This window comes from Methylobacterium sp. J-030, assembly GCF_022829545.1.
GTDB lineage: Bacteria > Pseudomonadota > Alphaproteobacteria > Rhizobiales > Beijerinckiaceae > Methylobacterium.
Map to the genome: position 1 here is coordinate 1 of NZ_JAKSYM010000212.1, position 55,528 is coordinate 55,528.

Below are 55,528 nucleotides of genomic sequence, written 5' to 3' on the forward strand. Positions count from 1 at the left end.
CAGCACCGCCGGGAGGAGGGCCAGGATCAGGCCGAGCAGGGCCAGAGCCGTCAGGATCGTGTCGGTCATGGCCGGTGCCGGGGGTGAATCTCGTCCGGTCCCTGCATCGCACGGGGGCGGGGTGGAGTCGAAGGCCTCACGCGGCGCGGTCCTGCCCGTCCGCGGTGCGGTGGGCCGGATTGAAGCGGCGGCCGGAAAGCCGGGCCGCGAGACCGCGCCAGAGGTCGTAGACGCCCCCGACACCCTTGCGGCCGGAGATCAGGGCGCGGAAGCGCGCCGGCTCGCGGCTGATCACGTCGGCGCCGAGCCTGTCCAGGGTCGCGGTCAGATCGGCCTCGAGTCGGGCGAGGCGCTGCGGCCGGGGCAGGGCGGCGAGGTCGGCCGCCGGGATCCCGGCCCCGAACGCCGCGAAGGCTCCGGCGCCCCGCTCGTCCCAGAAGGTGTATTCGAGGGCCATCGGCACGAACAGGGCATCGGGGGCGATCTCGGCGAGCCGCGCCACGCCGGGCCGCAGCGCGAGGGGCCGCGCGCGGGCATCGGCGAACCGGCCCTGCGCGGTGATCCAGAGCATCCCGTCGGGCGCGGAGAGGATCGTCCGGGCGGCTGCCAGGAACTGCGCGGCGCCCCGGGGACTGTCGAGGTCGACCCCGAAGGCCCCGATCCGCTCGAAGATGCGGTAGCGCGCCAGCATCGCGGCATCGAACGGGGCTCGGCTCGGCCGCTCCGGGTAGAGGCGTCCGGCCAGCACGATGATCAGGGCCGCATCCCACCATGCGGGGTGATTGCAGTAGACGACGATTGGGCCCGGATGGGAGCGGTCGGGGGGCGTGCTCCAGAGCGGCAGCCGCAGCGCGTCGAGGTGGCGGTGCAGGTAGCGCTCGAACCACGCCACCATGAAGCGGCGGATCCTGGGCGAGACCTTGGGGAGATGCGCGGCTCTCCCTCCCCCCCCTGCGGGGGAGGGTACCCTGCACAGCAGGGGGGGAGAGGGGAGCGCCGCTTCAGGCAGGGCCTCGCCCGACGTGACGGCCGAGCCATATTCTGCACCGTCGCTCCCCTCACCCGACCCCCTTTGGGGGCCACCCTCCCCCGCAGAGGGGGGAGGGGAAGGCGGCGCGGATGTCACGCCGTCGCGCGCAGGGTGCCGCGCGCGTCCTGATCGTGCGCGTCGGCGGCGATCCAGCCGGACATCATCACCATCGGCATCCCGGGCCCCGGATGGGCCGCGCCGCCCGCGAGGTAGAGGCCGCGCACCTGCCGCGAGCGATTGCCCGGCTTGAACGCCCCCATCACCCGTCCGTGCGAGGCCAGCCCGTAGATCGCGCCGTTCAGCACGCGATAGCGCTCGTGGATGTCCTGCGGCGTCAGGTGGCGCTCGACGACGATCCGCTCCTCCAAGTCCGGCATGTTGGCCGTGCGCTTGAGCTTGTCGAGGATCGTCCGGCGATAGTTCTGGAACAGCGGACCGTCCGGCCGCCAGTCGTGGTGCGGGCGCAGATACGGCGTGTGCACCAGGACGTAGAGCGCTTCGCCACCCTCCGGCGCCACGCTCGGATCGGTGGAGGAGGGGGCGGCCAGATAGGCGGTCGGGTCCGGGGCCGGCTCGCCCTTGTTGTAGATGTAGTCGAACTCCTCCTCAGGGTCGCGGGAGAAGACGAAATCGTGGTGGTTCAGGTGCTCGTAGCGCCTGTTCAGGCCGAGATAGAGCACGACGCCCGAGCAGGCCGGCTCCGGGTTCTTCTTCGTGTAGGCCTTGGCGGCTTCGCCGCCGACGAGCTCACGGTAGGTCCGCACCGAATCCATGTTGGAGATCACCGCGTCGAAGGGCGTGACGCCCTCGGCGGTGCGCACGCCCCGGACCGCGCCATTGGCGGTCTCGATGCCGGTCACCTCGGTGTCGGTCTTGCAGGTGGCGCCGAGTTCCTGGGCGAGCTTCGCCAGCCCCTCCGCCACCGCCCGGGTGCCGCCCATCGGGTACCAGACCCCGTCGGCCGTCTGCATGTGGGCGATGGCGCAGAGCACCGCCGGCGCCCCGTAGGGCGAGGAGCCGACATACTGCACGAAGTGGTCGAGCATCTGCGCGAGCCGCGCATCCTTCACCTTGCCGCGGATCGTCGAGGCCACGGAGGCGTGCATGCGCAACGACAGCACGTCGCGCAGGGTGCCGGGGTTCATATTGGCGCGGATGTTGATCGTGTCGAACAGGTCTTCGACCGGCTTCCAGAAGAAGAATTTTTCCGAGACGCTGTGCAGGTGCTCTGAGATGGAGAGGAATTTCTTGTAGCCTTCGCCGGTGCCGGGGGCGAAGCGCTCCATGTCGCCCGCCATCCGCTCGACATCCTGCATCAGGTCGATGTGGCTGCCGTCGTCGAAGAAGCAGCGCCATTGCGGGTCGAGGCGGCGCAGGTCCATGTAGTCGTGGACCGAGCGGCCGGCCTCCGCGAAGATCCGCTCCAGCACCCGGGGCACGGTCAGGATGGTCGGGCCCATGTCGAAGCGGAAGCCGCCCTCGTGCAGCACCGCCGCCTTGCCGCCGAGCCAGCCGTTCTTGTCGTAGACCGTCACGCGGTGGCCCCGCGCGGCGGCGACGCACGCGGCCGCGAGTCCGCCGAGCCCGCTGCCGATGACGGCGACCGTGGAATCCTGGGTCATCCTGTTGGGTCGCTCCCCGGGGCCGTCGAACCGGCCCGCTGAAGCGAAGCTAGACGCGCGACCGGGCGGGTCAACGCGCCACCCCGTCGCGGCGCGCCCCGTTCAGCCCGCTTCTGTGGACAAACGGCTCAGGAAATTACTGATTTCCCGGCGGCGCAGCCCGGCTTCGAGCACCTCCGGGCCGATTCCGTGCCGCCAGGCGAGGCGATGGGCCGCCTCCGGGTCCGATCCCTGGAGGTCGGCGATCTCCGCGGCGTAGGCGGCGACCGCCCCCGAATCCTCCGCGAACCCCGCCTCCACGAGGGCGCTGCCGCAGAGGCGCAGCATCGCGGCGAGTTCGTCGAGGTCGAGTTCGGGATGGTACTGCGTCCCCCAGAACCACCCGGCACCGTGGCGGATCTCGATCGCCTGGATGCCCAGCACCTGGTTACCGGCGAGCACGCGGGCGCCCGGCGGCGGCTCCAGGACGGCGTCGGAGTGGATCGCCGGGGCGTCCCAGACGGCCGGGCGGCCGGCGAGCAGCGGATGGGTCCGGCCCTCCTGGGTCGGCGTGATCGACCGGGCAAAGCCGTATTCGGGGCCGCGCGGGTTCTCGGCGGCCTTGCCGCCCGCCACCGTGGCGGCCACCTGCACGCCCCAGCACGAGCCGAACACCGGCCGGCCCGCCTCCAGGGCCGCGTGCATCAGATCGAGCTGCCGGGTCACTTCGGGTGTCCCATCGGAGACCTTCAGGGTCGATCCGGTGAAGATCAGGCCGTCGAAATCGGCGAGCCCCTCCGGCGGGGCGGCGTCCGCATCGGCCGGGCTGACGAGCCGGCAGACGGTCCCCGGGGCGAGCGCCCGCACCACCGCGGCGTAGGACTCCGCCGAGGTTCGTCCCGTGGCGGCGACGTGACGGTCGCGGGCCGCACGGTCGTTGCCGTCGGCGATGAGCAGGCGGAGCATGGGATTCTCTCAACAGGCGGGGCCGGACCGTGCCCGATCGCGGCAGCCCTGTCCGCGCGCCGCTGGTCGCAGGGCCGGCGCGGATCGTCGCGCCCCCGATCCGGGGTCCGATGACGGACCGGCCTGCGAAGCATCGGCCCCCCAGGCTCCGGCAATCGTACCGGGGGCGCCGGTCCCGGGGCGCGCACGAGAAGGTGATCGGCGCCCGATCGCGATGCTCCCCCAAATGGATGATGATCTCCGGTCAACCGCAGCAGTATTTAGATCGGGTCGGATACTGCGATGCGATCGGCAGGGAGGGCCAAATGCCAGATCTCGCTGAGATGGAACTGTATTGTCTGGAAGCTCGGGGCCTGATTGCGCGGGCCGAGGATGCCGTTCACGCCATGGTCGAGAACGGTGCCTGCGAGGGCCATCGTTTGATGGCCGCGCAGGGTCTCACGGCGATCAGGCACCTCAACCGGATCATCGAGCTGCACCGTCATCGCCTCGCCTTCGAGGCGCTCCCGAACGCGGTGGGCCTGCCGGTTGCGCCCCGGCGGAGCTGGTTCTTCGCCCTGCGGCAGCGCCTTACGCCCGGCGGTCCCGCCCTGGAGACGCGGGCCTGACCGGCTTGGCGATGGGCTGATACCGAACCGTGTTGAGCCTGCCTCATCGCGGTTCGTCCGCGCGAAGGCGCGGCGGCGGTCGTCTGCCGGGTGCGGTGATCCCGACCATGGATCGGGATCACCACACCTTGGTATGCGAGATCGAATTCGGCTTCGGTGAGGTGAGGCCATGGCGAGAGCCCTGCTGATCTGGCCGGTGCTGCTCCTGATCGCCGCGACGCTGCCCGCGTCCGGCAAGCGCTCGCCGCCGGTCTCCCATCAGGCCGTGGAGATCGAGACCCTGGTCAACCGGGCGGCCGAGTTCCTGGAGGAGCGCGGCCCCGACGCCTTCGCCGAGTTCCGGCGGAAGGGCACCGGGTGGCGCTACGGCGACGTCTACCTGTTCGTCGTCGACATGCGGGGCATCGTGCTGTTCAACGCAGCCTACCCGAACCGCGAGGGACGCGACCTCCTCCACGAGCGCGACGCCGACGGGAAGCCGTTCCACCAAGCCTTCATCGACACGGTCAGCCGGTTCGGGTCGGGCTGGGTCGACTACATGTTTCCGCGGCCGGGGCAGTCGGTTGTCACGGTGAAGTGGAGCTACGTTTGCGAGACGCATGTGGCGGGCGCGGAGGCGCTGATCGGCGCGGGCGCCTACGTCGAGTAGCAGCACCGGCTCAGGCCGTCCGCCGGGCCGCCAGGGCAAGGGCGAGGCCGAGCCCGGCGAGAGCCAGGGCCGCCAGCACGGCCAGCGCCGGTGCGGCGACGGTGAAACCCTCACTCAGCGCGTCCTGATAGGCGTCGATCGCCCAGGCGTTCGGCGTCAGCCAGCCGGCCTGCTGCAGCCAGGGCGGCATCAGGAAGCGCGGCACCATCGAGCCCCCCACCGCCGACAGCAGCAGCACCCCGAAGGTCGAGGCGAGGTGCGCCTGCTGGCGCGTGACCGCGAGCGCGCAGGCGGCGAGCGCCAGACCCGCCGCCATGGCGGAGACCAGCAGGCAGGTGGCCAGGAAGGCCGGCCAGTGCGGCCCGATCTCCACGCCGTAGAGAAGTCCGGCGGCCAGGAAGATCAGCCCGGCCTGCACGACACCCTGGAGGGTCAGGAAGCCGAACTTGCCGAGCACCACCACCGGAAGCCCGCCCGGCCCGGCCATCAGCCGCTCGGCGATACCGGTCTCACGCTCCTCGACCAGCGACATCGCCCCCTGCATGGCGGCAAACAACAGGAATACCGCTGTGATCGCCCCCGCATAGTAGCTGATCCGGGCATTCGCGGTGCCGGATGCGGTGCTGCGCCGCTCGACCATGTCGGCGAAGCTGAACGGCTCCTTCCTGGCCCGCTGCTCGGCGAAGGCCTCGTCGAGGAAGCGGCGTTCGTCGGGGCCGATCTTGCCGCTGCGCTCCACGTCGGCGACGATCCGCGACAGCACCACGTCGGGCAGGGCTGCGTTCAGCACGCGCTGGAGCTGGCCGAGCGCGATCGGCGTCGCCAGGGCCTTGGCGGGGTTCTCGACCAGCACCACCGGTTGGTCGGCGGGCCCCGGTACGCCCTCCGCGGGGGCCGCGATCAGGTCGCCGCGCAGGGCCAGCGCCACGTCGACCTCGCCCGAGCGGACCGCCTCGGCGACGCCGGCGAGATCGGTCGCGGGCAGGCGCGTCACCCGCAGGGACGGGTCGGCCGCCAGGGCATCGGTGAGGCGCCGCGTCGCGGCCGTCTGCGCGAGGTCGGAGAGCCCGAGATGGATGCGGATCCGGTCGCCGGTCGCCCCGGAGAAGATTGCGGCGAAGATCGAGAAGATCACGGTCGGCAGCACGAAGGCCATGACCAGGGCGGCGCGGTCGCGCAGCAAAGTGAGGGCCATCACGCGGAACGCGGCGCCGATCATCCGGCGATCCCGGCCCGCCAGGGGGCGGTGCCGGCATCGTTCACCTCGCGGGGCCGGAGCGCGTCGAGGTAGAGCGCTTCCAGTCGCGGGGCGCGCACCCGGACCTCGGCCACCGGCACGCCCTGGGCGCGCAGGGCTCCGAGCAGCGCCGCACCGTCGAGGCCCGACCGCTCCACCGAGCGCCAGACGAGGCCGCCCGGCTCGACGGCCGCGAAGCCGGCCCGGCGCAGGGCCGCGGTCGCAGCGCCATCGGCCGGGACCATCAGGCTGAGTTCCCGTTCGGGGGCGCCCGCGCGCAACTGCGCCAGCAGGTCGGCGAGGCGGCCGGCGCGCACGACCCGCCCCTGCGCCAGGAACGCGACCCGCGATGCCAGGCGCTCGGCTTCCGCGAAATCGTGGGTGGCGATCAGGATCGCGGTGCCGGCCGCCTTGAGCCGGTCGAGGACGGCGTGAATCGCCGCCCGGGCGGCGAGGTCGACCCCGCTGGTCGGCTCGTCGAGAAGGACGAGGCGCGGCCGGTTCATCAGGCTCGCCGCGATGTTGACCCGGCGCCGGTAACCCCCCGACAGGGATCCGACCGGACGCCGCGCGACCTCGGCGATGTCGGCCATCGCCAGGGCGGCCTCCACGGCCGCCGTCCGGTCGCGCCGGGCCACGCCCGCGAGCTGGCCGAACACGCCGAGATTCTCCGCCACCGTCAGCTTCGGATAGAGGGCGATCTCCTGCGGAACCCAGCCGATCGCGCGGCGGGCGCTGCCCTCCCGGTAGGGATCCTTGCCGCCGATCCGAACGGACCCCGCGTTCGGGGTGAGTCGCCCCGCGACGAGGCGCATTAGCGAGGATTTGCCGGCCCCGTTCGGCCCGAGGAGGGCCAGGGTCTCGCCGGCTTCGAGATCGAGATCGACGCGCTCCAGGACCCGCCGCCCGCCGAGGTCTAGGCCGACATCCGCGATCTGGACCAAGGTCTGTCCCATCCGGGTCAGCGCCGCGGCAGGGCGCGAGCGAGGCGCACCCGCAGGGTGCCGCCCGGCTCCCGGAGGCTGAAGGCGGCCTCGGCGAAGTCCGGCCGTGCGCGGCGGCGGACGGCGCCCGAGAAGCCGTAGGGCTCGAGAGGAAGGCCGAGCCCCGTGCGGTCGAGGCGCCCGTTGCCGTTCGCATCCTGATAGGCCGCCACCGCGTAGGTCCCGGCCGGCACGCCCTGGAAGGTGAACAGGATCCGGTCCGCGGAGGCCGGGGCCTCATCGCCCCGGGCGCAGGACGCTTCCGAGAGCCCCCCCTGGCACAGGGCGACGCGTACCGGTCCGCCGCCGGGCTCGATCCCGTCGACCTCGACCTGCACGGTCGCGGCCGCCGCCGGCCGCGCAGCGCCGAGCCCGCCCGCGAGGATCAGTCCCGCGAGGAAGCGCCGCCGACCCGCCGGCCGCCTCACGAGGCTTCGCCGGAGGTGGCCAGGGGTGCGGTGTCGGGGATGCCGGCCGCCGCCGCGGCGCGGGCGCCGGCCAGCTCCTCGATCAGCAGCCGGGCCGAGATCCGGGCGCCCTCGTAGATCACCGGCAGGCCTGAGCCCGGATGGGTGCCGCCGCCCACGATGTAGAGCCCCGGTCCGAAGCGGTTGTGCGGCCGGAAGTACAGCATCTGCATCAGGTCGTGGGCGAGGTTGAAGGTGGCGCCCTCGTGGACGGCGAAATCCTCCTCCCACTGGGTCGGGTCGATGATCCGCTCGTAGCGGATCCGGGATTCGAGGTCGTCGATCCCGAGGAGCTTCAGCCGCTCCATCACCAGGGCGCGGTAGCTCGCCCGCTCGGCGGCCCAGTCGATCCCGGATTTCAGGTTCGGCACCGGTACCAGCACGTAGAGGGCGGTGTGCCCGAGCGGCGCCATGCCGCCGTCGGTGAAGCCGGCATGCTGCACGTAGAGCGAGGGCTGCATCGGCAGCGTACCCTCGGTGATCTCGCGGATGTTCTTCTCGTAGCCATCGGCCAGGAGGATGGTGTGATGCCCCAGGCTCTCGGGCATTTTGCCCTCGATGCCGAGGTAGAGCATGAAGGTCGAGCAGGAGAGCCGGGCCTTCCGGATCTTGGCGTCGCGCCAGCGCGGGCGGTGCCGCTCCGGCACCAGGGCGCGGACCACCTTGGCGAAGTCGCCGTTGATCAGCACCGCGTCGGCGTTGAAGGTCTCGCCATCCGCCACCAGCCCGCTGGCGCGCTTGCCGTCGAACAGCACCCGCTCGACGTTGGTGTTGAGCCGCAGGTCGACGCCCATGCGTCCGGCCAAGCCCGCCATCGCATCCGAGACCGCGCCGCAGCCACCCACCGGGTGGTAGACCCCGTGCTCGTATTCGAGGAACGACAGGATCGTGAACAGGCTCGGGCACCGGAACGGCGACATGCCGAGGTACTTGGTCTGGAACGAGAAGGCGAGGCGCACCCGCGGGTCGGCGAAGTGGCGCTTCAGGTCGCGGTCGACGCTTCTTCCGGGGTGCAGGTAGGGCAGGGCCGCGAGCATCGCCGGGCTCGCCATGCTGCGCAGGGTGTGGAAGGCCTGCTGCAGGATCGGCTTGAAGTATTCGAGCTTGGTCCGGTTCTCGGTGAAAAACGCCTGCACGTTCCGGGCGTCGTCGGGCGCGAGGCGGGCAATCTCCTGCTCCATGCGGGCGATGTCGCCGGTCGCCCGGATCGTCCCCGAGATTCCGTCCGTCCCCTCGAACACGAGGTGGTATTGCGGATCGAGCCGTTCGAGCTTGACGTGGTCCTCCAGCCGCTCGCCGCAGCTCGCGAAGATGTCGGCGAGGATCTGCGGATAGAGGAAGAACGTCGGTCCGATATCGAACTTGTAGCCGCCCGGCGCCGCCACCGTCTTGGTGCGGCCGCCGACCTGCGCGTCCTTCTCGAACAGTGTCACGTGGATTCCGGCCCGCGCCAGCAGCAAGGCGGAGGCCAGGCCCCCCGGACCGGCACCGACCACGGCCACCCGACGTCCGGTCAGCGCCCGCAACCCATTTCCTGACTGAAGCAACGCCGCCGACTCCCTGCCGAATCCCCTATTCCCCTATGGTCAAGCTAGGCTGGTAATCGCGTGCGGCAATTGCTGCCGTTTGTCGCGCGCAGAACGAACCGGGCTCATCGCACCGCCGAAGACGGTCCGCCGGCCGGATTCCGTCAGGCCGGGCGCGGGCTCTCGGGCGCTGGGTGCTCGGTGCGCCACAGCCACGCGGCCGACAGGATCAGCAGGAGCGTCGCGACGGCCCCGGTCCAGCCCAGCGCATCCCAGCCGGCCCAGCGGCCGGATCCGATGGCGCGCACCAGCAGCGGGCCGGCGATCTGCCCGGCCGCGAAGGCGGCGGTCATCCGGGCCAGCAACGGGGTCGGATTGTCGGGGCGTGCCTCGCGGGCCAGTTGCAGGCCCGCCATGGTGGCGACCATGAAGGTGCCGCCCACCAACACCGCCGACACCGCGATGGCCGGCAGGGTCTGGACGAACAGGGGCAGGGCGGTGCCGAGCGCCATCACGCCCTGCGCCAGGGCCCAGATCCGCTGGCGGGATCCGTAGGTCAGGAAGCGCGCCACCGCGGCGACCGACAGGGCGGCCGCGAGGCCGAACAGCGGCCATGTCAGCCCGAAGACGAGCGGATCGGGGGCGAGCGCCCGCGCCATGGACGGGAGGAAGGTCGCCGGGACGATGTAGCCGAAGCCGAAGGTTCCGTAGCAGATCACCAGGGACAGTTGCCGGCTCCGCGTGAGCGGCGCCGTGGCCGAGGCCTCGCGCTCGGTGAGCCGCGCCGCTCGCGTGCCGGCGCTTCCGAATCGCGTGGCGGATTGCGCCCGGACGAACAGCGCGCCGGCGCCGGCGAGCGTCCCCAGCTCCAACCAGAGCCATTGCGCCGGCTGGCGCCCCCCGACCCACGTCAGCAGGCCGGCCAGGGCGATGCCGAGCCCGACGCCGGTGTAGATCCAGGCTCCGGCCTCCCCGGAGCGCCGCCGGGCGAGCTCGGCGAGGCACCAGCCGCTGGCGCAGACCAGCGCCCAGGCGCTGAACACGCCGGCGGCGGCGCGGAGCCCGAGGCCGAGCAGCGGAACCGTCCCGGCCTCGATCGCCGCCATGGCGAAGGTCGTCAGCGCGACGCCGAGCAGGCTCACCAGCAGGCCGCGCCGCGGGTCGTCCGCGAACCACGACGCGGTCAGGGCCCCGACGAGATAGCCGCCGTAATTCGCCGCCGCCCATTCCGCGCCGGCCGCCGGGCTCAGGGTGCCGTCGCGGATCATCAGCGGCATGAGGGGCGTGAAGGCGAACCGGCCGATCCCCATGGCGACCGCCAGGGCGACAAGGCCCGAGCCGACGATCGGCCGGATCGTGGCCGGCTGCTCTGCGGAGGCGGGATGCATCGTTTCCATGGCGTGCGGTTCAGCACGGAACGGCATGTCTTGGAAAATGAATTCTTGTGACGTATCGTTCTTGGTATGAGAACGATGGATCTCGATGACCTGCACATCTTCCGCTGCGTCGTCCGGGAAGGCGGGGTGACGCGGGCGGCGGCGCAGCTCCACCGGGTGCCCTCCAACGTCACGACGCGGATCAAGCAGTTCGAGGAGCGGCTGGGGGTCGCGCTGTTCCGCCGACAAGGGCGCAGCCTCACCCTGACGGAGGCGGGGCGTACGCTGCTCGGCCATGCGGAGAAGCTGCTGCACATGGCCGATCAGGCCGAGCGGGACCTGCGCGGCGGGACCGTGCGCGGCGTGCTGCGCCTCGGCGCCCTGGAGAGCACGGCCGGCGCACGGCTGCCGCCGATCCTGTCGGCGTTCTACGAGCGGTATCCGGACGTCGCCATCGAGCTGCAGACCGGCACGACGCAGGCGCTGCTGCGTCAGCTCGACCGGTTCGAGGTGGAGGCGGCCTTCGTGTCGGAGCCGTTCGAGCGCCGAAGCCTCTCGTCGGTCCACGCCTTCGACGAAGATCTGGTCCTGATCACCGGAATGGGCGCGACGACGATCCGCGAGGCGGTCGCGCTGGGCGGGCGGACCGTGGTGGCCTTTCCGCAGGGCTGCTCCTACCGCGCGCGCCTCGTCGCGTGGCTGGCCGGGGAGGGCGCGTCGCCGGAGCGGGTGCTGGAGATGAATTCGTACCACGCCATCGTGGCCTGCGTGGCGGCCGGAACGGGGGCCGCGATCGTGCCGGGCGAGATGCTCGATCATGCCGTCCTGAGCGATGCGGTGCAGCGCCATCCGCTGCCCGAGCGCCTGCGCCGCAACCGCACGCATCTCGTCTGGTCCGGAGAGGCGAGCACGCCGCTGCAGGCGCTCATGGCGCTGCTCCCCAAGCCGGACGCCGACGTCCGGGCTGCGTGAGACGGCGCGGCCTGCAGCATCGCGGTTCGTCCGCGCGAAGGTGCGGCGGCGGTTGTCCCCCCGGGCGCGGCGATCCCGACCCATGGTCGGGATCGCCGCAACTGGGTGTCAGTTGCTCAATCTGACGGAGGCGACGGCGGTCGAGAACAGCTGGAGCATCGCGGCCGTGATATCACCGCCGGAGGCGACGGGAAAATACAGCCCGTCGGACGCGCAGGCCTTGAGCATCGGTCCGATCTGGCTCTCGTATGGCTTGACGTAGCTGACGTAGAAACCGTTGTCGTAGATCGGCAAGTACTGCGTGTAGACGATGCCGATGCGGACGTTGTTGCTCTTCAGCGCGTTGCACGTCGACGGGCTGAACGGGCCGATGAAGCGATTGCTGCCGATCTGGAACCCGGCGCTCTGATTGGTGACGGTGCCGCCGGTATCCTCCACGCCGTCGGTCACGAAGAACAGGAACCGGATCGGCGACAGGGACGTCGTGCCGGTACCGCTGGCCGGGATCGTCGCGGTCATCTTGGTGATGGCGCGCTCGAAATCGGTCTGGTTGTCGGACTGGTTATAATACGCATAGGCGATGTCGATGTTGCTCGCCGCGGTTTTGATCTGACTCAAAACCGGTGTCATCGCCTGCAACCGGGTCTGCGTCGTGGAATCGTTGAAGGTCCACATCTCCATCTGGAACTGCTGGCTGAGCGACATGCTGGCATTGGCCTGATCGACCAGCGCCGAGACCGCATCCCTCAGGACCTGGATGCGCAGCTTGATGTTGTTCTTCTGGGCGACGTGATAATTGTCGTTCAGGTTGTCGCCGGTCACGTTGCCCTGACTGTCGTAGGTGTGCTCGTGACAGGCGAAGGCGCAGCCGCCGGTCACGTTCTTCATGTTGCTGACGTCGGTATCGGTGGCGGCGAGGCCCATCGACGGGGAATTGTCGAGCAGAAGATAGAAGTTGATGTACTGGAACAGATTGCGGGTGCTCGATGCGCTCCCGCCGATATTCATGGTCATGACCTTCATCATCGAGGCCAAGCTGGTCTTCACGGTGGCGGTGTAGCTCGCCGTCAGGCTCACGGTCGAGGCGCCGTTGACCGGTGTCCCCGGCGTGAAGGAGGCGACGGTCACACCGGGAACCTTGGCGGCCTCGGTCCGGAACTGCGTCTCCATGTTCTGAAGGTTGGTCGTGGTGATGGTATTGCTCTTCTGGGACATGACCGCGAGGACGGCCCCGTCGAGCGCAGCGTCGAGGCGGGCCTTGGCGGCGTTGCGCCGGCCGTAATCGATGGCCGCGGCCGAGGCGAACAGGATCGGCATCGCCACGAGGGCGAGGGTCACCGCGACCTGGCCGGAGCGCGCGCGCCGGTAACGCCTCAGGCGCGAGCGGAGGGAGCGGCCAGGAAACAGAGACATGATATCCACCCGCGGTCGGCCACAGCTCTAGTAGGTCGGGCAGACCACGCCGCCCGGCATCACGATCTCGTTGATGGTCCGCTCCGACCACGGAATCTGCCGGGTGAAGGTCAGGCCCTGCGCACCGAAGATCCACCGGTAGAGGGCGCTGCCGATGATCGGCGTGTAGGCCATCGAGACCTCCGCCAGGATGTAGCGGGCCCCGTTGAACTGATAGGCGGCGGGCGTGGCCGGTAGGCCGTTCGTCCCGTTGATCTGCTGAGCCGGGCGCTTGGTCGCGTTCTGGGACCAACTGGAACAGACGCCGCCGTAGAACGTGCCGTTGTAGGATAGAACGCCCATCGCGTTGACGACGATCTGGAGGCCCGAGGCGTCGAGCGGCCTGAGGATCGCGGTCGCGGCGCTGGCGATCGTCGTCATGTCGCTGGCAGAGGGGCTCGGGTTGTCCGCGCGCCCCGAGAGATCGCCGAGCGTCCGGGCGAACAGCGTCAGCTTGCGGTTGGCATCAAGGATGCGGGTCAACTCGACGGTGCCGAAATAGATGACGACCAGCACCGGCAGGACGAGGGCGAACTCGACGGCGGCGATCCCCCGTCCATCGGCCCGAAAGCGCTTCAGGATCTGCGAGAGGGCGCCCATCACGAACATACGGATGTGGTGGTGTAGGGCTCGATCTTGAACACGGTCGCGGCCTGGATCGCCCGCCGCTTGTTCGGCAGGTTTGCCGGTGCCGCGCCGAGGAACGGGAAGAAGACCGGGATGTCCACGGCCGCCTGAATCACCATGATCGCGGAGGCGCCCCCGCAGGTGTAGCTCTGGAAGTTGGGGTTCCAGTCGCTGACGCCGTTGTTGTTGATGGCGACGGGGGAGACCGTCGTGGCCCCCGCATAACTGGAGGCCGACGTGATGCTGACTCGGACATTGGCGCAGTTGAAGATCGTGACCCGCGCAGCGCCGCTCGGCTGCGTGCAGATCGCGGTGCGAAACCGGCCGATCAGCGTCGCCGCGTCGGTCGTGCCGGCGTTCGCGGTCTGAAAGGAGCCCGTGTAGACTTGGCGCCCGGCCTCGACGACGGCCTGCTGAAGAATCTCCTGTTCCCAGGCGACCAGCCCGTTCTCCAGGCAGGCCCCGATCAGGGCGATGAAGGGAAGCGCCACGAGACCGAACTCGACCGCCGTGGCACCGCTTCGTTCACGACCCAGCCGCGCGACAGGTCTCGGCGGCCTCAGCCAACGGAAAGCGACATGGCTCAATGGTCTCACGGTCCGACCCGGCGGGTTGGGGTAATCGGACGGGATAGACCACAAGAATCTTACGTTTCTCCATATGCGATCGCGGAAATCTGGCCGCCAGAGTGTTATTGATGTCGTTTAAGGTTGTGGCGTGGAAGCTCTTTCAACCGAGGATATATGCGGGATCTCGATCAGCCTGAGTCATCGAGATCCGCGCGCGCGACGGTGCGGCGGCGCTCGTCCGCCAGGCCTCGCTGACCGGACCCTGGGTCGGGATCGGCGAGAACGCGTATGCGGTGCAGCCTGAACGGACCGACACTCGGGTCTCCGGCGCGGACTCATCGCCCGCCGTCGAGCCGCCCCTGGCCGCGCGCGATGGCGTGCAGGGCGATTCCCGCCGCGGTGGCGACGTTGAGGGAATCGAATCCCGCCGCCATTGGAATGCGGACCGGCCGCGCCCGGGCGAGGATCGCCGCGTCGAGCCCTGGCCCCTCCGTGCCGAGAATCAGGAGGGCCCGTGATGGAGCGGCGCACGCTTCAAGGGGCTCCGTCGCTCCCGGACTGAGCGCCAGGACCTGCAGCCCGAGCGAGTCGGCGAGCCGCATCCAGTCCTGGTCGGCGGCGAGCCGCGCGAAGGGCTGGATCAGCGCCGCGCCGGCCGAGACCCGGATGCTCTTCCGATAGAGCGGATCGCAGCTCGCCGCGTCGAGCAGCACCGCATCCGCCCCGAAGGCGGCGGCGTTGCGGAAGGCGGCGCCGACATTGTCGTGGTTGGTCAGGCCCGCGAGCCCGAGCACCAGGGCCGGCGCGGGTGGGGGCGGCACGAGCGTTGCCGCGTCGGGCTCAGGCCCGCGCAGGCCGACCGCCAGCACCCCGCGATGGATCGGGAAGCCCGCCGCGGCGCTCATCACCGCCTTGGCGGCGAGGAAGACCGGCGGGGGCTCGGGGCAGGCGGCCACGGCCCCGGCGAGGCCTGGCCACCGCTCGGGCAGGAGCAGGATCGATTCGGCGCGGAAGCGGCTGCGCCGGCCGAGCAGCAGCCGCAGGGTCACCTCGCCCTCGGCGATGAAGCGCCCGGCGCGGCCCACGAGGTCGCGCTCGCGGATGTGGGCGTAGGGTTGGAGGCGCGGGTCGTCCGGGTCGGCGATCGTCTCCGGGCCGGGATCCACCTCAGCCCTGCGCGCGCTCGGTGCGGCTGGCGAGCGGGTCGGCCTCGGCCTTGGTCGGCACCTTCACCAGCGCCTCGCCGTCGAGGACGGTCTCCCCCGCCACCGAGCATTGGCAGGCGAGCCGCGCGCGGCGCCGCTCCGGCATCAGCTCGGCGACCGTCACGGTGACCTCCACGACGTCGCCGATCCGCACCGGCGCGCGGAAGTTCAGGGTCTGCGAGATGTAGACCGCCCCCGGCCCCGGCAGGCGGGTCCCGAGCACCGCCGAGATCAGCCCGGCGGTGTAGAGACCGTGGGCGATGCGGGTGCCGAACGGCGTGCGGGCGGCGAAGTGCTCGGACAGGTGGATCGGGTTGCGGTCGCCGGTGATCTCGGCGAAGCCGACCACATCCGAGGACGCGATCGTCTTCGACAGGGTCTCCGACAATCCGACCTCGAGATCCTCGAAATAGAGCACGCGCAATTCGGGCAGCATGACTCGGCAGACCTCCGCTTCCGGCCTGTGACGCCGTCCGCGCCCGGCCCTGGCTCTGGCCTCGCACGATCGCAGGATCGAATCCACCCGGACGAAGGCCTAACCAGCCTCGAACTTTCTTGAGGCGCGGACAGGGTTTTCTCAACGGCCCTCGACAGGCGCCCCCGGGTCGGCGAAGACGCCCCCCGTGACCGCCGATGATGCCGCCGGGCCCGCGCCGCCCGCCCTCCGCCCCGTCGTCGCCCGCGTGGCGGCGCTGAACCTCGGCTATTTCGGCATCGAGATCGCGGTGGCGCTCGCCATCGGCTCGGTGGCGCTCATCGCCGACAGCCTCGATTTCCTGGAGGACGCGACGATCAACCTGCTGATTTTCGCGGGCCTCGGCTGGAGCGCGCGCAACCGCGCCCGGCTCGGCACCGCCATGGCGTTCATCCTGCTGCTGCCGGCGCTGGCGGGCGCCTGGGCGGCCTACGGGAAGATCGCGGATTTCGTCGCGCCGGCCGCCCTGCCGCTGACGCTCGCCGGCCTCGGGGCGCTCGCCGTGAACCTGACCTGCGCGTCGATGCTCGCCCGGCACCGGGCCGGCTCCGGCAGCCTCACCCGGGCGGCCTACCTCTCGGCCCGCAACGACGCCGTCGCCAACCTCGCGATCATCGCGGCCGGGCTGGTGACGGCCCTCTATCCCTCGCCCTGGCCGGATCTCGCCGTGGCGGCGGGGATCGCGATCCTCAACGCCGATTCCGCGGCCGACATCCTCAAGGCCGCCGCCGCCGAGCGCCGGGCCGCCCGGTGAAGCCCGCCATGCGCATCTTCCCCGTCTCGGACCTCCATCTCGAGCGCCGCCGCCTCGATCTCATCGCGATGCCGAGCGAGCCGTTCGACCTCCTCGCCTGCCCGGGCGATCTCTACGAGGGGCATCCCGAGCGCGGGTTGGCGGCGCTCCTGCACCTCGCGCAGGGGCGGCCCGTCGTGCTGGTTCCGGGCAACCACGAGCGCTACGGGCCGACCGGCGACGGTCGCACCGCGCCGGAGCTGCTGGCAGCCCTGGAGGCGGAGGTCGAACGCCTGAACGGCCTCGGCGCCCGGATCCACCTGCTCCAGCATTCCGAAAGCTGCGTCATCGACGGGGTGCGCTTCGTCGGCACGACCCTGTGGAGCGATTGGAGCCTCGCCGGACGCTGGCTCCGCCCCGACACACCCGGGCGCCCGGACGATCCGGTCGCCTACGCGGCCGCGCGCATGACCGATCCGGTCACCGGCTCGCGGGAATATCTGGGTTCGATCCGGAAGGCCGACGGCAGCCCCTGGCAGCCCGGGGACGCGATGGCCGCGCACCGGATTGAGCGGGCGGCCCTGCACGCGGCGCTCCGCATTGCCCATGACGGCCCGACCGTCGTGGTGACCCATCATCCGGCGAGCCCGCTGGCGGCCGACCGGTTTCGGGACGCGCCCGGCGTGCCCTGGTGGGTGCCGGCTTTCTACGCCAGCACGGCCCTCGACGACCTCGCCGATGCCGACCGGCCGGACCTGTGGATCTCCGGGCATTTCCACGCGGGCCACGACCTGGCGATCGGGCGCTGCCGCTGGGTCTCGAACCCCGTGGAGGGGGCGAGCTACCGGGCTGACCTTACCCTGACCGTCGAGCGCGAGCGCGCCTGAAGGCGCGCCCGACCCGGCACCGGAAGCCCCCCTTCCGTCAGCCGCAAGGGTGATCCGGGGCGGGTCCGCTCAGCCGTGCACCAGCACGTTCCGGAACTGCCACGGATCGCTGGTGTCGATATCCTCCGGGAACAGGCCCGGGCGGTCGGTGAGCGGCGTCCAGTCCGTGTAGACGCCCACAACCGGGCCGAGATACGGGGTCTGGACCTCCAGGCAGCGGCGGAAATCCATCTCGTCCGCCTCGACGATGCCGGCCTCCGGGTTCTCCAGCGCCCAGACCATGCCGGCCAGCACCGCCGAGGTCACCTGCAGGCCGGTGGCGTTCTGGTAGGGGGCGATCCGGCGGGTCTCCTCGATGGAGAGCTGCGAGCCGTACCAGTAGGCGTTCTTCTCGTGGCCGTAGACCAGCACGCCGAGCTCGTCGATGCCGTCCACGATCTCGGTCTCGTCGAGGATGTGGTGCTGCTCCTGCACCTTGGCGGCCTTGCCGAACATCTCGTGGAGCGAGAGCACCGCGTCGTCGGCCGGGTGATAAGCGTAGTGGCAGGTCGGCCGGAACACCGGCTTCCCGCCCTCCTGCACCGTGTAGTAGTCGGCGATCGAGACCGCCTCGTTGTGGGTCACGAGGAAGCCGAACTGGGAGCCGGCGGTCGGCACCCAGGTGCGAACCCGCGTGTCGGCGCCGGGCTGCAGCAGGTAGATGGCGCAGCGCGAGCCCTTCTCCTGCTCGCGGGCATTGGCGGGCTTCCAGGTCTCGTGCGTGCCCCAGCCGAGCTCGGCCGGCTGGTTGCCCTCGGAGACGAAGCCCTCGACCGACCACGTGTTGACGAAGACGCCGCGCGGCTTCGGATTCTTGGCGCGCTGCGTGTCCCGCTCGGCGATGTGGACGCCCTTCACGCCCAGATCCTTCATCAGCGCGGCCCACTCGGCCTTGCTCTTGGGCTCGGGCCGCTGCAGGCCGGTATCCTGCGCGATGTTCAGGAGCGCCTGCTTGACGAACCACGAGACCATGCCGGGATTGGCGCCGCAGCACGAGACCGCGGTGGTGCCGCCGGGCTTCCTGGCGCGGGCATCGAGGATGTCCTCGCGGAGCGCGTAGTTGGTGCGGTCGCCCTGGCTCTTCGTCTTGTCGAAGTAGAAGCCCGGCCAGGGCTCGGCCACCGTGTCGATGTAGAGGGCGCCGAGTTCGCGGCAGAGTTCCAGGATGGCGCGCGACGAGGTGTCGACCGACAGGTTCACGCAGAAGCCCTGACCGCCGCCCTCGGTGAGGAGCGGGGTGAGGACATCGCGATAGTTCTCAGGCGTGAGCGCCACCGTCTCGAAGCGCAGGCCATGCTTCTCGGCGAGCGCCCGATGGGTGTCGACCGGGTCGATCACCGTGAAGCGAGCCTTGTCGTAAGCGAAGTGGCGTTCGATCAGGGGCAGGGTGCCCCGGCCGATCGAGCCGAAGCCGATCATCACGATGGGGCCGCTGATGCGGCCATGGATCGGGTGACGGGTCGGCTGATCGGTCATTCAGGATATCCTCGGATCTGACGGGCGCCGCGGGCGTCCGCGCGGTCTGGCCAGCGGGCGGGTTATGGCGCGCATGTGACACTGCGGCGACAGGTCCAGGCATGCGTTGCGGCGCGGCCGATGGCCCGCCGCCGAAAGCGGCTCAATGGCGTCTCGCCCGGGCCCGGTCAACCATCCGCTGCGACGAGCCGTTAATGCGACGTTGACGGACGGGGTACGCTGCCATGATTCGGGCGCATGATGCACCCGCGCCGCGGCCTGTGGCCAGCGCCGGCCGCAAGCCTCATATTGCATTGCAGCAAGGCCGCCGAGACGGCCGATCAGCACGGGATTTCCGGAAACGCCCGAGACACAGCCCGTCGGAGACCGTCATGCTCGCTCTCATCGCCTCCCGGATCCCCAGCCCGGTCACCGAGACCGCCGATCGCGATCCCGGCTTCCTGACCCTCGTGTTCGCCTCCGCCCGCGCCATCCGCAGCGGCGCCGAGGCCGCCTTCGCGCGCCGCTGCGCCCTGGCCCGCGCCGTCGGCGGCCCGAACCCGCTCTGAAGGGTTCGGCCCCGGCAGGTCTGCATAACCCTCGGGCACGCTGGGCAATTGCTTCGGTCCCGCTGGGGCTTTAGGGCGCTTTGCCGTTCCATGGCCCCGGGGGTTGTTGATTCCATGCCGACGATTCACGCGCTCCTGCGCGCCACGCTGAGCGTCACGCTGCTGCTCGCCCTTCCGCTGGCGGCGCCGCGGGCGCAGGATGCCGAGCCGGAGGCCGCCCCGGCCGGGGCACCGCAGAAGGCCCGGCCGAAGCCGAAGCCCAAGCCCGCCGCGCCGAAACCAGCGGCCAAGCCCGCCGCCGAGTCCCCGCCGGCCGCGGCGTCGGCGCCGGTCCACGCCGCATGGCCCAATGGCGCGAGCTCCGTGACCGAGAGCTACGGCGACTGGTCCATGACCTGCACCCATCCGGGCGAGAAGATCACCTGCATCATCGCCCAGTCGCAGGGTGATTCGCAGACGGGCCGGCGCAAGTTCGGCATCGAGCTCCAGACACCGAAGGATGGCCGCGCCGAGGGGATCGTGCTGATGCCCTTCGGCCTCGCCATCGAGCCCGGCATCGCCTTCAAGCTGGACGAGCAGACCCTCGGCAAGGGGGCGCCCTACTCCGCCTGCGGGCCGGATGGCTGCTTCGTGCCGATCAGCTTCCCGACGCTCGCCCTCGACGGCATGCGGACCGCCAAGAAGCTGTTCGTGATCGGCCACAAGGCCGGCAGCAGCGATGACGCGACGATCACGGTCCCGCTGGAGGGCTTCGCCCAGGCCCTCGACCGCGCCGTCGCCCTGAGCGGCTGACGCACGGCGATCCCGTCGATTTGCGGGTTACGGTTAAGGCCGCGTTAGTGGCCGCGCCGCAGGATGGCCACGACTTGTGGCGCCGCGCGCCGCGGCCCCGCCGGTGCCGCGCGCCGGGATCGGATCGGCGAGGCGATGGGATCGGAGGGCGGGCGACCCCGGATCGGTCAGGGGCTCGGGCGGCGACTGCTGCGCGCGTCGCTGCCGCTGCTCGCCCTGCTGGCGGCGGTCGATCCCGCCCTGGCCGGTCGGCTGATCGGCGCCAAGGGGACCGAGACCGGCACCGGCCTGGGCGGCTACGGCCGCATCGTGCTGACCTTCGACAAGCCCGTCACGGTCAAGGCGAAGCTCGCGGGTGGCGTGCTGCTGCTCGGCTACGGCGAGCGCGTCGGGCAGGGCCCTGAGCGCCTGTCCGACGAGATGCCCGCCTACGTGTCGAGCGTCCGGCGCGATCCGGACGGGACCGGGCTGCGGGTCGCCCTGCAGCGGCCTTACCGGGTCAACCTGCAGACGGCCGGCGAGCGGGTCTTCGTGGATCTGCTGCCGGAGGGCTGGGCCGGTCTGCCGCCGCCGCTGCCGCCCGAGGTTGTGGCCGAGCTCGCCCGCCGCGCCCGGGTCGCCGAGGAGGCGCTCAAGGCCCGCATCCCCGAACCGGTGCGCAAGCCGCTGCCGCTCGAACTGGCGCTCCTCCCGACGCTGACGCGCCTCTCCCTGCGCCTGCCCGCGGAGGCCGTCACGACGCTCTCTGCCGAGGGCGCTGCAACGCGGCTGCGGGTCGTCGGCCCATGGACCATCGATCCGGGCGCGACGCGCGGCCGCCCCCGGCCCGGCATCGCCAAGCTGGCGACCGAGACGGATGCGACCTCGGCCAGCCTGCTCGTCACCCCAGAGGACGGGTTCCAGATCGGCTCGGAGCGCGAGGACGGCGCCTTCCTCCTGGACGTCGTCCGGCGCAAGCCGGCGGAGCCCGCCAGCGCCGCGGTCGCGATACCCGGGCCGGCGGCGCCGACCCGGGTCGCCGCAGCGCCGACCGTTCCCGTTCCGGCGCCCGCGCCGCCGGCCCGGGCCGAGGCGGCCGTTCCGGAGCGTTCGCCCGCGCCGCCGCCGCCGCTGCGGCCGGCCGGGTCCGGCTTGGTCTTTCCGTTCCAGACCCTGCCGCCAGCAGTGCTGTTCGAGCGCGGCGGCGTCATCACGCTCGCCTTCGAGACGACCGAGCCGGTCTCCGTACCGACCGGCAATCCGGGTCTCGCGCCTGTCGGAAGCCCCGCCCGGACCGGACCGCTCACCGTCCTGCGCTTCTCGGCGCCCCAGGGCCGGCTGGTCGATCTCAACGCCGTCACCACGGAGGGCAGGGTCGGCTGGGAACTCTCGGCGGGCGATACCCTGAGCCCGAGCGACACGATCGATCCCGTGCGCAGGCCCGATGCCTCGGGCCGGATCACGGTCTCCCTCGGGCTGGCCCGGCCGGGCTCGGCGACGTGGCTCGACCTCGACGGCGAGCGCATCGCGGTGGTCACCTCGGCATCCCAGCGGCCGGTCGGCAATCCGAAGAGCCGGCGCTTCGTGGATTTCGAAATCCTGCCGAGCCGGCACGGCCTCGCGGTGCTGGCCGGCGCCGACGACCTCGCGGTCCGGCCGGAACTCGACACGGTGACGATCGGCCGGGCGGGGGGCCTCGCCGCCTCGGCGACCGCGCGCAAGGCCGAGGTTGCCCTGGCCGAGCCGGGAGCCCTCGCCATCACGCCCGAGGCCTGGAACCGGGCGCGGTCCGGAAACGTGCGCGACACCCTGCGCGGGGCGCTCAACGAGGCTGCCGCCGCGAACCCCGCCGACCGCGGCCCGGCGCGGCTCGCCCTCGCCAAGGTCTATTTCGCCAACGGGCTCGATCCGGAGGGGCTCGCAGCCGTCGAAGCGGCAGCAGCCGATGATCCGCTGCTCGCCGCCCAGCGCGACACCGCCCTGCTGCGGGGTCTCGCGCTCGTGCGGATGGGGCGCCACGCCGAGGCGCTGAAGGCGCTGTCGACACCGAACCTCGCCGGAAATCCGGAGGCCGCACTGTGGCGGGCGATGGTCTCGGCCAGCACGGGCGACTGGAAGGCGGCCGAGACCGGCTTCCTCAAGGTCCTGCCGCTCGCCGAGGGATACCCCCTGGAACTGGCCGCGCTGATCCGCGCCGCCGCGGCCGAATCGGCAATCGAGAACGGCGACGCCGAAACCGCCGCCGCCCGCGCCGGGGACGCCCGCGACCTGTCCCCCTGGATCCGCGACCGTCTGGCCCTGGTCCGCGCCCGCGTCTCCGAGGCGACCGGCCAGGTCGAGGCGGCGCTCGATGCCTATGCCCGCCTGGAGACGGAGGCGGTGCGTCCGGTCTCGGTGGAGGCGGCCCTGCGCGGCACGCTGCTCGCCCGGTCCGTCGGCAAGCTGACCGAGGATGCCGCGATCGAGCGCCTGGAACGTCTCGCCACGACCTGGCACGGCGGCGCCGTCGAGGACGGCATCACGGCCGGCCTCGCCCGGCTCTACCTCGCCGCCGGCCGCTGGCGCGACGCCTTCACGGCGGTGCGCCGGGCCAACGCCTCCGCGCCCAACGCCACCGCCTCGGAGGCGCTCTCCCGCGACGCGCAGGCCGCCTTCGAGAGCCTGTTTCTCACCGATAAGGGCGATGCCCTGTCGGGAGTCGAGGCCGTGGCGCTGTTCTTCGATTTCCGCGAGCTGAGCCCGATCGGGCGGCGCGGCGACGAGGTGGTGCGCCGGCTCGCCGACCGCCTCGTGGGCCTCGACCTCCTCGAACCGGCCGCCGACCTGCTTCAGTACCAGATCGACAACCGGCTGACCGGCCCGGCCCGGTCGGCGGTCGCGGCGCGGCTCGCCACGGTGCGGTTGATGGACGACAAGCCGCTGCAGGCGCTGAAGGTCCTCGACGCCACCGAGCTGCCCGAGCTGCCGGGCGAGCTGAAGCGCGCCCGCGGCCTGGTCCGCGCCCGCGCTCTCTCGGACCTGACCCGCACCGACCTCGCCCTGGAGACGATCGAGGACGAGAGCGGGCCGGATATCGAGCGCCTGCGGGCCGACATCTACTGGGGCGCCCGCCGCTGGCGCGAGGCCGGCGAGACGCACGAGGCGCTGCTCGGCGAGGCGTGGCGGTCCGGCCAGCCCCTGGACGATCAGTCCCGGGCGGATGTCGTCCGCGCCGCGATCGCCTACGACCTCGCCGGCGAGGCGATCGGCCTGGAGCGGCTCAAGGCCAAATTCTCGCAGGCCATGGCGGCGAGCCCCGACGCGCGCACCTTCGCGCTGCTCACGGGCGCCGACCCGACCCGGACCCCGGGCTTCCGCGCGGTGGCGGCCCAGGCCACCAAGGCCGAGACGCTGTCGTCCTTCCTGGCCGAGTACCGCAAGCGCTACCCGGACGCCGCCGTGCCCGACCGGGGCAAGCCAGGGGCCACCGGCGCGGGTGATCCCAAGCCCCCGGCCGGCGACCAGCAGAGCAACGCCGGAACCCCCGGCACGCCGCCAGGATGAGGGCGCGGCGCGTGATCGATCCGGACGCCTTCTTGGAGACCGAAGGCAGGCGCGTCTGGACGCTGGAGCGGAACGCCGAAGCGTGGCATCAGGCCTTCACGGTGCTGCGCGGAGGGTTGGAGGCCGGGACCGTGGAGCGGGTGGTCGTCGTCTGCGTCCTGCAGGGGGCGGGTAAGTCCACCTGGGTCGCCCAACGGGAGCCGGAGGCCGGCACGGTCCATTTCGACGCGGCGCTGCCTGGCGCCCGGCACCGCGCGCCGATCATCGCGCTCGCCCGATCCTGCAACATCCCCGTGGCGGCCGTCTGGATCCGGGCGCCGCTCGCCCTCGCGCTCGAACGGAATCGGCAGCGGCCGGCCGACCGGCGCGTCCCCGAGGCCAGCATCCACTCCGTCGACCGCCTGTTCGAGCCGCCGACGACCGACGAAGGTTTTGCCGCGGTCAGGATCGTCGAGGGCTGACGACGCCCGCCGGCCGCCGTCAGCTCCCGTAGCTCTGCACCAGCGAGCCCGCGACCAGCGTCCATCCATCGACCAGCACGAAGAAGATCAGCTTGAACGGCAGGGAGACCGTCGCGGGCGGCAGCATCATCATGCCGATCGCCATCAGCACCGAGGCGACCACGAGGTCGATGATCAGGAACGGGATGAACAGCAGGAAGCCGATCTCGAAGGCGCGCCGGAGCTCCGAGATCATGAAGGCCGGCGTCACGATCTCCAGGCCGACATCCTCGGGACCCTTCGGCGCCGGCACCTTGGCGAGGTCGAGGAACAGCTTGAGATCCTTCTCGCGGACGTTCTTCAGCATGAAGGTCTTGAACGGCGCCGAGGCGCGCTCGAAGGCCTGGGCCTGGGTGATCCGCCCGGCGATCAGGGGCTCGATCCCCGCGCTGTAGGCGGCGCGGCCGGTCGGGGCCATCACGAAGGCGGTCAGGAACAGGGCGAGGCTGACGAGCACCGCGGTCGGCGGCGCCGTCTGGGTGCCGAGCGCCGAGCGCAGGAGCGAGAGCACCACGACGATCCGGGTGAAGGCCGTGGCCATCACCAGCACCGAGGGGGCGACCGCCAGCACTGTGATCAGCGCGACGAGCTGGAGCGCCCGCTCGGTGGTGCCGCCGGCCCCGAGGTCGAGGGTGACGCTCTGGGCCAGGGCGGGCGAGATCGCGGGCGAGGCGACGAGCAGGAGGAGGGCCGGGATCGCCCTCAGGCCCAGACGCCGGAATCTGCGCTTCGGGACGCGGCAAGGCGGGGTGTCGGGCACGGCGGGAACCGGAGTCACGAGCGGTCGCAGGTCGGCGCGGCGGGGCGCACGCCCTCGCGGCGGGCTTCGAGGTTCTGCCAGACGAGGAGCGACGGCAGGCCGAGCACCACGTCGGGCACCCGGCGGGCGAGGGACAGGGCGATGGCGGTCCCGGCATCGATGCCGAACAGGCCGCAGACCAGCACCAGTCCGCCCTCCTGCACGCCGAGCCCGCTCGGGACCAGGAAGGCGGCGGCCTTGATCGCCTGGCTCAGCGCCTCGATCACCAGGATGTCGGTCAGGCCGACCCGGTCGACCCCGATGCAGGTCAGGACGATGAGAACCTCGGTCGCGCCGAGGAGCCACGCCAGCGCGTGCAGGGCGACGGACTGGGCGAGCCGGCCCCGACGCCCCGGCGCCCAGACTGCGTCCAGCGCGCCCTGGATGCGCTGGCCCGGCTCCGGCCGGGCCTCGGCCTCGCGCACGAAACGCCGGCCGAGGGCGGCGAGCCGGTCCTCGACGAGGCGCACGATCCCGGTCCGCTGCAGCGCGAAGAACGCCCCGACGGCGAGCGCCGCCACCGCCAGGGTGCGCAGTGTCCAGTCGGCGAGTTCGGCCGCCTCGGCGCCCTCGATCCGGGTCAGGAGGCCGGCCCCGAGGCCGGCGAACAGGGCGAGCGTGCCGACCTGGAACAGCAGATCGGCCAGCACGGAGGCGGCGGCGAGCGAGCCGGCGACGCCCCAGAAGGTGAGGAGCCGTGCGCCCAGCACCTCGCCGCCCACCGAGGCGACCGGCAGCAGGACGTTGATGCCCTCGCGCACGAAGCGCAGGATCAGGCAGGCCGAGGCGGGTGCCGGCGACAGCCCGTCGAGGATGCGCGCCCAGGCGATGCCGCACACCACCAGCACCAGCGCCCGCACCAGCGTCACGCCGACGAAGCCCGCGACGCCGATCCGGCCGAACGCCGTGGCCACGGCCTGGAGGTCGTTGGTCGCCACCAGCCAGACCGCGAAGCCGAGCCCGATCAGCGTGCCGAGCAGGGGCAGGCGGCGCACGAGGGCGCGGACGGCCCGGCGCTTCCCGGATTGGCGCGTCTCTGTCACGGTCGAAGCGTGCGCGTTACGCGTCGGGAGGCGGGCAAGAGCGGCGGCTCCAGGGTTGGGCCGGTCAGCGTGCCGGCGGCGATTCGTTTGGCGATACCGGCGCTAGTGCGGTATTGGGGCCGAATTCGGGGGATTGCCTGCGCGGCAGAACGGGGTCCAGCACGGCGGAGAGTGCATCCGCCGGCCCGGCCTCGGGGTCGAGCAGGATGATGCGCCCGCCCGCGAGGCTCGCGCCGGTGGCGACCGCGATCGCGTGCTTCGGGCACGGGCCGAGGCAGCCCGACTCGACGATGCAGAGCTTCCTCCGAGGACCGGCCGCGTCCCTGCTGGCCTGTTTCCCGGCCTTCTTCAGCAACGCGCGCACGGCGCGCGGGCGCAGGCCCTGCCGCTTGGCGCATTTGGAGCAGACGACCACGACCTCGGTGAGCTTGGTCTTGGCCGATCGGCTGGCCGACCGTCCGGAAGGGCGGCGCCCGGTGTCGCCCGTCGCGTTGTGTTCTGTCATCATCCGGAGATTCTACGGCGCCATACGGGCATTGCGCTACCTCGCCCGTCGCCGCGGGCCCCGGGGCCAAGCCCGAACGGGTTCGCGGACGCCATAAAAAGGGCCTAAAAGAACGGGATTCCGGAACCGCGTACGGGCCGCCTTTCGGCCGGCGCCGCCTAGGCGGAACCGGCGCAGACCCAGGAACAATGAGCGGATGAGCTTCGACGACGACGTCAAGGTCAAGGACGACACGCGCGAAGGCGAGATCGTGACCTTCGCTGCCGCGACGATGACCGAGCTGCGGCGGAGCGCCGAGACGATCCGGCCGGTTCCGGAGAAGCGGGGCGCCCAGGTCCTGGCCGCCGCGATTCGCCAGCGCCTGGACTGGACCCGTCTGCCGGGCCTGCGCCCGCGCCAGGAGGATACGTCAAGCTACGGGGCACGGATCGTCCGCCGCGTCAGCTTGTTCGTCCTGCTGCCGACCCTCGTGATCGGGCTGTACCTGTTCGGCTTCGCGTCGAACCAGTACGTCGCCGAGGCTCAGTTCACGGTCCGCGGCAACGTCGAGCCGATGGAGAACATCTCGCTCGGCCAGTATACGAGCTTAATTCAAAAGCATAACAGCCAGGACAGCTTCATCGTCCGCGACTACATCGGCAGCCAGACCTTGGTCGAATCGCTCGAGAAGAGCATCGGCCTGTCCAAGCTGTTCTCCCGCCCCGAGGCCGATTTCTGGTCGCGATACGATCCGAACAATCCGATCGAGGAGCTGACTAAGTACTGGCGCAAGCATGTCGAGGCGCATATCGACTCGATCTCGGGCGTGATCCGCCTGACGGTCCGGGCTTACACCCCCGAGGACGCCCTGACCATCGCCCGCGAGGTGGTGGCGCGCTCCGAGACGCTGATCAACACCATCTCGAAGCGTGCGCAGGCCGACATGGTGGTCCAGGCCGAGGCTGACGCCCAGACCGCGCAGGACCGCCTGCGCAAGGCGCATCTCGCCCTGCAGACCTTCCGCAATCAGTGGGGGGTGATCGACCCGGTCAAGTCCGCTGAGGGAACGCTGACGACCCTGACGCTGCTGCGCAAGGAAAAGCTCAAGGCCGAGAACGATTTGCAGGTGTTGCGCAGCTCGACCCTGGATGAGCGCTCGCGCTCGATCCAGACCCTCGTCGCCAACATCACCGCCATCGACCAGCAGATGAAGACGCTGCAGGACGAGATGACGAGCACCGGCGCCGCAGGCGGCACGAACCTGACCGAGGCCCTGCTCCAGTACGAGGGCCTGCTGGTCGAGCGGACCATCGCCGAGAAGCTCGAGGAATCCGCCCACATGCTGCTCGACCGAGCCCGGGTGGCGGCCGGCAAGCAGCATATCTTCCTGGCGACCTTCGTGCCGCCGGTCCTGCCGACGGACAGCCTGTATCCGGAGCGGGGACACACGCTGCTGGTGGCGTTTTTCTGCTTCTTCGTGATCTGGAGTTCGTCTTCGCTCCTGCTCGCGGGCATCCGCGACCAGAGGATGTAGGCGGCCACCACGCGGGCCTCTGGATCCCGCGCCGCGCGGTCTGTAGACGGGGCGGTCCGGCGATCCAGCCGCCCGGTGGAAGAGCGAAGTCTAACGGCCCATGTCGGATTTCTCCGATCTCGTTGCGAAGGCGATTCAGCCATCGATGAACCGGGAGGAGCGCGAGGCGGTCTACACCGTGGTCCGGCAGGCCGTGCTCCGCCTGCAGGAGCGGGAGGCGCTGCCCGCCAGCGACCCGCGCGTCGCGCTTCAGCGCCACCTCGTCGAGGAGACGATCCGTGACGTCGAGAGTGACGTCGCCCGCTATGCGTCGCTGCGCAAGCTCGAGTTGGCCTTCGCCGCCCAGAACGAGGCTGACCGGGCGGTGAAGTCCGGCCGGCGGTAGAACGCACGCGGCCGGGGCGAAGCCCGTCGCGCGTCGGAGCATCCTCATCCGCAGGCGGCGTTCGCCCGCATGCTGCCGGGCTCGGCCACGTCGAGGCCCGCCGAGACGTATTCGTTGAGCTTGTTGCGCAGGGTCCGGATCGAGATGCCGAGGATCTTGGCCGCGTGGGTGCGGTTGCCGAGGCAATGGTCCAGGGTGTCGAGGATCAGGTCGCATTCGACCTGCGCCACGGTCCGCCCCACAAGCCCGCGGGTGGCGGCCTCGGCGGCCTGCGCGGCGCGCATCGCCGGGCCCTCCGCGGCGATCGTGTCGCCCTCCGGCGACAGGATCGCCTCGGGACCGATCGCGTCGCCCGCGGCGAGCAGCACGGCCCGGTGCAGGGTGTTCTCCAACTCGCGCACGTTGCCGCGCCAGGGGTTCTTCAGCACCAGCGATCGCGCCTCGGCGGAGAGCGGACGAACCGGCACGCCGTTCACCGCGGCGTATTTCTTCGCGAAATGCGTGGCCAGTTCCAGAATGTCGGCCGGCCGCTCGCGGAGCGGCGGCAGCTTCAGCGCCACGACGTTGAGCCGGTAGAACAGGTCCTCGCGGAACGTGCCCTTGCGGACCTCCTCGGCGAGATTGCGGTTGGAGGTGGCGAGCACCCGGATGTCGACCCGCACCGGCGCGGTGCCGCCGACCCGGTCGATCACCCGCTCCTGAAGGGCGCGCAGCAGCTTCGCCTGCAGGCGCACATCCATCTCGGAGATCTCGTCCAGGAGCAGCGTGCCGCCATTGGCCTCCTCGAACCGGCCGATGCGCCGGGCGACCGCGCCGGTGAACGCCCCCTTCTCGTGGCCGAACAGCTCGGATTCGAGCAGGGCCTCGGGGATCGCCGCGCAGTTCACCGACACGAAGGGCTTGTTCGCCCGGCCGGATTTCTGGTGGACGTGGCGGGCCAGCACCTCCTTGCCGGTGCCGCTCTCGCCGGTGATCAGCACAGAGGCCTCCGAGCGGGCGACCTGCTCGGCAAGCTTGACCACCCGCTCCATCGACGGGTCGCGCCACACGAAGGCGGCGCGATCGGTGGCGACCGCCTCCAGCACCGCGGCGATCATCTCGGGATCCGGCGGGAGCGGGATATACTCCTTCGCACCGGCCCGGATCGCCGCGACCGCGGTCGAGGCGTCCGCCGAGACCCCGCAGGCGACCACGGGCGTGCGGATCCGCTCCGCCTCCAGCGCGACGACGAGATCGCGGATCGGCAGACCGACGTCGATCATGATGAGGTCGGCGCCGCGGGCGCGCAGGACGTTGAGGCCCTGCGGCACGGCATCCGCCTGCGTCACGGAGGCGCCGCGCTGCATGGCGATCTTCGAGGCGGTGATCAACTCGCCGTTGAGCCGCCCGATCATCAGGAGCCGCATGGTTCGTCCCTCTCAACTTCCCTGGCGCGGACAGCCCCCCGGCGTCCGCATCCCAAAACTCACGCGCCCGGCTTACTCGCCCGGCTTACTCGCCCTTGACGATCTCGGTCATCGTCACGCCGAGCCGGTCCTCGACCAGGACCACCTCGCCGCGGGCGACCAGCCGGTTGTTGACGAACACGTCGATCGCCTCGCCGACCTTGCGGTCGAGTTCGAGCACCGCGCCGGGCGCCATCCGGAGGAGGTCGCCGATCGGCATCCGGGCCGAACCCAGCACCGCCGAAACCATCACGGGCACGTCGAACAGCTGCTCCAGGTCGGCGGCAGATTTCGGCGTCGTCGGCGCGTCGCGGATCGACCCCCCGGCGTAATCCGGGTCCTGCTCGCCGAGCTGGGGCAGGCTGAAATCGTCGGACATCGGCATCGGGTTCCTTTACGGGTTCGTCGGCAGGCCGAGGGCATCGAGCACCGCCGCCTCGATGCGGGCGCGCTCGCGCACGATGCCGCCGTCGGCCCACTCGATGCGGGCGTCGCCCGCCGCCATGTCGGGGTCGCCCAGCACCACGAGCCGGCCCTCGTAACCGCGCTCGCGCGCGAGGCGCTTCATCAGGGCCTCGGCCTCCTCGACGAGGCCGTCGTGGACCCGGACCACAAGGTGGGGCACCCCGCGCAGGTGCTGGAGTGCGGCGCGCGCCGCCTCGCCGATGCCGGCCAGCGGGGCGGCGTCGAGGGCGTCGCCCGCGACCTTCCGGGCGATCAGCATCGCCACCTCGACGGCCTGCGCCTCGCGCTCGACGTCGCGGGCATCGGCCTGCGCGATGAGGCCCGCGGCGGCCAGCGCCAGCCGGTTCAGGGCGTCGGCGAGCCGGCCCTGGATCTGCGCCTCCGCCTGGATCCGGCCCTCCTGCAGGCCGCGTGCATGGGCCTCGGCCTCGGCGCGGGACGCGGCCTCGGCGGCGCGCTGCGCCTCGGCGCTGGGGCGACCGCTGCGGAAATCGGTCTCGAACAGGAACGGCTTCGCGCTCCGGGCGGCCTGGGCGCTCAATAGACCAGCTCCTCCTCGGCGCTATTCTTGGCGATCATGATCTCGCCCTTCTCGGCGAGGTCCTTGGCGATCTCGGTCATCTTGGCCTGCGCCTCGTCGACCTCCTTGAGGCGGACCGGGCCGAGGGAGGCCATCTCGTCCGTGAGGTTCTTGGCCGCGCGCGTCGACATCTGCTGCATGAAGAACGCCCGGGTCCGCTCGTTGCCGCCCTTGAGCGCCCGGCACAGGGTCTCGTTGTCGACCGAGCGCATCAGGGTCTGGACGCTGCCCGGATCGAGCTTCAGCAGATCCTCGAAGGTGAACATCAGCTCGCGGATGCGCTTGGCCGAGCCGCGGTTCGCCTGGTCGAGGGCCGCGAGGAAGCGCCCCTCCGTCTGCCGGTCGAAGGCGTTGAACACGTCGGCCATCATCTCGTGGGCGTCGCGGCGCTGGGTCTGCGCGATGGTCGAGACGAACTCGACCCGCAGCGTCTCCTCGATGTGGCGCAGGGCCTCCTTCTGGACCGTCTCCATGCGCAGCATCCGGTTGAGGCAGTCGATCGCGAAATCCTCGGGCAGGATGGTCAGCACCTTGGCGGCGTAGTCGGCCCGCACCCGCGACAGCACCACCGCCACGGTCTGCGGGTACTCGTTGCGCAGGAACGAGGCGAGGATCTCCGGATCGACCTGGGCGATCGAGGCCCAGACCCGCTTGCCGGACGCGCCCTTGATCTCCGCCATGATCAGCGAGACCTGATCGCTAGGGAAGATTTTCAGGAGCAGCGCCTCGGTCCGCTCGAAGTTCGACGAGATGCCGCCGCTGTTGCCGAGCTTGGTCACGAACTCGATGATCAGCTTGTCGACCGTGGCGACCTCCAGCGTGCCGAGCTGGACCATCGCGTGGCTGACCTTCTTGACCTCCTCCTCCTCCAGCATCTGCCAGATCGGGGCGCCTTCCTCCTCGCCGAGCATCAGCAGGAGCGCGGCGGCGCGCTGCGGGCCGGGCATCGCCGCGAAGGAACCGCCGCCCGCATTCGCCAGGGTGTTTGCCAGACCTGATGCCATGGATGCGCCCTCGATACCCTACGCGTCACTCTTCCTGGATCCAGCCGCGCAGGACCTCGACGGTCTCGGTCGGGCTCGCCCGGACCATGTCGACCACGCGCTGCACGGTTTCGGCCTGGACCTGGCCGTTGATCTTGGCGAACTCCATCAGCCGGGCGGTGGGGTTGTCCCGCTCGATCACTGTGATGGTCCCCGCGGGCGGTGCGACCGCCGCGGCGTCGGCCGCCCCGCCCATCCCCGGCCCGGCGAGCGACGGCGGGGCCGGAACCGGCGCCAGCACCTGCCGCACCAGCGGTCGCACCACCGTGAGCAGCACGATCAGGGTCAGGAGCGCCAGCACCGCGAGTTCGGCCATGCGCAGCACGTCCTCCTTGCTGGGGGCGAGCAGCGACTGGATCAGCGTCGGCTCGGTGAATTGCGGCACGCTCGGAGCCTCCGCGAAGCGCAGGTTCACCACCTCGATCTGGTCGCCGCGGGCCTTGTCGAAGCCGACCGCGCTTCGCACCAGGGCGGTGATCCGCTCGATCTCGGCGGGGGGTCGGGGGCTGTAGGTCTGCTTGCCGTCGGGCGCCGTCGCGTAGACGCCGTCGACCACCACGGCCACCGACAGGCGCTTGACCCGGCCGCCCTCGGCGACCTCGGTCTTGGTCACCCGGGAGATCTCGTAGTTCGTGGTCTCCTCGTTCTTGTTGGTGGCGTCCTTGGGGGCGGGCGCCTTGTCGCCGCCGTTGGCGCCGGGCAACTCGTTGCCGACGCTGACCTGCCCGTCGGCGTTGCTGGTCTGCGAGGATTCGGTTCGGGTCTGGGCCGAGCGGACGACCCGGCTCTCGGGATCGAAGGTCTCGGACCGGCTCTCGATCCGGTTGAGGTCGAGTTCCGCGTTGACCTGCACCCGGGCCCGGCCCGGCCCGACGATGCCGGCGACCACGTCCTCGATCTGGCCGCGCAGGCGCCGCTCCAGGCTGACCTGGCGGTCCTCGTAGCCGCCGGCGACGTCGGCCTCGGCGTCCCGGGCGCCGTCGGCGAGCAGCCGGCCGCGCTCGTCGACGATCGAGACCCGCTCGGGCTTCAGACCCTCCACCGCGGAGGCCACGAGGTGGCGGATCGCCCGGACCTGCCCGGCATCGAGGTCGCCCATCAGCTTCAGCACGATGGCGGCGCTCGGGTTCTCCCGGTCGCGCTCGAACAGGCGGCGCTCCGGCAGGACCAAATGGACGCGCGCCGCCTGAACCCGGCCGATCGCCCGGATCGAGCGGGCGAGCTCGCCCTCCAGGGCGCGCAGGTGGTTCACGTTCTGCACGAAGTTGGTGGATGAGAACGCGTCGCCCTTGTCGAAGATCTCGTAGCCGACGCCGCCTTGGGTCGGCAGGCCCTTGCCGGCGAGGTCCATGCGCAGCTTGGCGAGGTCGGCCCGGGGGGCCAGGATCGTCTGGCCCGTCTCGCCCCGGGTCTCGTAGCGGATGCCGCGGCTGTCGAGATCGCGCACGACCGAGGCCGAATCCTGCATCGACAGGTCCGAGAACAGCACGCCCATGTCGGGGCGCGAGACCCGCAGGATGATGAAGGCGAAGAATCCGATCAGCGTCAGCGTCACCGCCGCCATGGCGGCGATGCGGGCCGGTCCGAGCTTCGTGACGAGATCGAGGACCGGCTTCACGGGCGGGTTCGCTGCACTCTGAACGCGATGCGGGCCCTGACGGCTCGCCCGGCAGAATTTGCCCAGGACGTGGTTAGCGGGCCGTTAATGCCGGACCCCGCCGTGCGCGGCGGGCTCCGAAACGCCGCGAAGCCGCGCCCGGGACCGGGACGCGGCTTCGCTGGACATCCCAGTCGGTCGGCGCGGGCGGGACACCCCATTCCCGGTGCCGCCGCGGCTCAGTGCCGATAATGCTGGATCCGCGTGGTCCGCAGTCCGGCGAGCCCGTGCTGGTCGATCGAGAACTGCCAGCTCAGGAATTCCTCGGTGGTCAGGGTGTAGCGCTTGCAGGCCTCCTCCAGGCTCAGGAGGCCGCCGCGGACCGCGGCCACCACTTCAGCCTTGCGGCGGATCACCCAGCGGCGCGTGCTCGGGGGGGGCAGGTCCGCGATGGTCAGGGGACTGCCATCGGGCCCGATCACGTACTTTACTCTCGGGCGGCTAGGTTCGGTCATGATACGCTCTACACTCGACTGACCTGTCGAGCCTCGAAGGTACTTGCGCCCGCTTAAGAGATGTTGAAGCGAGTCACTCGGATGTGATTCGTTAAGCCCCACTTGTGGACAACCCGATCGTCTGAACGCTGGACAGCGGCACTTTCTGCCCGCCGATCAGCAGGACCGGCGAAGATCCGGTGAGATCGACTTCGTCGACCGTCCCCGACAGGCTGGTATCGACCGCGACTGTGGATCCGGTGGCATCCGTGGCCGAGACCTTGATCGAGTAGGCCCCGTCCGGCGCCGTCAGCCCGGCCGAGGTCTTGCCGTTCCACGTGTAGGTCTGGGCACCCGCGGCGAGCGAGGTGGTCTGGGTCGCCACAACGTTGCTGTTGGAATCGAGGATCGTGATCACCGCCTTCGAGGCGGCGCGGGACGGCGTGAGTGTCCAGGCGGCCGAGCCGTCGGAGAGCTGCGAGGCGGTCCCGCTCGCCGTGATGGTCTTGCCGATGTAGCTCGTCGCCGTGGCCGAACTCGCCGACTGCGAGGCGGTCAGGATGCTGTCGAGCCGGTCGTTGGTCTTGAGCTGCTGCTCGACGCCGGCGAACTGCACGAGCTGCTGCGTGAACTGGTTGGTGTCCATCGGGTCGAGGGGGTTCTGGTTCTTGAGCTGCGTGGTGAGCAGCGTCAGGAACTGGGTGAAGTTGCTGGCGATCTCGGTCGCGTTCGCGCCGCTCGACGCCGAGCTGGAGCTGGAGGTGGATGCCGTGCTGGCGAGGCTCGATATGCCGCTGGTCATGCTGGTCTCTCCCGTGCCGCGCCCGGGGCGCGGGCGCACGATGGTTGCGTGTCGTCCGGCGAGGGGCCGCCGCGCCTAGATCCTGATGTCGAGGCCGCCATAGCCGCGCAGCCACCGGGTCGGGGCGATCTCCTGCGGGGCCTCGGCCTGATCCCGCGTCCAGCCGGCGGCCCCGCCCTGGGGTGAGCCGCCCTGCGGGTTGTTGCCGCCGCCCCCGGTCTGCGCGCTGCCGTCGCCGCGCAGCGACAGGTTGAGGCCGCCGGACGATGGATCGAGGCCGGCCTGCGTGAGGGCCTGCTGAAGCTGGTTCGCGTCGCGCTGGAGCATCGCCAGGGTCTCCGGCCGATCGACCACGAGGTGCGTCGTGACCGTCCCGCGCGCCTTGTCGATCTCGAGCTTGACGTCGACCCGCCCGAGTTCGACGGGGTCGAGCCGGATCTGGAAGGCGTTGGATCCGTTCAGCGAGCGCAGGCCGATCGCCATCGGCACCTGCCCGATCGGGATCGGCGGCGTCGTCTGGGCGGTCGCCGTCGTCTCGGCGGTGGCAGCCTGCGCGGTACCGGCCGTTCCGGTGGATGCGGCCGGCGCCGTGAGCGATCCGCCTGGATTGGCCAGGCCTGCCCCCTGCGGCGCAGCGCCGGGCGGGCCGGCGGCAGTCTGGCCCGCGGCCTGACCGGCATCGACCAGAGCCGCCAGAAAATCCTTGCCGGGACCGGACGCGGCAGCGGTCGGGTCGCCGGTGCCGATCTGGGCGGCCTCCACCGGGCCGGCACTCGGATTGGCCGGCTCGGACCGGACTGCGCCGGTCGACGCCTTCGCGCCGAGGGCGGCCCCGGAGATCCCCGTCGCCTCCGGGCCCCGCGCCGCGTCGGTCGTGCCCGTGCCGGAGGGCGTCGGCCCTGATGCCGCCGACCCCGCTAGGGCGGCTCCGGCGCCGGCCGGGAGCGTGCCCGCGACGCTCTTATCACTTGCCGCCGCCGGATCCTGAGCCGGTTCCTGACCTTTGGTGGCAGCGGCGCCCGCCGCCGCGCCGCCCGACAGCGCGGCGAGCAGGCTCAGCAGCGTGGCGGCGGGATCGGGATGCGCGGCTTGCGGCGGGGGATTGGGTTGGGCCGCCTGCGCTGCCGGCTCGGCCTGGGCGGAGGTGTCGGCGTTCGCGGCCGGCGCGTCGGCCGCCGGATCCTGCGCGGGCGTGCCGGTCGTCGCGACCTTCGACACGGGTTCGTCCTGCGCGCGCGCTTCGGACGGCGCGCCCGTCGCCGTAGCCGGTGCCTCCGGGCGCGGATCGGACGGTGCCCGCGGCTCCTCGTCGCGCGGGACGGCCGTTTGCGCCGTGGCACCGGTCGTCGCGCCGGTTGCAGCGCTCCTCGGCTGGGTTTCAGCCGAACGCCGGTCCACAGCCCGGGCCTCGGCCTGTGCGGCCGCATCCCGGTCGCGCTCCAAAGCCGACCGGGAGTCGCTGGCCTCCGCGCGCTGCGTCGCCTGTCGCGCCCGGGCCGCGTCGGCGGAGTCGCGCTGGCTGGTCGCTCGAGCCTGTGCAGCCGCAGCATCGTCCCGGGTCCGGGCAGCGTCGAGGGCCGCGCCGAACCGGTCCTGCGCGGAGGTGCCGGTCCGCGCGGCGATCCCCGCCGCGTCCCAGCCCGTCCGCGTGGATGGAGTCCACGCGGTCACATCCAGCCGATCCGTTGCACCGCTTGCCATTCCGGGCTCCCCTCGCAGGGCGTACAGCAAGGCGCACGCCAACGATCCGCCGCGGCAAGCCACTGACGATGTTGAGAATTCACAGCGGCCGATGCGCCGGCATCCGGCCGAAGCTGCCGCCCGCCCGGCAGGTTCTGCCGAGCTGCCGCAGCCCCGCAATCCGTTCGCCCTGGAAAGCCGGCCGGACTCCCGCTATAGACGCCCCGTGCAGCCGGGAAGCTTCCGGGCCGGCGGCTGCGGATCCTCGTGATGAACGCCCTCGATCTCCCCAAAGCCCCCCACGAGACGCGCGTCGTCGTTGCCATGTCGGGCGGCGTCGATTCCTCCGTGGTGGCCGGGCTCCTGAAGCGCCAGGGCTTCGACGTGGTCGGCGTCACGCTCCAGCTCTACGACCATGGCGCGGCGAGCCACCGCAAGGGCGCCTGCTGCGCCGGCCAGGACATCCACGACGCGCGGGCCGCGGCCGAGCATCTCGGCATCCCGCACTACGTACTCGATTACGAGGACCGGTTCCGCGACGAAGTCATCGAGAAATTCGCCGAGAGCTACCTCGCCGGCGAGACGCCGATCCCCTGCGTCGAGTGCAACCGCACGGTAAAGTTCCGCGACCTCCTGGGCCTCGCCCGGGACCTGGACGCCGACGCGCTCGCCACCGGGCATTATGTGGCCAGCCGTGCGCTGCCGGGCGGCGGGCGGGCGCTGCACCGCGCCCTCGATCCCGCCCGGGACCAGAGTTATTTCCTGTATGCGACCACCGCCGCGCAGCTGGATTTCCTGCGCTTCCCGCTCGGCGAGATGGAGAAGACCGAGACCCGCGCCCTGGCGAAGGAACTCGGCCTGTCGCTCGCCGAGAAGCCGGACAGCCAGGACATCTGCTTCGTGCCCCAGGGCCGCTACAGCGACGTGATCGCCCGCCTGCGCCCCGACGCCGCGCGGCCCGGCGAGATCGTCGACCTCGCGGGCCAGGTCGTCGGGCGGCACGCGGGCATCGTACACTACACGGTCGGCCAGCGCCGGGGCCTCGGCCTGTCGGGGCCGGAGCCGCTCTACGTGGTGCGGCTGGAGCCCGAGGCTGCCCGCGTGGTGGTCGGCCCACGTACGGCGCTCGCCACGACCCGTATCCGCCTCGCGGAGCTGAACTGGCTGGGCGAAGGTCCGGCCGAGGCCGTGCGCGATCTCCCCGTGGCGGTCCGCGTCCGCTCGACCCGGCCGCCGCGCCCCGCGACCCTCACGATTGGGCCGGACGGTGCCGCCGAGGTGGTGCTCGCCGAGCCCGAGGACGGCGTGTCGCCGGGGCAGGCTTGTGCGATCTACGCGGATGACGGCCCCCGGGCGCGGGTGCTCGGCGGCGGCACCATCCGGCGCGTCGACGCGTTGTCGGCCCGGCCCCGCGAGGCCGCCTGATCTCAACCTCTGGAACCTTCGAACGATGCTGAGCGAGCCGCAGACGGCCGGGCCGAGCACGGCCCTGATGCGCAAGGCCTATGCCCGCTGGGCCCCCGTCTACGACGTGGTCTACGACAAGCTCACCGAGCCCGCCGCCCGCGCCGCTGTCGAGGCCGCGGCCGAATACGGGCCGCGGATCCTGGAGGCCGGCGTCGGCACCGGGCTGGCGCTCGGCTACTACCCCAAGGCCAGCTTCGTCTGCGGCGTCGATCTTTCGGAAGACATGCTCAAGCGCGCCCGCGCCAAGGTCCGGCGCCGGAGCCTGTCGCACGTGAAGGGCCTCCAGGTGATGGATGTCTGCCACCTGGGTTATGCCGACGCGAGCTTCGACGCCGTGGTGGCGCAGTTCCTGATCACCCTGGTGCCCGATCCCGAGGCCGCGATGTCGGAGTTCCTGCGGGTGGTGCGGCCCGGCGGCGGCATCGTGCTGGCCAACCATTTCGGCCAGAGCGACGGCCCGGTCGCCCGGGTCGAGGAGATCGTGGCGCCGCTCTGCACCAAGATCGGCTGGTCGTCGGACTTCAAGGCGACGCGGATCGAGGCTTGGGCCCGGCGCAACGGCGTCGAGGTGATCGGGCTGAAGCCGACCTTCCCGGGCGGGTTCTTCAAGATTCTGCGGATGCGTAAGGCCGGGTGAGCGAGGCCGCGCCCGCCGCCGGAGGTCCCCGCGCGGGCCGCTGGACGCGCGTCCGGCGCTGGCTGCCGCTCGTGCTGCTGCTTGGCATCTCGGGCGCGGTGCTGGTCTCGGGCGCGGCGCAGATCTTGAGCCTCGACCGCCTGCTCGCCTCCCGGGCCTGGCTGCGCGGCTTCGTCGAGGCGGACTACATCCGCGCACTGGTCTCGGCCTACTGCCTCTATGTCTGGGCCGTGGTCGTGTCGGTGCCCGCCTCGCTGATCCTGACCATGATCTGCGGCTTCCTGTTCGGGATCGTGCCGGGGGCGCTCACGGCGGTCTGCGCCGCCACCACGGGGGCGGCGATCGTGTTCGCTATCGGCCGCGGCCCCGGCGCCGACCTGCTCCGCCGGATCGGCGGCACTCGCCTCGCGGGCCTTGCCGAGGGGTTTCGCCGGGACGCCTTCGGCTACATCGCGGTGCTGCGGCTGATCCCGCTGTTCCCGTTCTGGGTGACCAACCTCGCGCCCGCCGCCTTCGGGGTGAAGATGCGGGTGTTCGTGCTCGCGACCTTCCTGGGACTCCTGCCCGGCGCCTTCGTGTACGCCACCACGGGGGCGGGAATCGAGGATGTGGTCGCCGCCCACGAGGCCGCACGCGCGGCCTGCCTGGCTACGGACGGGGCGGCCTGCGACCGCGCTCTGACCCTGCGGGACCTCGTGACGCCCAGGATGGTGGCGGGGCTCGCGATGCTGGCGGTTTTCGCCCTGATCACCATGCTCTTAAGCCGGCGGGCGCGGCGGGCCCGAGAGACATGATCCGATAGCGGGCGCGTTTTCCCGTGTCTCGAGGCACATGCAACCGCTTGCGGGCCGCACCATTATAGTGCTCACGGCCAAGAGGCTGTATGGCCTGCAGAACCGTGGCTTGCGAACATGTCCCCCGCCAAGGCCGGAACCGGCTCGAGCATCCCTCTCCCGGTCGAGCCGCATCCGCGATGCTCGCGCGGAGCGTGACCGGCATGGCGCTCGAATCCGATACTGCCGTCGCGGCCTCTGCACGGCCCGTATCCGCGCCGGCCCGCGACGGGCTCGACCGGCGCAGGACGCGGCTCGGATTGTCCGGCCGGCTGTTCCTCGTCACCGTGGCCTTCGTGGTGGTGGCCGAGGTGCTGACCTACGTGCCGGCGGTGGCCAATTACCGGATTGAGTGGATGTCCGACCGGCTGGCGGCCGCGCAGGTCGCCGCCCTGGTCCTCGACGGCCGGACGAGCGAGCCGGTCTCGGAGGCGCTGGAGAGCCGGCTGCTCGCCGGCGTCAACGCCCGGGCCATCGCGGTGCGCGGCGGCGGCACGCAGCGCCTGCTCGCCATCGAGGCGGTGCCGGAAAGCGTCGCCGATACAGTCGACCTCGGCGACGTCACGGCCTTGTCGGCGATCCGCGGGGCGTGGCGTACCCTGGTGACCCCGACGCGGGAGCCGATCCGTGTGATCGGTCAGGGCGGCGGCGGCTTCGACCGGGTCGAGATCCTGCTCGACGAGGCGCCGCTCCGGTCCGCCATGATCGATTATGCGCTCCGGCTGCTGGTCTCCTCGCTGATCATCGCGGCCTCGGCGGCGGGGTTGGTCTTCGTGGTGCTGCAGGTCCTGATCGTGCGCCCGGTGCGGCGGCTGGTGACCAGCATCACGGCCTTCGCGGACGATCCGGAGGATGCGGGCCGGATCATCGCGCCGTCCCGCCGCAGCGACGAGATCGGGCAGGCGGAACTCGCGCTCGGGCGGATGCAGCGCAGCCTCGCCGACCAGCTCCGCCAGAAGCGGCGGCTGGCCGAGCTGGGGCTCGCCGTCAGCAAGATCAGCCACGAACTGCGCAACCTCCTCACCGGCGCGCAGCTGCTCGGCGACCGCCTCGAAGGCACCGCGGATCCGACGGTGCAGCGCGTCGCGCCCCGTCTCGTGGGCACGCTCGCCCGCGCGATCCGCTTCTGCGAGGCGACGCTCGCCTATGGCCGGGTGACCGAGCGGGCGCCGCGTCTCACCCGCACGCCGCTGGCGCCGATCTTCGCGGAGCTTCCGGACCTCGCCGCCCTGTCGGCCCATCCCGTCGCCGTGCAGGCGGCGGCAGGTGACCTCTGCGTCCAGGCCGATGCGGAGCAGCTCGGCCGCGCGCTCGCCAACCTCGTGCGCAACGCCGTGCAGGCGCTTGACGGGGCCAAGGTCACCGACGCCGCGGTGCGCGTCGACGCCACCCGTGAGGAGCCGGGCCGGGTGACGATCCTGATCGCCGACAACGGCCCCGGCCTGCCGACGCGCGCCCGGGAAAACCTGTTCGCGCCCTTCGCGGGCTCGACGCGCTCCGGCGGCACCGGGCTCGGCCTGCCGATCGCCGCCGAGCTGATCGGGATCAACGGCGGGACGCTGACCCTCGACGCATGTGAGGGCGGCGCGCGGTTCCGGATCGTGCTGCCCGAGGGCTGAGGGTCGGCGCTTTCAAGGAGTCGGGCCGAGCGCGCGGCATGCGATCGGTGCCCCCTTTCCCGGACAGGTGGAGCGACGCGGAACCTGATCCGGGAACCAGCACGAAAGGCGCCGCGCCAGCGGCACAGGTTGGTCCAGATCGACGCTTCGCGACGTCGTGTGCTGGATCCCGGGGCACATTCCGCTGACGCTCCATGGGCCCGGGAAAAGGGCAGGGCAGACTGAGTTGACGCCGCGTCTTGATCTTAGCCCAACACCTCGAAACGGCTGAGCTGAAGCCTTACTCCGCCGCCGCCAGGACCGGCTCGGCGACGCGGATGCCGAGATCGGCCAGCAGGGCCGCATCCGCATCCGCCTCGGCGTTCGCCGTCGTGAGCAGCCGCTCGCCGTAGAAGATCGAGTTCGCCCCGGCGAGGAAGCACAGGGCCTGGGCTTCCCGGCTGAGCGCACGTCGGCCCGCGCTGAGCCGGACCCGGGCCCGGGGCATCACGATGCGGGCGGTCGCGCACATGCGCACCATGTCGAACGGGTCGATCGCCTGAGCCGTGTCGCCCAGCGGCGTGCCGGCCACCGCCGCCAGCGCGTTGATCGGCACGCTCTCCGGGTGCGGCGCGTGATTGGCCAGAACCTGCAGCATCGCCACGCGGTCGCTCGGCTCCTCGCCTAGGCCGATGATGCCGCCGCAGCAGACGCCGATTCCCGCGGCGCGCACGCGGTCCAGCGTGTTCAGCCGGTCCTCGTAGGTCCGGGTCGAGACGATCTTGTCGTAGTAGTCCGGCCCGGTATCGAGGTTGTGGTTGTAGGCCGTGAGGCCGGCCTCGGCGAGGCGCTCGGCCTGGCTGTCCGTCAGCATGCCGAGCGTGACGCAGGCCTCCATGCCGAGGCCGCGCACGCCGCGCACCATGGCGAGCACGGCATCGAAGTCCGGCCCGTCCTTGGGGTTGCGCCACGCCGCGCCCATGCAGAACCGGGTCGCGCCGGAGGCCTTGGCGGCGGCGGCTTCGGCCAGGACGGTCTCCACCGGCATCAGGCGCTGGCGCGCGAGGCCGGTCTCCTTGTGGTGGGCCGATTGCGAGCAGTAGCCGCAATCCTCCGGGCAGCCGCCGGTCTTGATCGACAGCAGGCTCGCCCGCTGGACATCGGCCGGGTCGTTGTAGGCCCGGTGCACCGTGGCCGCCCGATGCACCAGATCGAGCAGCGGCAGGTCGTGGATCGCCTGGATCTCGGCCACGGCCCAATCGTGGCGGATGTCCTGCGGGTGCGGGTCGGCAGTGTGGCTCATGATTCCTTTGAGTGGGATCGGCGCGGAAAAATCAAGCGCCTCGCTCAGTCGGTCGGCGCTCCGGCCGAGACCTTGGCGGTCCAGTCGTCGAAGGCGATGACCGTCTGGCGCTGCTCGCCCAGGCGCTCGATCCGCAGCACCATCTCGTCGCCGGCCTTCAGGTAGCGCGGTGGCTTCATGCCGAGGCCGACGCCGGGCGGGGTGCCGGTGGTGATCACGTCGCCGGGCTCCAGCAGCATGAAGTGCGACGCGTAGGCCACGAGTTGGGGCACGTCGAAGATCATCGTGGCGGTGGAGCCGGTCTGGCGGCGCTCGCCGTTCACGTCGAGGCTCATGGCGAGGTTCTTCAGGTCGGGGATCTCGTCGAGGGTGACGAGCCACGGGCCCAATGGTCCGAAGGTCGGCGCGCTCTTGCCCTTGGTCCAGGTCGGCCCCCGGTTCATCTGCCACTCTCGCTCGGAGACATCGTTGCAGATGCAGGCGCCCGCCACGTAGCTCAGCGCCTCGTTGGCGTGGACGTAGCTGGCGCGCCGGCCGATCACCACGGCGAGTTCCACCTCCCAATCGGTGCTATGGGAGCCCTTCGGGATGATCACGGTGTCGTTCGGGCCGCACAGGCTCGACGGCGCCTTGTTGAAGATGATCGGCTCGGCGGGGATCGGCGAGCCGGTCTCGGCGGCATGGTCGGCGAAGTTGAGGCCGATCGCCACCACGTTGCGGGTGCCGCCCACGCAGGGGCCGAGCCGCACGTCCGGCTGCAGCTTCGGCAGGGTCTCGGGATCCAGGGCGCGCAGCCGCGCCAGCGATTCGGGCGCCAGTGCCGGACCGGCGATGTCCCGCACCACGCCCGAGAGATCGCGCAAGCCCCCGTTCGCGTCCACGAGGCCGGGCTTCTCGTCGCCGCTCGGGCCGTGCCGGAAGAGCTTCATCGCCGCGCTCCTAAATCCTACCCTCGTACCGGTCTCTGCCGATCGCCGGGACCATGGCCGGGTGCCGGTCTTGGCGCAAGCGCGGATGACTGGGAAACCGGGGCCGGCGGGTGTCGCATCCGTGCAACAGATTGGCGAGAAAGTGCTCATCGCCTTGGTGTTTGATCTATTATTCCTAGCGCGGAAGCTCTTGCGTAAATCCGCGTCCAGCCTTCGATAGACGGTAATCGAGCTGATATTTGATACAAATATTGGCGCCGTTAGTAAGCTTTACTGTACTTCAAGGTCAGGCCTTGGATGCAGATTATCGTTGCGCTCCTGCCCCCGAAACCTGCAGCATGCACGAAACGGCGCCGCATTACCGGTCTCGGATAAGCGCCGGGCGGGGCTGAACGGCTTGGGGGATTCGATGGGTGGGACGGTGCGCGCGGCGATGCTCGCGGCGACGGCGATGATTCTCGGCGCCGGGGCGGCGCATGCGGGCGCGTTCGGCATCCGGGAGCAGAGCACCGAGGCGCAGGGGCTCGCCTTTGCGGGCGCGGCGGCGGGTTCGGGCGGCGTCTCGTCGATCTTCTGGAATCCCGCCACGATCACCATGAATCCGGGCTTCGTAGCGGAGCAGAACTTCACCTTCATCGGTCTGTCCTCCGAGATCCGGCCGGCGCCGGGCACGAACCCGGGCTTCGCCCGCCTCGGCGGCTCCGGCGACATCGGCCAGGGCGCCGTGGTGCCGGCGGGGGCGACCGCCTACCAGATCAACGACCGGCTCTGGCTCGGCCTCTCGACCGGCGCGCCCTTCGGCCTCGTGACCAAGCCGCGGCAGGTCTGGGCCGGCGAGGTCTACGGCCGCTCGTCGCGGATCTTCTCGCTGGCCTTCAATCCGGTCATCGGTTTCAAGGTCAACGAGTGGCTCTCGGTCGCCGCCGGCCCGAACATCGAGTATTTCCGCCTGACCCTGCGGCAGGCGCTGCCGATCCCCGGCATCCTGCCGACGGTCTATCCGAGTTCCTTCCTCAAGGGTGAGTCCTGGGGCGCGGGCTTCACGGCGGGCGCCACGATCACGCCGCGCGACGGGACCGTGCTGGGTATCGGCTACCGCTCCTCGGTGCATCACGACATCGACGGCTCGATCGGCGTTCCGCTGGTCGCCCTGGCGCCGCTCGCCGGGCAGGTCCGCTCGAAGCTCAACACCCCCGACAAGCTCAGCGTCGGCCTGACCCAGGCGATCTCGCCGGTGGCCCGGGTCGATCTCGGCTTCGAGTGGGACAACTGGTCGAGGCTCGGCAATATCGGCATCGTGTCGAAGACGCTCGGGCTGCCGGTCAATTCGCTGCCGCTCAACTACAAGGATGGCTACACCTACTCGATCGGTGCCGAGTACGACGCGGCGCCGAACCTGACCTTGCGCACCGGATTCGCCTACGAGACCTCGCCGATCGACTTCTCGAACCGCTCGGTCCGCCTGCCGGACGGCGACCGCTACAACGTCTCGGTCGGCGCCAGCTACCGCTGGAGCCAGCAACTGACGCTGAACGTCGCCTACTCGCACTTCTTCCTGGACCGCTCGCGGATCCTCGCCGGGATCGGGCGCGACTACAACGTCGGCAACATCGCCTTCGCGGGGGTGGTCGATTCGAGCGCCAACATCGTCTCGGTGGGCTTCCGCTACGTGTTCGGCGCCCCGCCGGCCCCGGCGCCGGCGCCGCTGGTGCGGAAGTATTGAGTCCGTCTCTGGTTCAACGCTTCGCTGCCGCCGTCTTTGCACGCGCAGCGAAGCAGTCCAGGGCGGCGCCACGCTGACCGATGTCGCGCTGCCCTGGGTCCTTCGCTTCGCGCGTGATGAGGGAGTGGCTCCGCGCTCGTCGCGGCGGATCACGAACCGATCTTTGGGCAGATGGCGCTCAGGCGCGCATCCGCACATAGGTCCCGGGTGCCGGCCCCAGGGATTGCAGGGCATCGCCGCCGGGCTTGCGCGCCGGGACGCGCTCGGGCGCCTGCGCCTCGATCCACTGGAACCAATAGGGCCACCACGAGCCCTTGGTTTCCGCCGCGGCCGCGATCCAGGATTCCAGCGTCCCCTTCACCGGGCCGCCGGTCCAGTAGCCGTATTTCGGCTTCGACGGCGGGTTGATCACCCCTGCTATGTGGCCCGAGCCCGCGAGAACGTAATCGACCTTGCCGCCGAACGTCTTCGAGCCCTCGAACACCGAGAGCGCCGGAGCGATGTGGTCCTCGCGGGTGGCGAGGTTGAAGATCGGGATCTGCACCTTCTTGAGGTCGAGGCGGACGTTGCCCAACACCATCCGGCCCTGCGCCAGCGTGTTCTCGAGGTAGCAGTTGCGCAGGTAGAAGGAATGGTTCGCCGCCGGCATCCGGGTGGCGTCGGAGTTCCAGTACAGCAGGTCGAAGGATGTCGGAGCCTTGCCCTTGATGTAGTTGTTGACGACGTAAGGCCAGATCAGGTCGTTCGGCCGGAGCATGTTGAAGGCGTTGGCCATCTGGGAACCGTCCAGGTAGCCGATCTCGGCCATGCGCGCCTCGACCTGGCGGATCTGCCCCTCGTCGGCGAAGACCTTCAGGTCGCCGGCATGGGTGAAGTCGACCTGGGTGGTGAGCAGCGTGGCGCTCTTGATCCGCCGGTTGCCGGTGGCGGCCTGCATGGCGAGCGTGACGGAGAGCAGCGTGCCGCCGACGCAGTAGCCGGCCGCCGTCACCTCGTTCTCGCCGGTGGCGGCGCCGATCGCGTCGATGGCGGCCTCGATCCCCTCGCGCATGTAGGACTCGAAGTCCTTGTCGGCGTGGCGCGAATCCGGGTTGACCCAGGAGATGCAGAACACCGTCAGCCCCTGATCGACCATCCACTTCAGGAAGCTCTTCTGGGGATTGAGATCGAGGATGTAGAACTTGTTGATCCAGGGCGGCACCATGAGGAACGGGCGGCGCAGCACCGTCTCGGTGCTGGGGGCGTACTGGATCAGCTCGATCAGGTCGTTGCGGAACACCACCTCGCCCGGGGTGACCGCCACGTTCTTGCCGACCTCGAAGCCGCTGGGATCGGTCTGGCGCACGCGCAACTGGCCGCCGCCGGCCTCCAGGTCCTCCTCGTACATCTTGAGGCCGCGGACCAGATTGGCGCCGTTCTCCTGCAGGGTGTGGCGGATCAGTTCCGGGTTGGTCGGCAGGAAGTTCGAAGGGGAGAGCATGCTGGTGAGCTGGCGCAGGTAGAACTGCGCCTTGTGGCGCGTATGCGCGTCGAGCCCCTCGGCCTCGTCGACCAGCCCCTCGGCCCAGCGGGTGGCGAGCAGGTAGGCCTGCTTGATGAAGTCGAAATACGGGTTGGTCGACCAATCCGCGTGGGCGAAGCGCGCGTCACGCGGCTCGGGCAGCGCCACGGGATCGGCCGGCTGGCCTTGGAGGCGCAGGAAGGTCGAGCCCCACAGCGACAGGAACGCCTGGGACAGGCGGGCCTGCGCGTCCGCGCTCTTGTTCGGATCGGCGAGCCACGTCTCGGCCACCTGCTGGAGGACCTTGGCGGCCTCGTTCATCTCGCCGCCGGGGGCGCCCGGCTGGGCGTCCGGCTGGAGCAGGCGGCCGACATTGCGGCCCATCGCCTCCACGAACTGCCCGGCGTTGCGCGACAGCGCCTCGAAATCCGGCAGGGGCGGGCTGACGCCGGTCGGCATCGCGCCGTTGGCGACAGGGGTCGATGGGCTGGTCCGGTCCGGCGCCTGAGGGCTGGTCAAACGTGCCTCCCTGTGAGTTCTTCCGTCGACCCGGGCGGGGGCCTCGTTTCCGACAAAATAAGGAGCGAGCCAGAGTTTTCGCCAGTGCGCTCACCGACGCGACCGAAACATCCGGCCGATCTTCTCATGCCCACCCGTCTTCTCATGGACATGTGACTATGGATCGATCCGTTTCGAACCCTGTCGTCTGCGTTCAACGCATCAGCCGGCTCTCCGGCTTCATCCGTGCGGTGATTCTTGTCGCCCTCGCCAGTTCGCTCGCAGCCTGCTCCGGCGACGTCGTGCGTTCGCTCGCCTCCGACGCGGGCTACGCGCCGCGGGTCGTCGCGGCGCCGGATTTCGTGACCGAATCCCGCAGCAAGGCGCAGCAGGACTACATGCCGGTCGGCGTCGATGCGCCGAAGCGCCCGGTCCGGGCCAAGTCCGTCACCGGGCAGAAGGCGCTGGAGGCGGAGCTGGAGAGCGCCCGGGGCCGCAACGAGACCCGCGGCCGCGCCGCCGCAAGCGCTGGGAAGGGCGCTGCGGCGACGATCAAGCCGGCCCCGGCGCCCCCGCAATAGCCACAGCCACGGTTTTGTGGGTCGGCGGCGGCCCACAAGTCTGCTAGAGTCGGTGGCTCGCGCGACCGGCACAGATGAGAGACGCCAGCACTGGGGCGCGCCGATGGACAGGCCCATGACCGACTTTCACCGCATCAAGCGATTGCCGCCCTACGTCTTCGAGCAGGTCAACCGGATCAAGGCCGCCGCCCGGGCGCAGGGCGCCGACATCATCGATCTCGGCATGGGCAACCCGGATCTCGACGCCCCGAAGCACGTCATCGCCAAGCTGTGCGAGACCGCCGGGCGCCCGCGCACCGACCGCTACTCGGCCTCCAAGGGCATCGCCGGGCTGCGCAAGGCCCAGGCCGGCTACTATCAGCGCCGCTTCGGCGTGAGCCTGAACCCCGATACGCAGGTCGTGGCGACGCTCGGCTCCAAGGAGGGCTTCGCCAACATGGCCCAGGCGATCACCGCCCCGGGCGACGTCGTGCTGGTGCCGAATCCGAGCTACCCGATCCACGCCTTCGGCTTCCTGATGGCGGGCGGCGTGATCCGCTCCGTGCCGGCCGAGCCGACCCCGGCCATGTTCCCGGCGCTGGAGCGCGCCATGCGCCACTCGATCCCGAAGCCCGTGGCCCTGGTGGTCTGCTACCCGTCGAACCCCACGGCCTACGTGGCGAGCCTCGACTTCTACCGGGACCTCGTCGCCTTCGCGAAGCAGCATGAGCTGATCCTGCTGTCGGACCTCGCCTACGCGGAGGTCTATTTCGACGGCAACCCGCCGCCCTCCGTGCTGCAGGTGCCGGGCGCGATCGACTGCACGGTGGAGTTCACCTCGCTCTCGAAGACCTACTCGATGGCAGGCTGGCGCATGGGGTTCGCGGTCGGCAACGAGCGGCTGCTCGCGGCGCTCACCCGGGTGAAATCCTACCTCGATTACGGCGCCTTCACGCCGATCCAGGTCGCCGCCACCGCGGCCCTCAACGGGCCGGACGATTGCATCCACGAGATGCGCAGCATCTACAAAAAGCGCCGCGACGCGCTGGTGGAATCCTTCGGCAAGGCCGGCTGGACCATCCCGGCGCCCGCCGCCTCGATGTTCGCCTGGGTGCCGATCCCGGAACGCTACCGGGAGCTGGGCAGCCTCGAATTCTCGAAGCTGCTGCTGGAGAAATCTGACGTGGCGGTGGCGCCCGGCATCGGCTTCGGCGAGTTCGGCGACGAGTACGTGCGCATCGCACTGGTGGAGAACGAGCAGCGCATCCGCCAAGCCGCCCGCAACGTGCGCCGGTTCTTCGACGGCGCCGACAAGACCCTGCACAACGTCGTGCCGATGGCCCGGGCCGGGTAGGGCGCAGGTCCGGACGGACGCGGCGGTTCGGGGCTGCCCGAGCCGCCCCGATCACCGAACGCGGTGCCGGCCTACGAAGCGCTGCCGGAAACCTCGGCCCGTGGGATCCTCAGGCCCGCGAACCGCGGCGTGAGCGCCTCCGCCGCGCGGTCACGGATCGAAACCGCCGCCTGTGCGCGGCCGCCGGCCGCACCGGTCCGAGCCGCCGGGGCGGTCGCCCGCGCGGCAAGCCCGTCGGCCCGGCTGGCGATCGAGGCGAGCAGGGCGCTCCTGTCGGATATGACGGTCGCGGGCCGCGCCGCCCACATCTCGGCCAAGCCATCCGCGAAAACCTGCGCGGCGGCCGCGACCTCGCTCCTGAAATCCGCCGCCGGAACGCCCGGAGCGAAGTCTCTTCGTCTGGCGCCGCTGGCCGTCGACGATGCGAATCCGTCGATCATCAGCGCGGCGAGGGACGATCTCATGGCGATGGTTCCAGGCTGTTGAGTGTCAGGGCACGGCATTGCTTAAGGAGATGAGGGTTAAGAAAGCCCAAAGCGCTGTTTTTAATCCTGAGTTGTACCAGTCGTTGCTGTATGGATCCTCGAGGATGGCCTGAAGATCTGTCCGAAGCGGTCCAACGTGCGGGATCGCTTTGAATCTATCCTTTGGCTTGGCGCAAGCGGCTTGGCGCAAGCGGCTTGGCGCAAGCGGCTTGGCGCAAGCGGCTTGGCGCAAGCGGCTTGGCGCAAGCGGCTTGGCGCAAGTCTGTTCTCCGACATGGCCGTTAGACGGCTCTCACACCGCGCGGCCGACGATGCGCGCTAAAAATTGTTGCCGCGGGGCGACAGGCGCCACCAAAGGTGTTGCCGGCCCGCCCGGGCGCTTGTCAGGGCGGAGCGCGATGGCCAGGGTCGGGGAAGGGGTCTTCCCGCGTCCCGAGAGAAGCATGCGCCGCCTGAACCTGATCGCCGCTCTGCTGCTCGCGGCCGCGGCCTCGGCCTGCGCGCCGAACCCGATCGTCGCCCGCGATCCGGTCCCGGCGCCGGGACCGACGGATGTCTACGCGTGCGACTCGAAGCCGCTGCCGGTCAACGCCTTCATCTCGGATTGCCGGCCCGTTCCGGCGAGCCCGCAGGTGGTCCTGCGCGCCCGGGGTTGATCCGGCCGAACTTTCGCTAACCGGTCGAGCCGAAGGGGCCGGACAATCCGGCCGCGATCAGCTAGACTGTTCGCGAGCCGCCGGCCAAGCCGGCCCGTGACGGAGCATCGCGTGAGCACCAAGACCCTGATCGCCGCCGGACTGCTCGCCCTCGTGGCGGGGCAGGGCGCCTCGGCCTCCGACGCAACCTACGCGCCGGCGCCGTATCGCGCGCCGTCCTACGTGTTCACGGCGCCGAACGGGCCGACGGTCCTGACCACGGACGGCTGCTGCCAGTTCGTGGTGCCGCCCGGTCGTCCCGACCTCGCCGTGCCGCCGGTGCCGGTGGCCGAGGTCATGAACGGTGGCGGCTTCGGCTACACCGGATTCGACTACTACAACGACCAGATCACCGAAGGCCGGTTCGGCGCGCGCAAGCGGCCGAAGGAGTACGTCATCGCCCCGTCCTACGTCGTGCCGCCGCGCTACTGAGCCTTCATTCTGGGTTTCCAAGGGTGCGCCCTTGGGCGGGGTTTCAGGGCGGAGTCCTGACGGCTTTTCCAAGGCTCTGCCCTGGTCCCGCGAAAGGTCTCGACCTTTCGAAACCGGCATCCAGCCCACGGCGCACCGGACGACTTCGCGCTCAGGTCGAACAGGCCCTCAATCCTTGTGCGGGTCGTGGCCCCAGTTCATCAGCGACATCCGCCAGGGTGAATCCGGGTCCTTGCGGGCCGCACCGCCCTGCTTGAGATGGCGGTGGACGTAGCTCACGACCTTGCCCATGGCGGCGTAGTCGTCGTCCGTCAGGTCCGCCTTCTTCTTGTCCTTGATGGCCAGGATGCGCCGGCCCATCGCGTGGCCGGTCGATTCAGCGCCGTCCTTCTTCTGCCCGACATCCTTGCTGGCGTCGCTGTCGAGGTGCTTCTTCAACGCGGCCGGCGTCATGTTGACGGCCTCGTTGAAGTCCTTCCACGTCGTCGCGTGATCCGCCTCCGCCATGCTGTGCGCCTCCTGCCTGTCGCTCGTGCGCGACAACGCGTTCGGCGCGGGCCGGCTCGCCGCCGTCCCTGCGGTCGGGCGCCGCACGGGCGGAGGGCAGGGCGGCGCGACGGCGTTTACAGGCCGGCCCCCGGCGGGTATCACCCCGGCCCGACCCTCGACATCCTTTCCCGCCCCCATTCCCGAAGAACCAGATGCGCGCCGAGATCGAGCAAGCCTCGGATGCCGCCAAGCAGTCTATAGGGCTGCTGAGGAGGCATCTTTGACTGGGACACCGTCGATAAACGCCTCGCGGAGCTGAACGCGGCTTCCGAGGACCCCGACCTCTGGAACGATGCCGAGGCCGCCCAGAAGGTCATGCGCGAGCGCCAGCAGCTCGACGAGGCCGTGACCGCGATCAAGAAGCTGGAGCGCGACCTCGAGGACGGCGCCACGCTGATCGAACTCGGCGAGATGGAGGGCGACGAATCCTCGATCCGCGAGGGCGAGGCCGCGATCCTGGCCGTCGAGAAGGAAGCCGCGAGCCGGCAGGTCGAGACCCTGCTCTCCGGCGAGGCCGACGGCTTCGACACCTATCTCGAGGTGCATGCCGGCGCCGGCGGCACCGAGAGCCAGGACTGGGCCAACATGCTCCAGCGCATGTACGCGCGCTGGGCCGAGCGCCGGAAGTACAAGGTCGAGGTCGTCGAGATGACCGACGGCGAGGAGGCCGGGATCAAGGGCGCGACGCTCCTGATCAAGGGCCACAACGCCTATGGCTGGCTCAAGACCGAGTCCGGCGTGCACCGGCTGGTGCGGATCTCACCCTATGATTCCAGCGCCCGGCGGCACACCAGCTTCGCCAGCGTCTGGGTCTATCCGGTGATCGACGATCGGATCGAGATCGAGATCAAGGAATCCGACTGCCGGATCGACACCTACCGGTCGTCCGGCGCCGGCGGCCAGCACGTCAACACCACGGATTCGGCGGTGCGCATCACCCACAACCCGACCGGGATCGTGGTGGCGTGCCAGCAGGAGCGCTCGCAGCACAAGAACCGGGCGACTGCCTGGAACATGCTGCGCGCGCGCCTGTACGAGGCCGAGCTGAAGAAGCGCGAGGAGAAAGCCAACGCCGAGGCCGAGGCCAAGACCGATATCGGCTGGGGTCACCAGATCCGGTCCTACGTGTTGCAGCCGTACCAGTTGGTGAAGGATCTGCGCACCGGTACGCAATCCACCGATCCGGACGAGGTGCTCGACGGCGACCTCGACCCGTTCATGGAGTCGTCGCTCGCCCAGCGGGTCTTTGGCGGCAGCGAGGCGGTCGAGGACATCGACTGAGCCGGGCTTCCCGGCCCGTCCAATCCAATCACCTCATCCTGAGGTGCCCGGAGCGAAGCGAAGGCCTCGAAGGAGCCCTCCAGATACCACTGCGATTTCTGGACTCCTCCTTCGAGGCCCGCTTCGCGGTCACCTCAGGATGAGGGGGATGGGCGGGATGGACCCGTGCATCCCCCACGGACGCCCCTCAATATCCCAGCGCCGCCCCGTCCTTGCGCGGGTCCGAGCCGGCCACCAGCGTGCCGGCCTTGCGGTCGATCCAGATGATCTGCCCGCCGCCGAGCGGCAGCGGCGCGCGGATCGCCGGGTGACCGCGCGCGATCAGCCCCGCCATCGCGGCGTCCGAGATCCCGCCCTCGACCTCCAGGCTACCGCCGTAGGCGAAGCTGCGCGGGGCATCGAGCGCCTCCTGCACGTCGAGCCCCCGGTCGAGCAGGCCGGAGAGCAGCTCGACATGGCCCATGGCCTGGTAGTGCCCGCCCATGACGCCGAAGGGCGCGACCGCCCGCCCGTCCTTCATCAGCATGCCGGGGATGATCGTGTGCATCGGCCGCTTGCCCGGCCCGACGCTGTTCGGATGCCCGCCCTCCGCGCGGAACGACAGGCCGCGGTTGTGCAGCAGCACGCCGCTCTCCGGCGCCAGGATGCCCGAGCCGAAGCCCTGGAAGATCGAGTTGATCAGTGAGAGGGCGTTTCCCTCCCGGTCGACGACGCAGAGATAGACCGTATCCTTGTGGGCGCGGCCCTCGGCGGCCTCGCGGGCGATCTCAGGATAGATCTCCGGCTCGCGCGCCCGGCCCATGTCGATCGCCCCGTGGGCGGCGGCCTTCCAGGCGTCGGAGAGCAGATGCTCCACCGGCACGGCGGCGAGGGCGGCGTCGCCGAACAGGACGTCGCGATGGTGGTAGCCCTGCTTGCACACCTCGGCGAAGAGGTGGAGCCGGTCGAGCTCCGAGAGGGCGCCGACGTCGTAATGCGACAGCACGTTGAGCATCATCAGCGCGGCCAGCCCCTGGCCGGCGGGCGGGCACTCGTAGACGTCGTAGCTGCGGTAGCGGGTCGAGACCGGGGTCACGATGTCGGGCCGGGCGGCGGCGAAATCGTCCGGCGTGTGCAGGCCGCCGAGTTCGTTGAGCCGGCTCACCATGTCTTGGGCGACGGGCCCGGCGTAGAAGGCCTTCGGGCCCTCCGCGGCGATCTTCTTGAGCGTCGCGGCGAGCTTGGGCAGGCGGAACAGGCTGCCGATCGCCGGCGCCCGCCCGCCGGGCAGGTAGGTCGCGGCGGTGTGGGGATCGGCGGCCACGCGGGGTACACAGCGCAGCCAGTCCCAGCCGACGCGCTGCTGGATCACGAACCCGTCCTGCGCGTAGCGGATCGCCGGCTGGAGCAGTTCGCCGAGGGAGCGGGTGCCGTGTTCGCGCACCAGAAGGTCCCAGGCCGCGACCGCGCCCGGCACCGTGACGGCGTGCGGCGAGGTCGGGGTGATCGCGACGCCGTGCTCGGCGTACCAGCCGGGCGTGGCCGCGGCGGGCGCCCGGCCCGAGCCGTCGAGGGCGATCGGCTTGGTGGCGCCCGCGGGGGCGTAGAGCGCGAAGCAGTCGCCGCCGATCCCGGTCATCAGCGGGTCGACCACGCATTGCACGGCGACCGCCGCGATGCCGGCATCGACGGCGTTGCCGCCGGCGCGCAGCACCTCGATGGCGGCGAGCGTCGCGAGCGGGTGCGAGGTCGCGACGGCGGCGTTGGCGGCGTAGACCGGGGAACGGCCGGGGGCGGAAAAATCTCTCACGGGATGTCCTGCTGTTCGGAACGGTTTAGCGACTGCCTGATCCAAAACACGACCTCATCCTGAGGTGCGGCGCAGCCGCCTCGAAGGAGCCCTCCGGAGGTCGCGCGGCTGGCTAGAGCCCTCCTTCGAGGCTCGCTGCACTCGCACCTCAGGATGAGGTGGAGAAAGGGAGAAGCGGCGTGAGGCTCTCACGCGCGCTGTTCCTGCGGCAGCGCCACCCAATGCCCCGGCGCCACCTCGGTGAGCGGTCCGTCCGGCGGCTGGTCGTGGCTGGCGATGTCCCGGGCGGCCAAGCGGGCGCGCTCCTCGGCCGGGTGCGGCACCGGCACCGCGGCGAGCAGGCGGCGCGTGTAGGGGTGGCGCGGAGCCTCGTAGAGGGCGTCGGCCTCGGCGAGTTCCACGATCCGCCCGCGCCAGAGCACCGCCACCCGGTGGCAGAGATAGCGCACCATCCGCAGGTCGTGGGAGATGAACAGGTAGGACAGGCCCATCTCGTCCTGCAAATCCTGCAGCAGGTTCACCACCTGCGCCTGGATCGAGACGTCGAGGGCCGCGATCGGCTCGTCGGCGACGATGAAGCTGGGTTTCAGGGCGATCGCCCGGGCGATGCAGATCCGCTGGCGCTGGCCGCCCGAGAACTGGTGCGGGTAGCGCCCCATGAAGCGCGGATCGAGCCCGACCCGCTGGAACAAAGCCGCCACCGCCTCGCGCCGCTCCGGTCTCCGCATGTCGCGCCGGTGCAGCTTGAACGCCTCCGCGACGTAGTCGCCGGCGCTCATCCGCGGGTTGAGAGCTGCGTAGGGGTCCTGGAACACCGTCTGGATCCGGGCGCGCATCTTGCGCATGGCGCCGGCCGAGAGTTTTGCGAGATCCGTGCCCTCGAACGCGATCGTGCCGGAGGTCGGCGGGTTCAGCATCGTCACGGCCCGGCCGATGGTGGACTTGCCGGAGCCGGATTCGCCGACAAGCCCCAGGGTCTCGCCGGGGCGGATGTCGAAGCTCACGCCCTCGACGGCGCGGAACACCGAGTCCTTGCCGCCCCACCATGAGCGCAGTGGGTAGTGCTTGGACAGGTCGCGCACCGAGACGACCGGATAATCCTGCATGCTCATCGGGCCGCCTCCCGGCTCAGGAGGTCCGGCAGGTCGTACCAGGCGGCGACGAGGTGGCCGGGGGCGGCGCCGGGCGCCTGTGCCAGGGGCGGCATCTCGGCCCGGCAGCGGGGCGTCGCGTAGGCGTTGCGCGGGGCGAAGGGATCGCCCGGCGGGAGATGGCGCATGTCCGGCGGCGCGCCCTCGATCTG

At 70.8% G+C, this 55,528-nt stretch carries 54 protein-coding genes (1 of these 54 cut by a window edge); 21 read left to right on the plus strand and 33 right to left on the minus strand.

Features of this window, described 5'->3' with window-relative positions; all coding sequences use genetic code 11:
* Positions 1-136: 136 nt before the first annotated feature.
* From MKK75_RS14210 to MKK75_RS14220, 3 genes are all read right to left on the minus strand, one after another.
* Positions 137-895: a lysophospholipid acyltransferase family protein gene (locus MKK75_RS14210; protein ID WP_244043204.1), complete on the minus strand. Its 759-nt coding sequence runs from the start codon at positions 893-895 to the stop codon at positions 137-139.
* Positions 896-1,122: 227 nt separating this feature from the next.
* Entirely contained in the window at positions 1,123-2,652 is a 1,530-nt protein-coding gene (locus MKK75_RS14215; RefSeq protein WP_244043205.1) for a phytoene desaturase family protein, read from the minus strand.
* 102 nt (positions 2,653-2,754) lie between these two features.
* Positions 2,755-3,597, minus strand: coding sequence for a type 1 glutamine amidotransferase (locus MKK75_RS14220; RefSeq protein ID WP_244043206.1), 843 nt, complete (start codon positions 3,595-3,597; stop codon positions 2,755-2,757).
* A 305-nt stretch (positions 3,598-3,902) separates the two neighbouring features.
* On the opposite strand from MKK75_RS14220, the gene MKK75_RS14225 reads away from it, so the two are divergent.
* Together MKK75_RS14225 and MKK75_RS14230 are read left to right on the plus strand one after the other, a co-directional pair.
* Positions 3,903-4,205 carry a hypothetical protein gene (locus MKK75_RS14225; protein ID WP_244043207.1) on the plus strand — a complete coding sequence of 101 codons (303 nt, stop codon included), beginning with the start codon at positions 3,903-3,905 and terminating at the stop codon, positions 4,203-4,205.
* Positions 4,206-4,374: 169 nt separating this feature from the next.
* Complete coding sequence (locus MKK75_RS14230) at positions 4,375-4,854, plus strand: cache domain-containing protein (protein WP_244043208.1); 480 nt, start codon at positions 4,375-4,377, stop codon at positions 4,852-4,854.
* A gap of 10 nt (positions 4,855-4,864) precedes the next feature.
* Here MKK75_RS14230 and MKK75_RS14235 read toward each other — a convergent pair whose 3' ends face one another.
* The 5 genes from MKK75_RS14235 to MKK75_RS14255 all read right to left on the minus strand — a co-directional run bounded on the left by MKK75_RS14235 (position 4,865) and on the right by MKK75_RS14255 (position 10,464).
* Positions 4,865-6,073, minus strand: a complete 1,209-nt coding sequence (locus MKK75_RS14235) for an ABC transporter permease (RefSeq protein WP_244043209.1) — start codon at positions 6,071-6,073, stop codon at positions 4,865-4,867.
* On the minus strand, positions 6,070-7,047 hold the full coding sequence (locus MKK75_RS14240) for an ABC transporter ATP-binding protein (RefSeq protein ID WP_244043210.1): 978 nt from the start codon (positions 7,045-7,047) through the stop codon (positions 6,070-6,072). Before MKK75_RS14240 ends, MKK75_RS14235 begins: the two co-directional genes overlap by 4 nt.
* A gap of 5 nt (positions 7,048-7,052) precedes the next feature.
* Complete coding sequence (locus MKK75_RS14245) at positions 7,053-7,502, minus strand: DUF2141 domain-containing protein (protein WP_409567567.1); 450 nt, start codon at positions 7,500-7,502, stop codon at positions 7,053-7,055.
* Complete coding sequence (crtI, locus tag MKK75_RS14250; RefSeq protein ID WP_244043211.1) at positions 7,499-9,088, minus strand: phytoene desaturase family protein; 1,590 nt, start codon at positions 9,086-9,088, stop codon at positions 7,499-7,501. The genes MKK75_RS14245 and crtI overlap by 4 nt, the downstream gene beginning before the upstream one ends.
* Positions 9,089-9,231: 143 nt before the next feature.
* Entirely contained in the window at positions 9,232-10,464 is a 1,233-nt protein-coding gene (locus MKK75_RS14255; RefSeq protein ID WP_244043212.1) for a YbfB/YjiJ family MFS transporter, read from the minus strand.
* A gap of 75 nt (positions 10,465-10,539) precedes the next feature.
* On the opposite strand from MKK75_RS14255, the gene MKK75_RS14260 reads away from it, so the two are divergent.
* Entirely contained in the window at positions 10,540-11,415 is an 876-nt protein-coding gene (locus MKK75_RS14260; protein ID WP_244043213.1) for a LysR family transcriptional regulator, read from the plus strand.
* 108 nt (positions 11,416-11,523) lie between these two features.
* Here the strand turns inward: MKK75_RS14260 and MKK75_RS14265 are convergent, their stop codons facing one another.
* From MKK75_RS14265 to croR, 5 genes are all read right to left on the minus strand, one after another.
* Positions 11,524-12,828, minus strand: coding sequence for a TadE/TadG family type IV pilus assembly protein (locus MKK75_RS14265; protein ID WP_244043214.1), 1,305 nt, complete (start codon positions 12,826-12,828; stop codon positions 11,524-11,526).
* A gap of 27 nt (positions 12,829-12,855) precedes the next feature.
* Complete coding sequence (locus MKK75_RS14270) at positions 12,856-13,467, minus strand: TadE/TadG family type IV pilus assembly protein (protein ID WP_244043215.1); 612 nt, start codon at positions 13,465-13,467, stop codon at positions 12,856-12,858.
* The gene (locus MKK75_RS14275; protein WP_409567568.1) at positions 13,467-14,090 is read right to left on the minus strand and encodes a TadE/TadG family type IV pilus assembly protein; all 624 of its coding nucleotides are present in this window, start codon (positions 14,088-14,090) and stop codon (positions 13,467-13,469) included. The genes MKK75_RS14270 and MKK75_RS14275 overlap by 1 nt, the downstream gene beginning before the upstream one ends.
* 308 nt (positions 14,091-14,398) lie before the next feature.
* Positions 14,399-15,229, minus strand: coding sequence for a TrmH family RNA methyltransferase (locus MKK75_RS14280; RefSeq protein WP_244043217.1), 831 nt, complete (start codon positions 15,227-15,229; stop codon positions 14,399-14,401).
* A 1-nt stretch (position 15,230) separates the two neighbouring features.
* A complete protein-coding gene (gene croR / locus MKK75_RS14285) occupies positions 15,231-15,704 on the minus strand; it encodes a 3-hydroxybutyryl-CoA dehydratase (protein WP_244043218.1) in 474 nt (157 codons plus the stop codon).
* Between the two features lie 187 nt (positions 15,705-15,891).
* On the opposite strand from croR, the gene MKK75_RS14290 reads away from it, so the two are divergent.
* Together MKK75_RS14290 and MKK75_RS14295 are read left to right on the plus strand one after the other, a co-directional pair.
* Positions 15,892-16,497: a cation transporter gene (locus MKK75_RS14290; protein ID WP_244043219.1), complete on the plus strand. Its 606-nt coding sequence runs from the start codon at positions 15,892-15,894 to the stop codon at positions 16,495-16,497.
* Between the two features lie 8 nt (positions 16,498-16,505).
* Positions 16,506-17,363, plus strand: a complete 858-nt coding sequence (locus MKK75_RS14295) for a metallophosphoesterase (RefSeq protein WP_244043220.1) — start codon at positions 16,506-16,508, stop codon at positions 17,361-17,363.
* A 69-nt stretch (positions 17,364-17,432) separates the two neighbouring features.
* Here the strand turns inward: MKK75_RS14295 and MKK75_RS14300 are convergent, their stop codons facing one another.
* Positions 17,433-18,878 (minus strand): homospermidine synthase, encoded by a 1,446-nt coding sequence (locus MKK75_RS14300; protein ID WP_244043221.1) that lies wholly within the window; start codon positions 18,876-18,878, stop codon positions 17,433-17,435.
* Positions 18,879-19,249: 371 nt separating this feature from the next.
* On the opposite strand from MKK75_RS14300, the gene MKK75_RS14305 reads away from it, so the two are divergent.
* The 4 genes from MKK75_RS14305 (at position 19,250) to MKK75_RS14320 (ending at position 24,201) form a co-directional block, all read left to right on the plus strand.
* On the plus strand, positions 19,250-19,426 hold the full coding sequence (locus tag MKK75_RS14305; RefSeq protein ID WP_244043222.1) for a hypothetical protein: 177 nt from the start codon (positions 19,250-19,252) through the stop codon (positions 19,424-19,426).
* A gap of 114 nt (positions 19,427-19,540) precedes the next feature.
* Positions 19,541-20,218 carry an invasion associated locus B family protein gene (locus MKK75_RS14310; RefSeq protein WP_244043223.1) on the plus strand — a complete coding sequence of 226 codons (678 nt, stop codon included), beginning with the start codon at positions 19,541-19,543 and terminating at the stop codon, positions 20,216-20,218.
* Between the two features lie 135 nt (positions 20,219-20,353).
* Complete coding sequence (locus MKK75_RS14315; protein WP_244043262.1) at positions 20,354-23,740, plus strand: hypothetical protein; 3,387 nt, start codon at positions 20,354-20,356, stop codon at positions 23,738-23,740.
* A gap of 11 nt (positions 23,741-23,751) precedes the next feature.
* A complete protein-coding gene (locus MKK75_RS14320; RefSeq protein WP_244043224.1) occupies positions 23,752-24,201 on the plus strand; it encodes an AAA family ATPase in 450 nt (149 codons plus the stop codon).
* 19 nt (positions 24,202-24,220) lie between these two features.
* Here the strand turns inward: MKK75_RS14320 and fliP are convergent, their stop codons facing one another.
* The 3 genes from fliP to MKK75_RS14335 all read right to left on the minus strand — a co-directional run bounded on the left by fliP (position 24,221) and on the right by MKK75_RS14335 (position 26,590).
* Complete coding sequence (fliP, locus tag MKK75_RS14325; protein ID WP_409567569.1) at positions 24,221-25,018, minus strand: flagellar type III secretion system pore protein FliP; 798 nt, start codon at positions 25,016-25,018, stop codon at positions 24,221-24,223.
* Positions 25,015-26,082: a lysylphosphatidylglycerol synthase domain-containing protein gene (locus MKK75_RS14330; protein WP_244043225.1), complete on the minus strand. Its 1,068-nt coding sequence runs from the start codon at positions 26,080-26,082 to the stop codon at positions 25,015-25,017. Before MKK75_RS14330 ends, fliP begins: the two co-directional genes overlap by 4 nt.
* Before the next feature lie 64 nt (positions 26,083-26,146).
* Complete coding sequence (locus tag MKK75_RS14335; protein WP_244043226.1) at positions 26,147-26,590, minus strand: hypothetical protein; 444 nt, start codon at positions 26,588-26,590, stop codon at positions 26,147-26,149.
* 193 nt (positions 26,591-26,783) lie between these two features.
* Here MKK75_RS14335 and MKK75_RS14340 point away from each other — a divergent pair, with 193 nt between their 5' ends.
* Both MKK75_RS14340 and MKK75_RS14345 read left to right on the plus strand, forming a co-directional pair.
* Positions 26,784-28,100: a capsule biosynthesis protein gene (locus MKK75_RS14340; protein ID WP_244043227.1), complete on the plus strand. Its 1,317-nt coding sequence runs from the start codon at positions 26,784-26,786 to the stop codon at positions 28,098-28,100.
* 100 nt (positions 28,101-28,200) lie between these two features.
* Positions 28,201-28,485, plus strand: coding sequence for a hypothetical protein (locus tag MKK75_RS14345; RefSeq protein ID WP_244043228.1), 285 nt, complete (start codon positions 28,201-28,203; stop codon positions 28,483-28,485).
* 44 nt (positions 28,486-28,529) lie between these two features.
* On the opposite strand, the gene MKK75_RS14350 is transcribed toward MKK75_RS14345, so the two are convergent.
* The 8 genes from MKK75_RS14350 to MKK75_RS14385 form a co-directional block, all read right to left on the minus strand.
* Complete coding sequence (locus MKK75_RS14350; protein WP_244043229.1) at positions 28,530-29,891, minus strand: sigma-54-dependent transcriptional regulator; 1,362 nt, start codon at positions 29,889-29,891, stop codon at positions 28,530-28,532.
* 85 nt (positions 29,892-29,976) lie between these two features.
* The gene (gene fliN / locus MKK75_RS14355) at positions 29,977-30,309 is read right to left on the minus strand and encodes a flagellar motor switch protein FliN (RefSeq protein WP_244043230.1); all 333 of its coding nucleotides are present in this window, start codon (positions 30,307-30,309) and stop codon (positions 29,977-29,979) included.
* 15 nt (positions 30,310-30,324) lie between these two features.
* Positions 30,325-30,936, minus strand: a complete 612-nt coding sequence (locus MKK75_RS14360) for a FliH/SctL family protein (protein WP_244043231.1) — start codon at positions 30,934-30,936, stop codon at positions 30,325-30,327.
* Positions 30,933-31,979, minus strand: a complete 1,047-nt coding sequence (locus MKK75_RS14365) for a flagellar motor switch protein FliG (RefSeq protein WP_244043232.1) — start codon at positions 31,977-31,979, stop codon at positions 30,933-30,935. Before MKK75_RS14365 ends, MKK75_RS14360 begins: the two co-directional genes overlap by 4 nt.
* A gap of 25 nt (positions 31,980-32,004) precedes the next feature.
* The gene (gene fliF / locus MKK75_RS14370; protein ID WP_244043233.1) at positions 32,005-33,636 is read right to left on the minus strand and encodes a flagellar basal-body MS-ring/collar protein FliF; all 1,632 of its coding nucleotides are present in this window, start codon (positions 33,634-33,636) and stop codon (positions 32,005-32,007) included.
* A gap of 218 nt (positions 33,637-33,854) precedes the next feature.
* Positions 33,855-34,130 carry a DUF1153 domain-containing protein gene (locus MKK75_RS14375; RefSeq protein WP_007569077.1) on the minus strand — a complete coding sequence of 92 codons (276 nt, stop codon included), beginning with the start codon at positions 34,128-34,130 and terminating at the stop codon, positions 33,855-33,857.
* Between the two features lie 91 nt (positions 34,131-34,221).
* Entirely contained in the window at positions 34,222-34,911 is a 690-nt protein-coding gene (locus MKK75_RS14380) for a flagellar hook assembly protein FlgD (protein WP_244043234.1), read from the minus strand.
* Positions 34,912-34,986: 75 nt separating this feature from the next.
* Positions 34,987-36,582, minus strand: a complete 1,596-nt coding sequence (locus tag MKK75_RS14385; protein ID WP_244043235.1) for a flagellar hook-length control protein FliK — start codon at positions 36,580-36,582, stop codon at positions 34,987-34,989.
* 279 nt (positions 36,583-36,861) lie between these two features.
* Here MKK75_RS14385 and mnmA point away from each other — a divergent pair, with 279 nt between their 5' ends.
* From mnmA to MKK75_RS14405, 4 genes are all read left to right on the plus strand, one after another.
* Positions 36,862-38,016 (plus strand): tRNA 2-thiouridine(34) synthase MnmA, encoded by a 1,155-nt coding sequence (mnmA, locus tag MKK75_RS14390; protein ID WP_244043236.1) that lies wholly within the window; start codon positions 36,862-36,864, stop codon positions 38,014-38,016.
* 25 nt (positions 38,017-38,041) lie between these two features.
* Positions 38,042-38,695: a class I SAM-dependent methyltransferase gene (locus MKK75_RS14395; protein WP_244043237.1), complete on the plus strand. Its 654-nt coding sequence runs from the start codon at positions 38,042-38,044 to the stop codon at positions 38,693-38,695.
* Positions 38,692-39,489, plus strand: a complete 798-nt coding sequence (locus MKK75_RS14400; RefSeq protein WP_244043238.1) for a TVP38/TMEM64 family protein — start codon at positions 38,692-38,694, stop codon at positions 39,487-39,489. The genes MKK75_RS14395 and MKK75_RS14400 overlap by 4 nt, the downstream gene beginning before the upstream one ends.
* Positions 39,490-39,668: 179 nt before the next feature.
* Positions 39,669-41,147, plus strand: coding sequence for a sensor histidine kinase (locus tag MKK75_RS14405; protein WP_244043239.1), 1,479 nt, complete (start codon positions 39,669-39,671; stop codon positions 41,145-41,147).
* A 280-nt stretch (positions 41,148-41,427) separates the two neighbouring features.
* Here MKK75_RS14405 and bioB read toward each other — a convergent pair whose 3' ends face one another.
* On the minus strand, positions 41,428-42,429 hold the full coding sequence (bioB, locus tag MKK75_RS14410; RefSeq protein ID WP_244043240.1) for a biotin synthase BioB: 1,002 nt from the start codon (positions 42,427-42,429) through the stop codon (positions 41,428-41,430).
* A 44-nt stretch (positions 42,430-42,473) separates the two neighbouring features.
* The gene (locus MKK75_RS14415; RefSeq protein WP_244043241.1) at positions 42,474-43,358 is read right to left on the minus strand and encodes a fumarylacetoacetate hydrolase family protein; all 885 of its coding nucleotides are present in this window, start codon (positions 43,356-43,358) and stop codon (positions 42,474-42,476) included.
* A 409-nt stretch (positions 43,359-43,767) separates the two neighbouring features.
* Between MKK75_RS14415 and MKK75_RS14420 the strand changes: the two genes are divergently transcribed.
* Positions 43,768-45,081: an OmpP1/FadL family transporter gene (locus tag MKK75_RS14420; RefSeq protein WP_244043242.1), complete on the plus strand. Its 1,314-nt coding sequence runs from the start codon at positions 43,768-43,770 to the stop codon at positions 45,079-45,081.
* Positions 45,082-45,259: 178 nt separating this feature from the next.
* Here the strand turns inward: MKK75_RS14420 and MKK75_RS14425 are convergent, their stop codons facing one another.
* Entirely contained in the window at positions 45,260-47,101 is a 1,842-nt protein-coding gene (locus MKK75_RS14425; protein WP_409567570.1) for a PHA/PHB synthase family protein, read from the minus strand.
* Positions 47,102-47,259: 158 nt separating this feature from the next.
* On the opposite strand from MKK75_RS14425, the gene MKK75_RS14430 reads away from it, so the two are divergent.
* Positions 47,260-47,661, plus strand: a complete 402-nt coding sequence (locus tag MKK75_RS14430) for a hypothetical protein (protein WP_244043243.1) — start codon at positions 47,260-47,262, stop codon at positions 47,659-47,661.
* Positions 47,662-47,776: 115 nt separating this feature from the next.
* Positions 47,777-48,994 carry an LL-diaminopimelate aminotransferase gene (locus tag MKK75_RS14435; protein ID WP_244043244.1) on the plus strand — a complete coding sequence of 406 codons (1,218 nt, stop codon included), beginning with the start codon at positions 47,777-47,779 and terminating at the stop codon, positions 48,992-48,994.
* Positions 48,995-49,065: 71 nt separating this feature from the next.
* On the opposite strand, the gene MKK75_RS14440 is transcribed toward MKK75_RS14435, so the two are convergent.
* Complete coding sequence (locus tag MKK75_RS14440) at positions 49,066-49,458, minus strand: hypothetical protein (RefSeq protein WP_244043245.1); 393 nt, start codon at positions 49,456-49,458, stop codon at positions 49,066-49,068.
* Between the two features lie 464 nt (positions 49,459-49,922).
* Here MKK75_RS14440 and MKK75_RS14445 point away from each other — a divergent pair, with 464 nt between their 5' ends.
* A complete protein-coding gene (locus tag MKK75_RS14445) occupies positions 49,923-50,135 on the plus strand; it encodes a hypothetical protein (RefSeq protein ID WP_244043246.1) in 213 nt (70 codons plus the stop codon).
* A gap of 111 nt (positions 50,136-50,246) precedes the next feature.
* On the plus strand, positions 50,247-50,606 hold the full coding sequence (locus tag MKK75_RS14450; RefSeq protein ID WP_244043247.1) for a hypothetical protein: 360 nt from the start codon (positions 50,247-50,249) through the stop codon (positions 50,604-50,606).
* A gap of 168 nt (positions 50,607-50,774) precedes the next feature.
* Here the strand turns inward: MKK75_RS14450 and MKK75_RS14455 are convergent, their stop codons facing one another.
* The gene (locus MKK75_RS14455; protein WP_244043248.1) at positions 50,775-51,113 is read right to left on the minus strand and encodes a DUF3140 domain-containing protein; all 339 of its coding nucleotides are present in this window, start codon (positions 51,111-51,113) and stop codon (positions 50,775-50,777) included.
* Positions 51,114-51,307: 194 nt separating this feature from the next.
* Between MKK75_RS14455 and prfB the strand changes: the two genes are divergently transcribed.
* Positions 51,308-52,436 (plus strand): peptide chain release factor 2 gene (gene prfB, locus MKK75_RS14460; protein WP_244043249.1). Its coding sequence is split into 2 segments (ribosomal slippage): positions 51,308-51,376 and positions 51,378-52,436, totalling 1,128 coding nucleotides; the frame shifts between segments, so codons are not numbered across the junction.
* Positions 52,437-52,623: 187 nt separating this feature from the next.
* Here the strand turns inward: prfB and MKK75_RS14465 are convergent.
* From MKK75_RS14465 to MKK75_RS14475, 3 genes are all read right to left on the minus strand, one after another.
* Positions 52,624-54,225: a gamma-glutamyltransferase family protein gene (locus MKK75_RS14465; protein WP_244043250.1), complete on the minus strand. Its 1,602-nt coding sequence runs from the start codon at positions 54,223-54,225 to the stop codon at positions 52,624-52,626.
* 188 nt (positions 54,226-54,413) lie between these two features.
* Positions 54,414-55,337, minus strand: a complete 924-nt coding sequence (locus tag MKK75_RS14470; RefSeq protein WP_244043251.1) for an ABC transporter ATP-binding protein — start codon at positions 55,335-55,337, stop codon at positions 54,414-54,416.
* Positions 55,334-55,528 carry the 3' portion of an ABC transporter ATP-binding protein gene (locus MKK75_RS14475; protein ID WP_244043252.1) on the minus strand. Its footprint extends 822 nt past the window's final position, so 195 of the gene's 1,017 nt are visible here — the last part of the coding sequence; its start codon lies off the right edge, out of view; its stop codon occupies positions 55,334-55,336. The genes MKK75_RS14470 and MKK75_RS14475 overlap by 4 nt, the downstream gene beginning before the upstream one ends.

What these genes read in the sequence shown, in the direction of transcription:
- MKK75_RS14395 (WP_244043237.1), top strand. Translation starts at nt 38,042, where the DNA reads ATGCTGAGCGAGCCGCAGACGGCCGGGCCGAGCACGGCCCTGATGCGC.
- MKK75_RS14210 (WP_244043204.1), bottom strand. Translation starts at nt 895, where the DNA reads ATGGTGGCGTGGTTCGAGCGCTACCTGCACCGCCACCTCGACGCGCTG.
- MKK75_RS14420 (WP_244043242.1), top strand. Translation starts at nt 43,768, where the DNA reads ATGGGTGGGACGGTGCGCGCGGCGATGCTCGCGGCGACGGCGATGATT.
- MKK75_RS14380 (WP_244043234.1), bottom strand. Translation starts at nt 34,911, where the DNA reads ATGACCAGCGGCATATCGAGCCTCGCCAGCACGGCATCCACCTCCAGC.
- MKK75_RS14265 (WP_244043214.1), bottom strand. Translation starts at nt 12,828, where the DNA reads ATGTCTCTGTTTCCTGGCCGCTCCCTCCGCTCGCGCCTGAGGCGTTAC.
- MKK75_RS14230 (WP_244043208.1), top strand. Translation starts at nt 4,375, where the DNA reads ATGGCGAGAGCCCTGCTGATCTGGCCGGTGCTGCTCCTGATCGCCGCG.
- MKK75_RS14220 (WP_244043206.1), bottom strand. Translation starts at nt 3,597, where the DNA reads ATGCTCCGCCTGCTCATCGCCGACGGCAACGACCGTGCGGCCCGCGAC.
- bioB (WP_244043240.1), bottom strand. Translation starts at nt 42,429, where the DNA reads ATGAGCCACACTGCCGACCCGCACCCGCAGGACATCCGCCACGATTGG.
- MKK75_RS14300 (WP_244043221.1), bottom strand. Translation starts at nt 18,878, where the DNA reads ATGACCGATCAGCCGACCCGTCACCCGATCCATGGCCGCATCAGCGGC.
- MKK75_RS14445 (WP_244043246.1), top strand. Translation starts at nt 49,923, where the DNA reads ATGCGCCGCCTGAACCTGATCGCCGCTCTGCTGCTCGCGGCCGCGGCC.
- MKK75_RS14365 (WP_244043232.1), bottom strand. Translation starts at nt 31,979, where the DNA reads ATGGCATCAGGTCTGGCAAACACCCTGGCGAATGCGGGCGGCGGTTCC.
- fliN (WP_244043230.1), bottom strand. Translation starts at nt 30,309, where the DNA reads ATGTCCGACGATTTCAGCCTGCCCCAGCTCGGCGAGCAGGACCCGGAT.
- MKK75_RS14415 (WP_244043241.1), bottom strand. Translation starts at nt 43,358, where the DNA reads ATGAAGCTCTTCCGGCACGGCCCGAGCGGCGACGAGAAGCCCGGCCTC.
- MKK75_RS14335 (WP_244043226.1), bottom strand. Translation starts at nt 26,590, where the DNA reads ATGATGACAGAACACAACGCGACGGGCGACACCGGGCGCCGCCCTTCC.
- MKK75_RS14240 (WP_244043210.1), bottom strand. Translation starts at nt 7,047, where the DNA reads ATGGGACAGACCTTGGTCCAGATCGCGGATGTCGGCCTAGACCTCGGC.
- croR (WP_244043218.1), bottom strand. Translation starts at nt 15,704, where the DNA reads ATGCTGCCCGAATTGCGCGTGCTCTATTTCGAGGATCTCGAGGTCGGA.
- MKK75_RS14440 (WP_244043245.1), bottom strand. Translation starts at nt 49,458, where the DNA reads ATGAGATCGTCCCTCGCCGCGCTGATGATCGACGGATTCGCATCGTCG.
- MKK75_RS14225 (WP_244043207.1), top strand. Translation starts at nt 3,903, where the DNA reads ATGCCAGATCTCGCTGAGATGGAACTGTATTGTCTGGAAGCTCGGGGC.
- MKK75_RS14405 (WP_244043239.1), top strand. Translation starts at nt 39,669, where the DNA reads ATGCTCGCGCGGAGCGTGACCGGCATGGCGCTCGAATCCGATACTGCC.
- MKK75_RS14235 (WP_244043209.1), bottom strand. Translation starts at nt 6,073, where the DNA reads ATGATCGGCGCCGCGTTCCGCGTGATGGCCCTCACTTTGCTGCGCGAC.
- MKK75_RS14270 (WP_244043215.1), bottom strand. Translation starts at nt 13,467, where the DNA reads ATGGGCGCCCTCTCGCAGATCCTGAAGCGCTTTCGGGCCGATGGACGG.
- MKK75_RS14430 (WP_244043243.1), top strand. Translation starts at nt 47,260, where the DNA reads ATGGATCGATCCGTTTCGAACCCTGTCGTCTGCGTTCAACGCATCAGC.
- MKK75_RS14260 (WP_244043213.1), top strand. Translation starts at nt 10,540, where the DNA reads ATGGATCTCGATGACCTGCACATCTTCCGCTGCGTCGTCCGGGAAGGC.
- MKK75_RS14350 (WP_244043229.1), bottom strand. Translation starts at nt 29,891, where the DNA reads ATGCGGCTCCTGATGATCGGGCGGCTCAACGGCGAGTTGATCACCGCC.
- MKK75_RS14375 (WP_007569077.1), bottom strand. Translation starts at nt 34,130, where the DNA reads ATGACCGAACCTAGCCGCCCGAGAGTAAAGTACGTGATCGGGCCCGAT.
- MKK75_RS14345 (WP_244043228.1), top strand. Translation starts at nt 28,201, where the DNA reads ATGTCGGATTTCTCCGATCTCGTTGCGAAGGCGATTCAGCCATCGATG.
- MKK75_RS14455 (WP_244043248.1), bottom strand. Translation starts at nt 51,113, where the DNA reads ATGGCGGAGGCGGATCACGCGACGACGTGGAAGGACTTCAACGAGGCC.
- MKK75_RS14310 (WP_244043223.1), top strand. Translation starts at nt 19,541, where the DNA reads ATGCCGACGATTCACGCGCTCCTGCGCGCCACGCTGAGCGTCACGCTG.
- MKK75_RS14340 (WP_244043227.1), top strand. Translation starts at nt 26,784, where the DNA reads ATGAGCTTCGACGACGACGTCAAGGTCAAGGACGACACGCGCGAAGGC.
- mnmA (WP_244043236.1), top strand. Translation starts at nt 36,862, where the DNA reads ATGAACGCCCTCGATCTCCCCAAAGCCCCCCACGAGACGCGCGTCGTC.
- MKK75_RS14295 (WP_244043220.1), top strand. Translation starts at nt 16,506, where the DNA reads ATGCGCATCTTCCCCGTCTCGGACCTCCATCTCGAGCGCCGCCGCCTC.
- MKK75_RS14470 (WP_244043251.1), bottom strand. Translation starts at nt 55,337, where the DNA reads ATGAGCATGCAGGATTATCCGGTCGTCTCGGTGCGCGACCTGTCCAAG.
- MKK75_RS14305 (WP_244043222.1), top strand. Translation starts at nt 19,250, where the DNA reads ATGCTCGCTCTCATCGCCTCCCGGATCCCCAGCCCGGTCACCGAGACC.
- MKK75_RS14255 (WP_244043212.1), bottom strand. Translation starts at nt 10,464, where the DNA reads ATGGAAACGATGCATCCCGCCTCCGCAGAGCAGCCGGCCACGATCCGG.
- MKK75_RS14435 (WP_244043244.1), top strand. Translation starts at nt 47,777, where the DNA reads ATGACCGACTTTCACCGCATCAAGCGATTGCCGCCCTACGTCTTCGAG.
- MKK75_RS14215 (WP_244043205.1), bottom strand. Translation starts at nt 2,652, where the DNA reads ATGACCCAGGATTCCACGGTCGCCGTCATCGGCAGCGGGCTCGGCGGA.
- MKK75_RS14315 (WP_244043262.1), top strand. Translation starts at nt 20,354, where the DNA reads ATGGGATCGGAGGGCGGGCGACCCCGGATCGGTCAGGGGCTCGGGCGG.